At 32.4% G+C, this 45,907-nt stretch carries 20 protein-coding genes and 3 pseudogenes (1 of these 23 only partly in view); 9 read left to right on the forward strand and 14 right to left on the reverse strand.

From position 1 onward, the window contains the following. The 4 genes from CLU83_RS21855 to CLU83_RS21870 all read right to left on the reverse strand — a co-directional run. Window positions 1-289 carry the 5' portion of a hypothetical protein gene (locus tag CLU83_RS21855; protein ID WP_100433541.1) on the reverse strand. It extends 59 nt beyond the left edge of the window, so the window shows 289 of its 348 coding nt (coding positions 1-289); it begins with the start codon at window positions 287-289; the stop codon falls past the left edge of the window. Further along, on the reverse strand, window positions 264-1,475 hold the full coding sequence (locus CLU83_RS21860; protein ID WP_157802160.1) for a hypothetical protein: 1,212 nt from the start codon (window positions 1,473-1,475) through the stop codon (window positions 264-266). The genes CLU83_RS21855 and CLU83_RS21860 overlap by 26 nt, the downstream gene beginning before the upstream one ends. A gap of 5 nt (window positions 1,476-1,480) precedes the next feature. Further along, window positions 1,481-2,377 carry a hypothetical protein gene (locus CLU83_RS22205; RefSeq protein WP_157802161.1) on the reverse strand — a complete coding sequence of 299 codons (897 nt, stop codon included), beginning with the start codon at window positions 2,375-2,377 and terminating at the stop codon, window positions 1,481-1,483. A 255-nt stretch (window positions 2,378-2,632) separates the two neighbouring features. Further along, the gene (locus CLU83_RS21870; RefSeq protein WP_100433543.1) at window positions 2,633-5,353 is read right to left on the reverse strand and encodes a reprolysin-like metallopeptidase; all 2,721 of its coding nucleotides are present in this window, start codon (window positions 5,351-5,353) and stop codon (window positions 2,633-2,635) included. Window positions 5,354-5,771: 418 nt separating this feature from the next. On the opposite strand from CLU83_RS21870, the gene CLU83_RS21875 reads away from it, so the two are divergent. The 9 genes from CLU83_RS21875 (at window position 5,772) to CLU83_RS21915 (ending at window position 36,571) form a co-directional block, all read left to right on the forward strand. Continuing rightward, entirely contained in the window at window positions 5,772-6,221 is a 450-nt protein-coding gene (locus CLU83_RS21875; protein WP_100433544.1) for an OmpH family outer membrane protein, read from the forward strand. Then, on the forward strand, window positions 6,208-6,810 hold the full coding sequence (locus CLU83_RS21880) for a hypothetical protein (RefSeq protein ID WP_100433545.1): 603 nt from the start codon (window positions 6,208-6,210) through the stop codon (window positions 6,808-6,810). The genes CLU83_RS21875 and CLU83_RS21880 overlap by 14 nt, the downstream gene beginning before the upstream one ends. 8 nt (window positions 6,811-6,818) lie before the next feature. After that, window positions 6,819-12,425 carry a hypothetical protein gene (locus CLU83_RS21885; protein WP_157802162.1) on the forward strand — a complete coding sequence of 1,869 codons (5,607 nt, stop codon included), beginning with the start codon at window positions 6,819-6,821 and terminating at the stop codon, window positions 12,423-12,425. Window positions 12,426-12,438: 13 nt separating this feature from the next. Beyond that, on the forward strand, window positions 12,439-18,096 hold the full coding sequence (locus tag CLU83_RS21890; RefSeq protein WP_100433547.1) for a PKD domain-containing protein: 5,658 nt from the start codon (window positions 12,439-12,441) through the stop codon (window positions 18,094-18,096). Window positions 18,097-18,286: 190 nt separating this feature from the next. Then, entirely contained in the window at window positions 18,287-22,717 is a 4,431-nt protein-coding gene (locus CLU83_RS21895; RefSeq protein WP_157802163.1) for a hypothetical protein, read from the forward strand. Between the two features lie 4 nt (window positions 22,718-22,721). After that, on the forward strand, window positions 22,722-23,438 hold the full coding sequence (locus CLU83_RS21900) for a hypothetical protein (RefSeq protein WP_100433549.1): 717 nt from the start codon (window positions 22,722-22,724) through the stop codon (window positions 23,436-23,438). A gap of 16 nt (window positions 23,439-23,454) precedes the next feature. Beyond that, window positions 23,455-34,659, forward strand: coding sequence for an RHS repeat-associated core domain-containing protein (locus CLU83_RS21905; protein ID WP_157802164.1), 11,205 nt, complete (start codon window positions 23,455-23,457; stop codon window positions 34,657-34,659). Window positions 34,660-34,667: 8 nt separating this feature from the next. Beyond that, window positions 34,668-35,117 carry a hypothetical protein gene (locus CLU83_RS21910; protein WP_100433551.1) on the forward strand — a complete coding sequence of 150 codons (450 nt, stop codon included), beginning with the start codon at window positions 34,668-34,670 and terminating at the stop codon, window positions 35,115-35,117. A 407-nt stretch (window positions 35,118-35,524) separates the two neighbouring features. After that, entirely contained in the window at window positions 35,525-36,571 is a 1,047-nt protein-coding gene (locus CLU83_RS21915; protein ID WP_100433552.1) for a tyrosine-type recombinase/integrase, read from the forward strand. Between the two features lie 275 nt (window positions 36,572-36,846). Here the strand turns inward: CLU83_RS21915 and CLU83_RS21920 are convergent, their stop codons facing one another. The 10 genes and pseudogenes from CLU83_RS21920 to CLU83_RS22945 form a co-directional block, all read right to left on the reverse strand. Further along, the gene (locus tag CLU83_RS21920; RefSeq protein ID WP_100433553.1) at window positions 36,847-37,254 is read right to left on the reverse strand and encodes a hypothetical protein; all 408 of its coding nucleotides are present in this window, start codon (window positions 37,252-37,254) and stop codon (window positions 36,847-36,849) included. A 39-nt stretch (window positions 37,255-37,293) separates the two neighbouring features. Continuing rightward, entirely contained in the window at window positions 37,294-38,328 is a 1,035-nt protein-coding gene (locus tag CLU83_RS21925) for an RHS repeat domain-containing protein (protein WP_157802165.1), read from the reverse strand. 647 nt (window positions 38,329-38,975) lie between these two features. Beyond that, on the reverse strand, window positions 38,976-39,653 hold the full coding sequence (locus CLU83_RS21930; protein WP_100433555.1) for a hypothetical protein: 678 nt from the start codon (window positions 39,651-39,653) through the stop codon (window positions 38,976-38,978). Window positions 39,654-39,684: 31 nt separating this feature from the next. Beyond that, window positions 39,685-40,716, reverse strand: a complete 1,032-nt coding sequence (locus tag CLU83_RS21935) for a restriction endonuclease (protein WP_100433556.1) — start codon at window positions 40,714-40,716, stop codon at window positions 39,685-39,687. A gap of 48 nt (window positions 40,717-40,764) precedes the next feature. Then, window positions 40,765-41,532 carry an ATP-dependent endonuclease gene (locus CLU83_RS22935; protein WP_369828814.1) on the reverse strand — a complete coding sequence of 256 codons (768 nt, stop codon included), beginning with the start codon at window positions 41,530-41,532 and terminating at the stop codon, window positions 40,765-40,767. Then, a pseudogene (locus tag CLU83_RS22940) lies at window positions 41,515-42,572 on the reverse strand (ATP-binding protein); the annotation flags it as partial. The gene CLU83_RS22935 and the pseudogene CLU83_RS22940, both read right to left, overlap by 18 nt. Window positions 42,573-43,215: 643 nt before the next feature. Next, entirely contained in the window at window positions 43,216-44,136 is a 921-nt protein-coding gene (locus tag CLU83_RS22620) for a hypothetical protein (RefSeq protein WP_232727218.1), read from the reverse strand. A 177-nt stretch (window positions 44,137-44,313) separates the two neighbouring features. Next, a pseudogene (locus CLU83_RS22625) lies at window positions 44,314-44,739 on the reverse strand (DEAD/DEAH box helicase); the annotation flags it as partial. 323 nt (window positions 44,740-45,062) lie between these two features. Continuing rightward, window positions 45,063-45,233 carry a hypothetical protein gene (locus CLU83_RS22335; RefSeq protein WP_198512331.1) on the reverse strand — a complete coding sequence of 57 codons (171 nt, stop codon included), beginning with the start codon at window positions 45,231-45,233 and terminating at the stop codon, window positions 45,063-45,065. A gap of 101 nt (window positions 45,234-45,334) precedes the next feature. Next, window positions 45,335-45,512: pseudogene (locus CLU83_RS22945) on the reverse strand (Hachiman antiphage defense system protein HamA). Between the last annotated feature and the right edge of the window lie 395 nt (window positions 45,513-45,907).

The raw sequence follows: 45,907 nt of genomic DNA on the forward strand, positions 1-45,907 counted from the left end.
TAAAACGGATGGTTGTTTTTTTTAAATTTTCATTGACGTATTCTTCTTCAACTGATAAATTTTCCTCTTCGTTTTCATTTAGTAATGAGTCACTTTTTATTTGTGATAAAAAGAATAATTCATTTACTTTATTTTGGGTATTATAGAATTTTGCAGATGTTCTTGGTGTAAATACTGCGGCAAAAATCATAATAGTGAAATAAAAACAAATTGAAATGATAGTCAATGCAATGACCGATTCCAATATCGAATTTGCTTTTAGGCTATAGTACTTTTTTAATGATGCCATGAGATACATTTTTTGAATCAAATATTGGGATTGAAATAAAATAGTTTGGTCTTTTTTTAGCATTTATTTCTATATCCGAAATCGTGTTGTCATAGGATGCAGATTCTGTTTTGTAAAATAATCGGTTGGTATAAACGGAACCATAGACTTTGCTTTTTAAAAATAATTTGCCACTGCAATAAATGTCTCCAAATAACAAGCCTTCTTCATCTATCTCTATACTATTTTTGTCTATCATTTCGTTTGTGTTACCAAATAAAACGACAGCACCATTTATTTTGCACTCTTTTTTTATTTTTATTTTGGACTCATCACTAGTTTCATTATAAATACATACTACAGAAGGGTAGTTCAATATAACATTTTGTTCCAATTCTATTCTTTCTGAGGCAAATGCTTGAACAGTGCCTTTAAACCCAGATTCAAATGTTATTTTTGGTGCAATCAATATTACATCTTCTAAAACAGTATTTTTTTTGATATGCAAGGAATCTTTGGAGCGTAAAATAAAATTGCCTTTAAAAATCACATTTGAAACAATGGAGTTCAGATAGATTTCTTTAGTTGTATTAAAAAAAGAGTTAAAATATAACGAATCTTTTGGCTTTTCTACATCAGATAAACTTGTTTTCTCAGCATGTATTCCATAGAATATTTTCTTAAAATCAGGATTGATCTCTGGAAGCTGATTTTCTGAAATAGTGTTTTTTCCATCAACAAGAAGCTGATTGGATTTATTGTTGATATAAGCAGTTTCGATATAGGTTGATGGGAGAGAATTGTCTCCAATTAATTTTACTGTACCAGTATAAGTAAGTGATTTAGAAAAATTGGCTAAAAATAGTGCTGTTTTATCTTTGGTATATCGTCCAATAAAATGTGCTGACTGAACTGTGTCTTTATTTGTTTCGGATGTTACTAGCAAAAGATTTAACAGGCCATAGGGTTTTGTTGCATAGCTTCCTATAATGCCTGATTTTTCATCTTGAATAGGCTCTTGTAATGTTTCTTTATTCTCTAATGCAAGATTAACTATTGATTGATTATTGATGTATAATTCTTCCTGAAGATTATAGTATAAATTGAGCTGTCCGTATAAATTCGAAAAAAACAACAGAGCCCCGCAAATAATAGAGACAATTAAGCAAATGTAAATGGCATATAGTAAACTGTGAGCTTTAACCATATCTTTTATTTGCTTGCTTTTTTGCCTAATAACTTATGGAAAAATCTATTAAATAAATTTTCTTTTTTAGATTTTGTTGCAGCATTTATAGTAGTTTCTTTGTTTGCTTTTTCTAAAGATTTTTCTTTTTCTTCAGCTTCTTTTTGTGCTTTTTTATTGGCTTTGGCTGTTTTTCTTGCAATAGTTTTAGCTTCTTTGGTCTCTTTTTTACGAAGCTTTGCATTAGTTTTTTCATTTTCTAATGCTAATTCTTGTGCTTTTACAAAATCTCTTTCGGCTTTTTTTGCCACAGCTATTTTGTTTTTTTCAGATTCGATTCCTATTTTTTTATTTTGCTCGTCTTTTAACTCTTGAAGTTTTAATTTTAATTTGTCTAATTTCGATAATTTTTGTTTTTTTACAGTTGGGATTCCATGGCTATAACTAACAGTATCTTTTTTTTCAAAATCATACCATTTTCCTTGTTTTTTGTCATTTTTATAACAACCAGTTTCTACAACAAGCCCATTTTTATCATATTTGTAATACATGCCTGTTCGTAGTCCTTTGCTCCATTTTTGAGTGCTTTCTATTGAGCCATTAGGATGCCATGTTTTCCAAATTCCTATTTTTAGACCATTTTTGAAGTTTCCTTTTTCGGCGATTTGATTACTATGGTAGGTTTTTAAAAACACATCATTTAGTAAATCTCCTCCTGAACCGCCTTGAGCACTATGAATTGCCCCACCTTTAAACCAATAATATACTTTATTTGGTTTTGGAGCAACATTTTTGTCTGTAACATAAAATTCATATCTGAAATTTTCATCGGCAATACGTTTTATGTTGTATGGTTCTGAAAAAGAAGAGGATATTGATATTATGGAAAGATATAAGAAAAGAAGAGCAGCTTTTGTTTTCAAAGTGAAATATGTTTATAAACGGGCACAAGTTAATATAATATATATTGTTTTTCAAATATAATTGTAGTCTTTTATTTAGTTTATCTATAGGATTCGTTTCCTTTTTGTTTTATTCTATAATTTAATGCTTTAGTTAATCTTAATTGATTTTCTAAAATTAAAAAGATGCATATCTAAAAAATATTAACAAATTAAGCTTAGATTTTTATTTTAAATAGGTATTAGCTTTTGTAATATGAAACCACTTGAGCCAACTTACTCAATCACTATTTTTTTTATAGTTTCCCTATCTCCATCGACTATTTTCAATAAATAAATGCCAGTTTGAATATTATCCAATTGTATGTTTTTATCAAAATTTGATTCGTTTTTGTATATTTTATTAATAATTTGCCTTCCTAATAAATCGTAAACAAAAACTTTTAAATCATTTGTACTACTCCCAGTAAACCGTACATTAAAATTTCCTTTATTTGGATTTGGATACAGATTAAAATCATCTACTTCAAAATTTGTTACTGTTAAAGAATTTGACTTTGTGCAGATTGTTAATGACGCAGATTCTAACACCCCATTATCTCCGGGAAATGCATCTCTTACTCTTAATGTCCATTTACCTTCGGGATTAAAGTTATTAAAAGCGGCTAGTGGTTGAGCAGGAATTACTGTCTGTAAAGTTGTTTTAGTGCAAGAAAGGGCAGTTCCTGAATCGTCATAATTTAAAATTAACTTATTGTTTGAAGCTCCGCAAAAATTGTCAAACAATTTTACAACTATTCCCTGAGGGTTAATTAATTCTATTTGAATATCAGGAAGATAAGGGTGAGTGAGTTTTATTTCTACATTTATATCAGCTACATTTTCTTCGGATGATGGTACGTCAATCGTTAATGAACTATATGTCTCTGATTCTGGAATTGAAAAAGGTGTGGCAAAAGTATATTTATTACAAGAAGAAGCGGTTGAATTTGTAATTGAAAAAGATTGACTATTCACAGCATAATAAATATTTGCTGTTGGTTCTATCATTATTCTACAATTTGTTGCGCTAATATTAGGTACTGTGATTTGTGCTGAACCATTATTGGGAATATTGGAAACTAAGGTTGTTGAAAATGTCAAACCTCCATCGGTTGAAAGTTTGATATTAACATTGGCCGAGCCGGGTAAAGTATTAGTATTGTTTACGGTCCAGTTTATAGTTTCAGCAGTACCAGATGTCCAATTGGTATCTGGATTATTTTGTGAGGTTATTGTAAAAGGGCCAGCACTAGCTGTTACCGTTACTGTCATAGCATCAGTATTGGTTTGTGCTAAACCCAGGGGAGCATTATTTCTTCCTGTTAAAGTGAAGTTCAATGTTCTGTTTATAGAAGAAAGCGATTCCCAAGTTGTTGTCAATTGGCCTGCAAGAACTTTATCTAATGCCGGCATATATCGGTTTGGCGAACTGCTTGGTAAGATAGATCTAAAAAGAGGACCATTGGTTTTTGTGGGATATGCAATGCTGTTAGAACCTGTTTGATCGGTGGCAGAATCATATTGTTCCCAACAATAAGACAGGGTGTTTTTATTTGGATCTGAACCCGTTCCTTTCAAAACAAAAGGTGTGCTTTTAGGAATAATGTAATCCATACCGGCATTAATTGTTGGTGTTTGATTTGTTAAGATAGTATTTATTGGGCAAGATATTGCTGCTAGATTCTCCTGAATTTGCAAAATGCTAGCATACCCAAAATAACTATCGGAATGGCTTTGAACATTATAATCTGTAATTCCCGCATATCCCATAATAGTAGAACCGCTACCAGGTTCAACACTTACATTTGTTTTTTCAATATCGTACGAAAAAATATGATTGGCGCCTATTTGGTGTCCAATTTCGTGTGCAACATAATCAATATCAAAAGTACTTCCTTCTGGTTTTGAATTTGCTGGCGATGTATACCCACTCCCTTTACCTGTAATGAAAACGGGTGTTGAGTTTGTGTTTGTTAATGGACTGCAAACACACCCAATACAGCCCGCATCCCCTCCGCCTCCAGAAGCAGCAAATAGATGGCCTATATCGTAATTTCCCTCTCCAATTACATCTGTAATAGTTTTTTGCACTTCTTTATTCCAAGTTCCTGGGCAATCACCAGTGCAGCCAGAAATAGTTTTTAATCCTTGTGCTTCATCAGAATACGGATCAGTAGAGGCGTTGGTATAAATAATCAGATTATTATTGGAAATTATTTCTAATTTTAATGCTAAATCTTTATTGAAAACAGCATTTACCCGTGTCATTGTAGCATTCATTCCTGCTAAGGCACCTGCTGCAGTTCCACCAAAATAATTTGCGTACTCACCCGTGCAGGATAACGCTAAACGTATAGTTTTAAAAACACCGGTATTTGACTTCAATTGACCGGTTTTTTTTGTTAATTCTCTATTCAATACAATATCAGCAGTTCTGCAGGTTAAAGGCAAATCTCCTTTGTTTCTGTTTTTTGAAGTCGAAAGAATATAAATTGATTTGTCTTTATCTAAAAGATCGATAAATTCTGAACAGCTATCACCTCTTAAAACCATGCTTTGAATTCCGTTCGGAGAAACACTAAAACTAATTGAAGCATTCGGATCAGTAATTCCAATTCCAGAATAGGCTCGAATATCGGGAAATTCATCTTGTAATTCTGGTGAGAAATTTGAGGATTCTTTTATAACAAACAATTCCAATAATCCATTGCTGTTAGGAATTGAAATTTTTGTCACTGCATTTTTATTTGATTTCTCTTGAAGATTATTCAATGTTTGCTTAAAGCTGATTTCATTCAAAGAAAAAAGTAATTTATGATCTAAATCAGAATTATCGCCAAGTTTTTGGTTAGAAAAATCAGTTATTTTATTTACTGATTTCCAATGAGCGGAGTCTTGAGAATAAGTTTTAAAAAATACGATAAAAATTATTATAAAATGTAGGAATCGGTTCATTAGTTAAATAATTGAATGGCGAAAATAACTCATTTTATTTGGTATACAAATAAAGCTTCCACAATTTAAAAAAGGCTGTGAGGGTCTCTAAACTGTTTTGTGGATTCATATAGTTTTTTGAATTTGGAAAATAATATTATTCAAAGCGCTTAAAATGAGATATTTACTTACTTTTTGTATAAATTAAATTCTTGTTAATTTATCATGTTGAAGTATTGTTGTTTTTTTGCTAATTTTATTGAATATAATTTTGATAGTTTGTGTTAAAAATAATTTTTTCATTTTTATGCTCTTTTAATTGAAAGAAAAGTTGCTAGATTATAAAAACAGATTACTTTTGCACTTGAAAATTAACAAGTTATTTGTGCTTAAAAATAAATTTAATCCGCTATTTGTAGTTAACTGCTTATTAATAAGTATGTTGACTATTTTTTTTGTTTGCTATTTCTTTAAATCTAATAGAGAAATCGTTTATGTTGATACTGTAAAATTATTTGATGGTTTTATGATGACCAAAGAAATGAAGAGGGCAGGTGAAAAAGAATTTAATTCCAGAAAATCAATTTTAGATAATTTATATTCCAATTTACAATCTCCTACAATTACTGCTTCAGAAAAAAAAGAGTTGATGCAGCAATTTATTCAAGGAAAAGAAGAATTGGAACAGTTCAATCAAACTTTTGCTTCTGAGCAAACGACCAAAATTTGGTCAAGAATAAAAAGTTACACTACTGAATTTTCCAAAGATAAAAATTATCAGTTAGTAATTGGAGCTGATAATAGGCAAACGGTGCTATTTGCAGATGAAAAAATTGATGTTACAAATGATCTTCTTACCTATTTAAACAAAAAGTATGAAGGTTTGTAGTGCGTTATTTTTTGTTTTATTTATTTTTCTTCTGGTCTCTTGTAAAAAAGAACCAAAAAACGGTCAGCAAGATTCCGAAATTCGGGATCGCTATTTCAACCTTGAAAAAATAGGATGGAAATCGCGTTCCTATACGCAAGTGGTAGACGATATTGGTTTTACAGCAACCGAAGTTCCCATTCAATATTTTTTATTGAAAGACCAAGGAATTGAAAATCTGCAGCACATCGATTCCCTTTATGAAGAAAATAAAAGAGAGCGTGTTATTGAGTTTACCTTCCAGCAAGATGAGGAGAAAGATTTGTTGGGCAAAGATTTTACAGGAATGGATTATACCGCTGCTGTAAAGTATATGTCTTTTGGCCTTGATAAAGATTTCTACGTAGTGACTTCAAAAAAAGATACAATCCTCTGTTCCGGTGTGAATTTTGAGCGTAATTATAAAATTGCTCCTTTTCAAAAAGTACTATTATTCTTTTCAGGAATAGATCCAAACGATAAGATACAATTGATTTACAATGATTACCTTTTTAGAAAAGGAACATTAAAATTTAAATTCAAAGATCCTTTTACCCCTATAGCCTTATGATCCAACAAGTGAAAAAAAGTAAGTTTAAAAAAACAGTTGCTATTTATTTAGCGATTATGATTCTTTTAGAAACATTCCAGCCAATGCAAATTTATGCACTGACCGGAGGACCTTCGCAGCCAGAGTTTGAATCATTCACTCCTATTGGCACCTCAGATATGGTGGACTTGGCTAGTGGCGATTTTAATTACAATATTCCTATTATGGATGTTGGCGGATATCCTTTAAATCTAGCCTATAGTTCTGGTGTATCTATGGATCAAGAAGCTTCATGGGTAGGATTGGGATGGGATCTTAATGTAGGGCAAATTTCAAGACAGCTTAGAGGATTACCGGATGATTTTAATGGTGATGAAATGATTTATGAAAATAACATGAAGCCTAATGTGACCGTAGGATCTAATACGAGTTTTTATGTTGGTTTTACGGGTCTAAAAGAGTTAAAAGCTAATATTGGAATGGGGATTAAATATAATAACTATGATGGTTTTACGGCTGCAGTAAATGGTGGTTTAAGTGCTCAGATTGGAAATAGTTTAAGAGTAGGGATGGATCTTGAATCTTCTGCTGCAGAAGGGGTTACCGTTTCTCCTACTTTGTCTTTTAGTAATAAGAACAATAAAAATACTACCCGAAATAACGATTTGGGTATTAGTACAGGCGTAAGTTACAATAGTAGAAAAGGCGTTGAAAGTATGACTTTGTCTTATACTGTTAAAAAGAAGGACGCAGGCGGATCCGTCAAGTCAAAGTGGGAAGCAGATAAAAGTGGAGTTTCTGGCATGTCTGGATCTTTATCCTTTTTAGATGCCTCATTTACTCCAACAAAGCGGGTAGGTATGGTCTCAAATAATTATATGTTTAGCCTTTCATTTGGCGGACAAATTTGGGGAATTGAACCGAGTTTTAATTTTTCAGGATTTAGGACTAGCCAAGGAATTAAGGACTCTGAGAAATACAAAATAGAAAAAGGCTATGGTTTTGAAAATACCTATAATGCTGGGAAGTCGGATATATTAGATTTTAATAGAGAAAAAGACAGGTCATTCAATAAAAACACTACTTCTTTGCCAATTACAAATAACACGTATGATATATACAGCATACAAGGGCAAGGAGTTTCAGGGATGTTTCGTCCTTATAAATCACAAGTAGGATATGTGTATGACAATGAGGTAACTGATGGGAGTTCTGGCGGAACTCTTGGAATTGAGATTGGTATCGGAACCGGATCCCATAATGGTTTTGATGCAACGGCAACAATTGGTAAAAGTTATACTAAACTATGGGAAAACTCTAATCCTGCACTAGGACGATTTAAAGAAAAAAGAAAAGATAATAGACCTGATTATGAAAAAGTTTTTTTTAAGAACATTGGAGGTTTTCATACGGATAAGGAATTAAGTTTATTTAATAAAGAATTAGGGAATTATAATCCTATTAAGCTTGGTATAGTTGGCAGTGGATTTGATACCCAAACAAATTCAAATTATTCTACAAATCAAGCGGTTATTGCAAATGAACGCCAGATAGTTAGAAAGGAAAGATTGTCAAGAAATCAATCTATAGAAAAATTAACAAAAGCTGAAGCTAAAAAGTATGGTTTTAAAACACAGTTTAGTGATTTTGCCAAAGACAATCATACTGCCGAAATACGAATCACAAAAGAAGGCGGCGAGCGCTATATTTATGGCAGAGCCGCTTATAATTCGATAAAAAAAGAAGCAACTTTTGATGTGGGCAGTACCCCAAAAGTTGATTCTAAAAAAGGGTTGGTAAAATATCTTCCAGGGAAAGATAATTCGGCTGAAAACCGCCAAGAAGGAGATCAGTATTTTAACAGAGTAACTACTCCGGCATATGCTCATACTTATTTATTGACTTCAGTTTTATCATCAGATTATCAGGATTTAAAAGGTGATGGACCCTCAGATGATGATTTGGGAACCTATACCAAGTTTGAATATGATAATAAGACAAAGACCAATATTTATAAATGGAGAATCCCTTTCGCTAAAGATTCTGCTAATTATGATGAAGGATTGCGTTCCAGTAAAAAAGACAATAAAGGAAATTATTTATATGGTGAAAAAGAGATGTTATACATTAAAAAGATTGTCACCAAAACTCATATTGCTATTTTTTATCTTTCGGAAAGAAATGATGGTTATGGCGTAGAGGGAGAAAATGGAGGATATGGAGATGTTAATACTATTTCTAAATCTAAAATGTATAAGCTAGACAAGATCTCATTATATTCTAAACCAGAATACTTAGCCAAAGGAGAACAAGCCATTCCAATAAAAGAAGCCCATTTTGAGTATAATTACAGTTTATGTCAAGGGATTGATAATAATATAAATACAATTAAGAAAGTAAATGAAGGACAACAAGGGAAGTTAACATTAAGTAAAATTTATTTCACCTATAAAAATTCGAACATGGGGAAATTCACTCCTTATGTTTTTAATTACGGATTCAATCCTGATTATGACATGAAGGCTTATGATGTTTGGGGAAATTACAAACCAGTAAATCCTGAAACAGGTTCCGCTACTACGGCTGCATTAACGAATACAGAATATCCTTTTGTAGACCAAAAAGATAGAGTAAAAGCAGATCAATATTCTTCGGCTTGGCTTTTAAAATCCATTCATTTACCATCGGGTGGACAAATGGAATTAAATTATGAATCGGATGATTATGGAAAGGTGCAGAATAAAGACGCTATGCAAATGTTTAAAGTTGTAGGTAGTGGTGATAAAAATGGACTTGTCGCAGCTAACATTAGTGATGCAAATAATAGTGTTATAAAAAAATTAGGTAATTATGTTTATGTAGAATTAGATCATAAAATTGTAGATAAGTCATCTAATAGCAACCGTTCTATTGCAGACATTTTTTACGATCAGTATTTGAAAACGATAGGGGATGATGGTAATCTTCTTTATTTTAGGTTTTTACTCAATATGACAAATCCAAATCCTTTGCCAGGGATTGATGGAACCGATAAATACGATTATGTTACGGGGTATATGAAGATTAATAAAAAAATGGAGGATTATGTTTTTAGTGAAATAAATGGAAAACAATACGTGGCTATACCTCTTGAATATGTACCGAAAGAAGATGGTTTTAATGGTAAAGCAGAAGAAAATCCAATATCCAAAGCGGGGTGGAATTTTGGAAGGCATAATTTAAACAGACTTGTTTATAGTATGGACAACCAAGAAGATACTAATAATTTAAAAGGAATTGTTGTTCAAATGGTTGGTTGGTTACCTACTTTACTCGATATTTTTAAGAGTCCAAATGGTAAATTAAAACAAACAGGAATTGCCAGTAGATTTATAAGCGGTAAGTCATGGATTCGTTTAATGCAACCAGATTCCAAGAAACTGGGAGGTGGCAGTAGAGTAAAAGACATAAGTATTCATGACCAATGGGATGTGATGACAGGTCATGAAAATAATACTAATTACAAACAATTTTATGGACAAAAGTATTCGTATAATACAGTTGATAAAGACGGAAATCCTACAGAAAATTCTTCTGGAGTTGCAACCTATGAACCTCTAGGTTGTAAAGAAAATCCATTTGTAAAACCATTTTATGAAAAAAAGAAAAGAGATTTATTGTTAGGTCCAGAAAATGATAATTATGTGGAGGAACCGTTTGGGGAATCGTTTTTTCCTTCACCAAAAATCACTTATAGTAGGGTAACAGTTAGTAATTTACCAAGAAATAATGTTGAAAATGCTACAAATCCATTAATTATAAAAAAACACGCAACAGGTACAGTTGTGACCGAATTTTATACGGCGGATGATTTTCCAACGATTGTTGATAGAACAATTTTGTCTGGAGGTTTTAAACAATCTAGTGCTTTGTCTAATTTTTTAAAATTAATGGTAAAAAGTAATTTGACATATTCACAAGGATTTTCTATTCATACCAATGATATGGATGGTAAAATGAAAAACCAATGGGTGTATGGTGAAGGACAAAAAGATGCAATATCTGGAGTTGTCTATAATTATAATAAGATTTCTAACACAGAAAATAAAAACAATGGATTGTTAAACAATACTATACAAACTGTAAATTCTAAAGGCGTTATAGAGTCTAAATTGGTAGGTGTTGACTATGATGTGATTAATGATTTTAGAGATTGTAAGTCCAATAGTTCTACTCTCGGAATCCATTATAATACTGCAATTTTACCTTTTACTTTTATAATTGTGGTAATTCCTATACCCTTACCAAGTTATTCTAGTGACGAAAGTGAGATACGTACAGCAGTAACCACAAAGGTTATTCACACTTCAGGCATTCTTTCGGAGAAAATAGCTTATGATCTGGGATCAAAAGTATCTACCAAAAACCTGGCTTGGGATGCTGAAACGGGTGATGTATTGTTGACCGAAACGGTGAATGAATACAATGACAAATACTTTAATTTTAATTTCCCTGCTTATTGGAGCTATGATGGAATGAGTCAGGTAGCTAAGAACAGTGGTTTGGAATGGGGTGTCGCCAAAACGGGAAACAATCAGTATCAATTTACTGGAATCTACAAGGCTTCTGATTATTTGATCGATGGAGACGAAGTGTATATAAGCGGAATTGGGGCTGATGGCAGAACCAAAAATGCACTTAAAGCGTGGGTTGTAAAAGTAAAAGAATCAAATTTCCAGTTGTTGGATAAAGATGGATTACTGGTTAAGTGGAATAGTATTAATACAGGAACAATAAAAGTAATTCGTTCTGGACACCGCAACATGCAAATGGCTTCTATGGCGAGCGTAACTTCTATGCGAAATCCTTTATATGATTATGATGCCAATAATAAAATAACCAAGGTAAAAGAAAATATAGGAGGGAATCCTTTCTTATCTACTTCTGCAAGCGATAGAATCGTCAATGCTTCTGCGATAGAATATAATGATATGTGGCCTTCACAGTGTGAATGTAATTTGCCTAGAATGTTTTTTGGAAATGATGGTAAACTGCAATTTGAATACGAAAAAGACAACAGTCTGGACGAGCAAGAGGATATTATCAAGCGTTCCTACAACCCGTATCTCTATAACATACTAGGGAACTGGAGAGCCAATAAATCCTATGCATACTTAACGGGAAGAAACTACACCGTAGACCCGACACCTCGTAAAACAGGATATTTTGCCGATTTTGCACCATTTTACATACTTACAGGAGGCAAATGGGGGATTACGGTCGATAATTATAAACGATGGACTTTTGCCTCTCAGGTTACCCAATACAATCCTTATGGGCAAGAAGTAGAAAACAAAGATGCTTTAAACCGCTATTCGTCTGCTTTGTATGGGTACAACAATCGTTTCCCAGTTGCTGTTGCTTCCAATACTAAATACAGTGAGCTGGCTTCGGATGGTTTTGAGGATTATGACTCCATTGCATGTTTGAAGGATTCTCATTTTGACTTTAAAGCACAGCTAAAAGTCAATGAAGTAAGTGTCTCTACAAAGCAATCCCATACCGGAAGGAAAAGCTTAAAAATAGAACCGAGTAAAAAAGCAGTACTAAAAAAACAAGTTGTTAGCTGTAGCAAAGCAGGAGTAACCACTAAATAAGAATAAGACCAAGATGAAATTAAAATATACATTAGTTTTTAGTATTATAAGTTTTTTTATTACAACAGCTGGATTTTCTCAGGAACTTAGTGATAGAGAGATAGGGTTTGATGTGGCTAGAACTACCATTATGCTTAAGGAGCATGGTATAAAAGATCAGGATCTTGCTCGTGAGATTACTATGATGCGGATGATACAGTCTCAGCAATATGTTGAGATGAAGAAGATTGAAGATGGTATTTTGCAAAAAATTACAGCTGAGCAAATTGCTAAAATGAATAAAAAACATGTTTCAAATACTGAAAAAGTGGCATTTGTTGATATTCCACAAACTGAGCGAGATGCACTTATTGCTTTTTATAATAGTACAGGGGGAGCAAATTGGACTAACCATAATGGTTGGGATGTTACAAATCCTAGCTCTGATGTATCAACTTGGTATGGGGTTGTGATTAGTAATGGACATGTTGTTTCCCTAAATCTTGAGAGAAATAATTTAAAAGGAACATTGTCAGATTTGAATGCTTTAACTTATTTGTATTCTTTAAATTTAAATGATAATTATAATAATTTTGTTGGTAACGCTATGCCATCTTGGATTGGAACAATGGTTGGGTTAAAAATTTTGAGCATTAGAGGTTATGGTTTTACAGGACCAATGCAAGATTTATCTACTTTAATTAACCTAGAATTTTTGGATTTAATGAATAATAATTTTGGAGGGGGCACAACTACGATGCCTTCTTGGATTACCAGAATGGTTAGTTTGAAAAACTTGATTCTTATTCGTTGTGGCTTTATTGGATCAATACCCAATTTATCTACATTAACAAATTTAGAAAACTTGAGTTTGGCTGGTAATGCTTTTGGAGGCACTATGCCTTCTTGGTTTAATACGATGCTTAGTTTAAAATATTTATTACTTGCAAATTGTAATTTTACAGGTACAATAGTCGATTTGTCCCCATTAACTAATCTATTGTATTTACAATTAGGAAATGATCTCACTTTTGATATTCAACCTATGCCTTCTTGGTTTGGTACAATGGTTAAGTTGCAAACTTTGTTTCTGATATATTCTAATCTTACAGGACCAATTTCAGATTTATCAAGATTAACAGATTTGAAAAATTTAACTTTATCTGGTAATAATTTTAATGTTATAATTCCTTCTTGGTTATATAATTTAAATAAGTTGGAAACTATTTGGATGGATAAATGTATTTTAAAAGGACAAATTTCTGCCGATATAGGAAATTTAACAATGCTTAGACAATTATCATTAAGCAATAATAGTTTAGATGGTTCAGTCCCAACAGAATTTAACAAGTTAACAAAACTTAATAACCTTTTTTTAGAAAACAATAAATTAAGTGGAGTTATACCCAATTTAACAGTTTTACCATTACAGCAATTTTTAATTACTAGTAATAAATTCCGTTTTGTAGATTTTGTAAATGAATGTCAGGCTTATAAAACAAAAATGCCAGGTACTAATAATAATCCTTTTAACTACTCCCCACAAGCCAAAATAAATCAACCAGAAACCCTTACCAAGGGAACCGGACAATCTATTGATCTTAAAATGTATGCAGATGGGGATACTCGGTATTTGGCAGACGATACCTATCAATGGTTCAAAAATGGAACTGCAATTACTGGCGCAACCAGTCGTGTATATACGATACCGAGTCTATTGGCAACAGATGCATCTACTTATGTGTGTAAATCCTATCATGCTGCAAACCCAGACATGTCTCCATTGGTGTTAGAGAGAGAGCCAATTACACTAAAAGTAATTAATTGCACCCCAGTAACAGGAACTCTTAAAGCATCTACGGAGAGTCCAGCAGTCAATGCCAGTACTGCATTTTCTCTAGAGACTGCAACTACAGGTTTGACCTATAAATGGACATTCTACAACGACGCAAGCGGTACTACTGTAAAAGACGGAATTCAAACTACTGCAACAGCATCACAATCCTATAGCGTAGCTGGAAGCTATTTAGTAAGGCTTGAGGTTACAGAGACTAATGGATGTACAACGAAGTTTGATAAAGTGGTGAATGCAAGCAATGGCTGTATCTCAGGTACAATAGAAACCCCAACACCAGCGACCACCATAGATGGTATTACGGTATCCTTCAATACTACCTCTACAGGACTTACCTATGAATGGCGGTTTTATTATTTAGATGGCACTACAAGTGGAGAAGTATTTACCAAACCTATTGCCACAAGAAAGTTTGATCAACCAGGTACTTATAAAGTTACACTAGAAGTATCAGATGCTAGCGGTTGTAAAGCTAACTTTGAAAAAATGGTTACTGTAACCCATACTTGTGTTACAGCTACTGGAAAGATAAGAGTTTCAGATTCTAAAAATGATACGGAAGTTGTAGTAGGTTATCCCGCAACATTTGATTTAATTGATGGTCCATCGGTTACCAGTCAAGAATGGAAGTTTTATAACCCAGACGGCACCCTCAAGGATACACAAAATCCAATAGTTACAAATGGAGTCTCTCAAACTTTTACCTCTCCTGGAACCTATAAAGTAACACTCACCATAAAAGATTTTTATGATTGCTTAACGACTTTTGAGAAGGCAATAACAGTACTGTCTATCTGCGAAATACCTGCTTCTGAACGACGGGACTATGGCAATTATCCTTTAAGCATACAGACCATAAACCAAGAAAGAGTAACTACAAACTCAACAAACTTGATGAATACTCCAATAAAAATTGTCTTTTATGGATATGGAGATAAGACAGATTCAGATTTTATATATAGTTGGAAAATATTTAATCCTATTGGTTCTCTAATTGAAACAAGTACGGTAGCACAACCTGTGTTTACTCCAACTGTGATCGGTGATTATAAAATAGAGCTACATATTATTGACAAAGTAGGTTGTGTTACCGACTACACTACAACAACGAGTGTTACTGATATTTGTACTTTTAGCGAGAGTACACGTGCTGGATCTATTTATTTAATAGATGATTATAGTACAACTTCTTTTGTTAAAATAAACGAGTCGAAAGAATTGAATTTTCGAATTTACTATGAAGACCCGACAAAAAGTCTTTCTTACGAATGGAAAATATATGATCCAAATCTTGTGTTAGTTAGTGAGGGCAATCAAATTGTATTTCCTTTTACACTTACAAAAGGAGGCTTTCATAAAGTTGTTTTGGTAATTAAAGACAATGCTACTGGTTGTACAACAGAATATACAAAAATAATAGGCAGCTTAATTGGTAATAGTTGTACAGAGTTGAATCCAAAATCAGTAGTAGTTAAAGATTTGTATCTAAACTTATTAAAAAAACTTATTTCAAGATCGATTTCTGGTGAAACTGATGCTCAGATTAATGCTAGTCCAGCATCGGCAGAACTCATTGCACTAAAACCTTATATTACCAATGGGACAGGAGATAAGATTTATGATTTTACAACAATTAAAAATGATACTATTCAATTAATATCTGATGTTAAATTTTCATTTGCTCCAAATAGAGAATATGATGTTCATGTTTCTGTTCCAAGAGGTTTATATTATGACAGCGATTTGACAACTGAAGAATTAAATTCTTATATTGAGAAAAATATATATTTTAATTTGAGTCAATATATTTCCTCTGATAATTATTTAGTATCGTGTTATTCTCAGCAAATGAGTAAAAATGCGAATCCAGATAGAGTTGTATTGCAGCCAGGGGATTGTACATTAGAATCAGAAGTTAGGTATATCGATTTTTGTCCAACAGATTGTGCTCCTATAGAAGGGACACTCACTGCATCTACTGTGACACCAGTTATAAATACAAGTACTAAATTCTCATTTGGAACTGTTGCAGCAAATTTGACTTATAATTGGACTGTAACAAATTCCGGTAATGTTGTCGTAGATACTGCTTCAAATACCACAGGACTCTATAGTTTTATAGCAAATACTCTAGGAAATTACACCATTAGTTTGAAAGTAGTCAATGAAAAAAAGTGTGAAACAGAGTTTTTAAAAACGATTACGGTTATAGAACCATTGCCTATTGTTAATTGTGAGACCCATTTTAATTTTAATTTTAAGGTGCCAGCTTCTGTCAAAGGAGGAATATTAAATAATACAGAAAGAGAGCATATTGCAAATGGTATAATAAGTTTTGTTAATAAAAATATTTCTGAAAAATTATATTTAACAACATATGATGATCACAGTTCAGGAGTCAGAACTGTTGCGCTGCAGAATAAATATACTACAGTTTTTCCAGATGCTACAACCAATACATCAAATGAAACACAAGGTGGTTTTTTTAGAATTCAAGATGATTTTTATAACGATACTTTCCGGAATACAATATCTTATGTGCCATCAGGAATTATAAGCAATACAGGAATTACAAAGAAAATTGATGTTTCGTTTTTTGTAATAAGTGAAGATAATTTTGCTGATATAACAGCTTCAAAAGCAGCATATGCAGATTTGTTAAATTCAGCAAAATGTAATAAAATATTTTTTATATTTCTAGATGAAGGGAGATTTAGAAACAGAACATCAAATACTTATATATCACCAATTGAATTTGCCAGCCAATTAAAAGGTTCAGCAGCCATTAATTATTCAACTACCAGTAATATTCTAACTTCAGATTTTATATCCTTTTCAAAAGCTCAAATAGCTGATGAAAGTTTTAAAAATGTGTTAAGTGCGTTTTTGGACAAATCCTATACACAGGTGAAATCAAAAAAATGTACAACTGCCAGTTGTGTTACAACTAATCCAAATTCACAAGTTGTGAAAGGTTTGTTTGTGAATTTAGTTAATAAGCTACAGAGCCTTCCTGCAGGGACGGTAACGAATGGTTATACTTGTGCGGAACTAATTGCTCTAACCCCCTTTATTACGATTCCAAATCCGGCAATATTCAATTACAATCAGGGTTCATTCTCCTTTAGTAATTCAGTGAATAATAATGATGTGTTTATAGGAGCTAATGCACAAGTTACAGAAGTTAATCTGGAAAGTTATGTTGATTCCGAATCAGAGACAAATTTTATTGCAAAATTTGGATCTATAGAAAAAGGATGCAGTGTAAAACATATTAATTTTTGCCCGGAGAAATTATGTACTTCAATTGAAGGAAGCCTAAGATCTACCCCTCAAGTTTTAAATGCAAATGTAAATGCGAGTTTTTCGTTAGAAACGACAGCAACAAATTTAACTTATGATTGGACTTTTTATAATTTAGACAATACTACAGCATTAGCTAAAGCCACAACTGCTATACCAACACAATCCTTTACTGCTGCAGGAAGATATCGAATAGTATTGAATGTTAAAGATGATAAAGGTTGTGTAACTCCTTTTGAGACTTTCACAACAGTACTTCCAGCTTGTACTGTTATAACAGGAGTGATTAAAATAGGCTCAGGATCAACACCAACACCAAACCCTACGCCAATTCTAACAAAATCGTATTGGTACCAAGCGGTACATCCACTTGATTTTAGAGGTACTGATTATGTAATTTATATTGATGGTAATGGAGTTAAACAAACATACACTTTAACTAGAACAGAGTCTGGTTATAATGCTCCGTGTGTCGAAATTATAGCATCGAGTATATTTAATCATTCAGGTGCGACATCTTGTGTTTCTGAATAAAAAGAGGTTTTGTCTAAAAAGGTAATGTATTTTTTTGGCAGAATAAAATTAAGCATCATCACTGTTGAAGTCTGCTTTAATTATGTTTTTTGGAACCAAAATGGATTAACATAAAATTGCATAAACAGAAAGTAGTATCTGTTAAAAAATTATAATATAAAAATAACATACCTATAAAGAGAAATTAATTATGGTAAACGGTTTTAAAATAAAGAAATACTGGATCCTTACTTTTTGTATGGTACTTTGTTCATTGGCAACTTTTGCTCAGGATTTGAGTGATAAAGAAATAGGTTTTGATGCTGTTAAAATATCTGGTTTGCTGAAAGAACATGGTATTTCTAATATTAATATTTCGCGAGAGATAATTTTGATGCGTGATTTGTACAAAATGGAATATTTTAAAATAAAAAAAAATGAAGATATTTTTTTGCAGAACCTAAAGTCTAATAAAAGTATAACAAATCGTACAGATATTCCATCGCTCGAAAGAAGTACTCTCATAGCTTTATATAATAGCGCTGGTGGAGCTAATTGGATTAATAAAACTGGTTGGGATATTAATAATCCTGAGTCAGATGTTTCTACGTGGTATGGTATTACAGTTAGTAATGGTAAAGTAGTTTCAATAAGTTTACATGATAATGGATTAATTGGGAATATTCCTGACTTATCTGTTTTAACAAGTTTAGGTTATTTAAATCTGGGCAGTAATAATTTTGGCAATACGGCAATTCCTTCTTTTTTTAATAAAATGACTAGTTTGGAACATTTATTGCTTTATAATTCGCATTTTAATGGTGCTATTCCAGATTTGTCGAAATTAATGAATTTAAAACAATTAGATTTAAGCAATAATTCTTTCACTAGTTCCAGTGTACCCTCTTGGATAAGCAATTTAGTCAAGCTAGAGCATGTTAACCTAAATAACTGCAATGTTACCGGCGAAATTCCTGATTTGTCAATGTTAACTAACTTATTGGAGTTAGGTTTGTCAGCTAATAAAATTACAGGAAAATTACCCTTATGGCTGTTTAATTTGCCAAATTTAAGGTCTTTATCATTGTCTATTAATTACATAAATGGGTCTATTCCTGATGAAGTAGGGAATTCAACACTTATTAGTTTGTTAATAGCAGGTAATCAACTAGAAGGTAATATTCCAGCGTCAATAAGTAAAATGAAATATCTTCAGAGTTTATGGTTAACGGCTAATAAATTGGAGGGGGATATTCCTGATTTAACAAAAGCACCTATGTTAAGCCAATTACTCCTAGATTTGAATAAGTTCCGTTTTATGGATTTTGTTGATGAATTTCCTGCTTATAAAACGAAGTTTACCACCGATTTTCTGTACGATTATCAAGCCAAAATCAACGTTCCACAGACCATTACCATAGAAACAGGACAATCTATTGAACTAAAGATGTTTCCAGACGGAGATACACGCTATTTGGCAAACGATACCTATCAATGGTTCAAAAATGATGTAGCTATTACTGGCGCAACTAGTCGTGTATATACCATAGCTAGTCTATTGGCAAAAGATGTGGGTACGTACGTATGTAAATCCTATCATACAGTAAATCCTGATATGTCACCTTTAATTTTAGAGCGAGAGCCAATTACATTAAGCATAACTAATTGCATCCCAAAAGCAGGAACATTAAAGCTGTCTACAGAGCAAGTTGCTGTTGGTGAAACCGCAAAGTTTTCGTTTGAGCAGACAGCAGGGACTGTGATCGCTGGTGAAGTTGTAAACTATAAATGGACAATCACAGATACGGCAGGTCAAACGGTGAATAGTTCCACTACTACTGTTGGAACACATTCGTTTGTTTTTACAGCTGAGGGTAAATATACTGTAAACTTAGTTGTTACTGGTGCTGATGGTTGTCAGGCTACATTCAATCAAGAGGTGACCATAGTGCCAGAGAAAAAGTGTATCAATGAGAACATTTCCTTTTCATTTGAGACTACGTCTCCTAATTTAAGTTATGTTTGGACCAGCAAAAATGCTACGGGAGAAGTTGTAAATTCTTCAACGGCCAGTGCTTCTAGTTTATACAATGTGTCGTTTGCGATCTCTGGAGATTATACCATCACCATGGTCGCTACAGATATGGTAACGCAATGTTCTGAAACGTTTACTAAAAAAGTGACAATAGAATCTTGTGCTCCTACTAATTGTATGGTTCATTTCAATTTCAATTTTAAAATTCCGGATACTGGCTTCGGTGGGTTAGTTTTAAACTTAGATTCGAGAATGAATATTGCCAATGGCGTAGTAGATTTCTTGAAAGCCAATAGCAATAAGAAATTGTTTGCGACCACCTTTGACATGACCAATAAAGGCGTCAATGCTGTTATGGTCAATAAGGAAATTACAGTTAGTCCAGGTGATGTGTACAAAGTAGGAACGGCTAATGAGATTTCTAATAATAAACCAACAGTTATACGAATTCAAGATAACAGTTACAGTAATACTTTTTCCACTTTGATTAACAGTGGTATTTTAAAAAACACGTCACTAAAAAAAGACGATCTTGATGTTTCGTTCTTCATTATTTCCGAAGATAACTATACTTCTACACTCGATGGAGCTAAAAATGCTTATCAAGATTTATTGTCTTCCGGTAAAGCTAAAAAGGTATTTTTTGTTTTTGTGAACGAAGGGAAGTTTAGCTATGTAAAACGAGTTGGGTTAGTCAATAGAAAAGTAACCATTTCACCAATAGAATTTTTAACTGAAATTAAGGGTTCAGCACCTATTAATTATGCAGAGACAAATTCGATTTTAAATTCTGATTTTGTTCAATTTTCGAAAACTCAAATTGCTAATGCAGGGTTTAAAAAAGTGCTTAGTGATTTCTTACAAAAAGGGTATGATGATGTATCGTCAAATTGTGAAGACGTTGAATCTTGTACAAAGAAAAATATAAATACTCCAGTACTTAAAAAACTGTTTTTGACTTTGGTTAATAAATTAAAAGATATTCCTGCTGGAAACGATGCCAATACCTATGCACAAAAAGAGCTGGCAGCATTAGCACCTTATACCATAGATTTAAAACCAATAATTTATAATTTCATCAATACGAGCAGTACAATAAGTTTTTCATTTTCAGAGACTAGTTTAGAAAATGATGTGCAATTGCCAAAACCAGATTCAGGCTCTATTGTAGACATTGATTTAAGCCAGTATACGGATGCAGGTACAAAGACACCAATTAATACTCTTTTTAATGATGGAAAAGTTGACCTTTCCAACGGATTTGTAAGGAATATTGATTTCTGTGTTAAGGAATTATCTTGTGTATCTCACGTAGCAGTTGTTCTTGACGAATCTGGTTCTATAGATTTGAAAGAAATGAATAAAATAAAGAAACAATTAAAAGGATTTGTGTACCAACAAGCCATCACTAATGAGAAAATCGGGTCAAATATTTATATTTCATTAACAGGAATGTCAGATAGTGATGCTAATACGAGAACTGATTTTATTGAGCCAATTAAAGCTTCTACCGATCCATCAGTGTTGAACAGATTATATACATGGATTGATGATTTGGGCATGCGAAATGGTCAAACAGGAGTTAGCGCAGGATCAGATTATTGGAATAGCGGATTGGATAAAGCATTAAGTTATACTTTGAAACCCAATGTAGTGATTATGATTACAGATGGTTGTCAATCTGCAAATGCAGGAACTCTTCAAGCAACCATGAAAAAATTTAACAATGCTAAAGGCAGCAGCTCTGATTTACCTCATTTGTATGTTGTTGGTATTGAAAATGGGTTTTATGTAGACAAGCCATCAACGGCTAAGATTTTGGATCGTAATGAAGATCCCAATTATAATACTGCATTGCAAAAAAGAAGTTTGACTGCAAAAGTAGCCGCCAGATTAACCAAGTCTTTACAATATCTATTAGGATTTACTGAGACTGAATTTCCAGTATCGAGTATAAGTGACTTTAAAACGGCTACTTATTTTGGTCATGATAATTTTAATTTATTGGCTTCGGATGAAACCTATATTTCAGACAAACTAGCTGATAGTGATATTGTCTGCGGTGATTCGGCTATCAAGGATTTTTGTGATGATTGTTTTTCTTTTAAGCCAGAGCCTGATCATGAATACTTGTTGAGTGCATGGGTTAAAGAGGAATCCTTTGTTCAAGTTAAGTCTTATATGAATTCTGCAATTAATATTGTGTTTTATAGACAAAAAGAAGCATTAGATGTGCCTGCGCAAATTATTGCTACAGAAATTGCTGTTCCGTCAGGTGAGATTATCGATGGATGGCAAAGAATTGTGAAAAAAATTAAAGTTCCAACCAATGCGATAACAATTGGTTTTACCTTAGAAAACAAAAGTGCTAGTATACCAGTGTATTTTGATGATATTAGAATTCATCCCCTAAAGGGAAGTGTTAAGTCATTTGTTTACGACCCTGAAACGTTTAAACTAATGTCGGAACTGGACGAAAATAATTACAGTACTTTTTATGAGTATGATAATGAAGGCGGGTTAGTTCGTGTGAAAAAAGAGACTGCCAAAGGTATTAAGACAATTCAGGAAACACGTTCAGGAAACTTTATTAACACAAAAGAATAAGGGTATGTTTTGCAAAAAAGGGATCTTCGTTTGGCTGATACTTCATTGTTGTTTTGGCCATTCACAAACAGTGAGTGCTGTTTTTAAAAAATTAGGACAGCAATACAGTGTGGCTAAACCGCTTCAATATCAATCAAAATATGTTTTGTATAAAGATTTTGATTCTAAAAAAATTGAGGAAAGCTATAAAGGAAGTTTTTATAAAAATAGCCAAAATGAAATCTACATGAAAATTGGAGACACAGAAATACTGAATTCAAAATCGGTAAATCTTAAGATAAGCCATCCAGAAAAAGCTATAGAAATTTCTAACCCGGTTTCCACTTATTATGGTGATTTTGACATGAAGCCTTTACTGGAATTGTGCAAAATCGAAAAATTCATTGATTACAAGTCATACTGGGAAATAACAATGACAACAAAGCCTTTTTCGAGTCTTCCCTATTCGAAAATCATTGTCAGGGTATCTAAAACTTATTTTTTGCAAAAACAAGTTTTTTATTACAATACAGCTACTAATTTTTCACAGGATTTTAGAAAGCCAGATGTGCACTATCCTCGATTAGAGATAGTTTATGAAAATTATAATAGAAATGCCATAAATGCTTCGGTTTTTAAAAGCAGTGCCTATTTTACTAATTCAGGGAAAAATGAAATTGTTTTGTCCCAAAGATTAAAGAAATATGAGATTGTCGACCAAAGAAATAATTCCAATAATTAAAATAAAAGATAGATATATGTATATCAACAAACGTTTAGTAGTATTTGTATTTACATTTTTTTCATTGTTTGCTTTTGGACAACAAGAAGAATTTTTGGGAGATAAAAAAGAGGGGACGCAACTTAGTGGTTTACCAATTTTGCATATAACTGATCCTAAATTTTCTGATTTAAGTAATCAAAAAATATTCACTTCTGTTAATCCGGCAGTGACGATTCATTTTGGATTTAACGATATAGATATTAAATCGCCAGGTTATAGCGATATTTATTCTTGTAAAATAGAATTAAGTGTCACGTCTTATGATAATAGTGGAAATGGCTTAGGTTCAAAATCAGTTACACTAACCATTGAACATAACAATAGTACAAAAAGTTTAGAGTTCAATGATTATGTTGTTTATAAACTTCCTGGAATTCATAAAGCCGATGTTAAAGTAGTATCCATAAAATATTCAAAGACAGTATCATTTCCAACAGCATATTTAGCATTAAAATTCAATACAGAGCGTTATTACAATTTGCAGATGAGTGGTTCAAATTCATCTGTATTGCCTATAAGTTATAAACTGGTAAAGTATAGTGGCACTAATGAAGTTGTTGTGTCTAAAGTTAGTGATGGAGCCGAAGAATTAGTGATTAATTGGACAAAAGATACTAAAGCTCCTGCAGTTGAGTATGAATTGGAATGGACTTGGGTAGATAATTATAAAAAAGAAGGGGGTAAATTATTGCCTAATGATATAGCCCTAACGGATCAGGATTTTAAACAAAACAGTACAAGAATACAAACTAAAGGCACTACCTATAGAATTCCTTTAGTTTATTCTAATGGTTATTTGGTTTATAGAATTAGGCCCGTTGGACGATTTCTAGATGATACATCAAAGAATTATTATGGAGTTTGGTCATCTGGAATTTCAGATAAATACACTTTAGTTAGTAATTGGCCATATAGTGTAGAAATTGACAAAGCCCACGAAGGAGGCAATAAGAATTGGCAATATCAAGCTTCTTTTGCTGAAGACGGAAAGAAAAAAGAAGTGGTAAGTTATTTTGACGGGTCTTTACGCAATCGTCAAACGGTTACCAAAGTAAATTCAAACAATAAAGCAATTGTAGGAGAGGTAATCTATGATAATCAAGGTAGAGCCGCAATAGAAGTACTGCCAACGCCGATTGAATCTTCGGCAATACGTTTTTATAATGATTTAAATACCAATGAAGCGGGTTTATTATACTCTCATAAAGATTTTGATTGGGATAATGCTAGTGTAAAAGATTGTAACCCAATTCCTGTTCCTAAAATGTCCAATAAAGCAGGAGCCGGCAAATATTATTCTCCAAATAATGATCCACTCGATAATTATCAGGATTTTGTTCCAGATGCTATCGGGTATCCCTTTTCTCAAGTTGTATACACACCTGATAATACAGGAAGAATTAAAAGTAAGGGAGGGGTAGGGCCAGATCATCAAATTGGGTCAGGACATGAAATGCAATATTTTTATGCTCATCCTAAACAGGAGGAATTAAACCGTCTTTTTGGTTATAAAGTTGGTAATTATTCTCATTACAAAAAAAATACGGTAATTGACCCTAATGGACAAGTGAGCGTAAGTTATTTAGATCCACAAGGAAGAACTGTTGCAACAGCTCTTGCTGGAGACAATAAAGGGAATTTGGTTTCGCTTGATGATGAAAAGAATCAAACCTTGCATGTCATGACAACAACTGACTTATTATCAAATAATGATAGGTATGTCTCAGGAGAGAATGGTGTCGTTGAAGATGGGATAAAGTTAAGTACTCCTATTACTGTGGTTAAAGAAGGAGACATTAAATTTGAATATTCTTTTGTAAAAGCTAAGGGTGGTTATACAGATACTTGTCTAAACAGTAAGTTTTACCCTTTCGTATATGACTGGTCTATCAGTTTAAAAAATGATTGTGCTTTGGAGTTGCTTACGGGTAATAATCCTTTGATTTCAAAAATTGGAACTTATAGTTTAAGTGGCACTAGTGTCGCTGAATTAAGTTTTAAAAACAAAGTATTTAATGCCAAAGACGGAGAGAATTTTTTAAAGGTTGGTTCCTATCCTTTAAGTAAAGATCTTCGTGTAGATCAGGATGCTTTAGAGAAGTATGCGGAGGATTATATTACGGAATTAAAAAACAACACGAAGTGTTTACCGGATTTATCTTCATTAGAGACAGATATAACTATAACGGATTGTAACATAACCTGCAAGAGTTGTGAGCAATCGCTGGTATGCGATAATCTAACTCCAGAAGACTGCACTGCTTTTCAATTATTGCTTTCTGCCGAAGTAAATAAACTTGGAAATATTGATGCAAGAGAATCTTATATTGTAAAAGCAGAAGCTAGATATGTTGAAAAAAATATGCTGACGGTTCTTGAACTAGAAAATTCGGAACGCCCTAATTATGAAAAACATTTCAAAGCTGAATTCAGAAGCTTATTAACAAATTGTAGAGATTTATGCGAGCAACCCATAAATGTCTGTAATCTCAATTTGGATATTTTATTGGGAGATGTTAGCCCTCATGGTCAGTATGGTTCTGTGGAAGGGGTTGAAACTGAAGATGGAGATCAAGTTGCTGATACCGATCTTACTACAGAAAAAATTATAGATCCTTTAAGTATTTTTAACGAAAACAATCAATTGCTATATGGAGGTTATACAACAAATACCTATTTAGATGAGGATACAAAACAAAATGTAACAGAAACTATTTCTAATTATAATTGGAAAAAACCTTTTGATACATCGTATAAAGAAGAAGATGGTTCTGTCTCAAAAATTAGAGTTAAACTTGTCAGTGAAAATGTTGATCATCCTGAATTGAATGTTTATGAGCCAGCTTTGGATGGTATTATTTTGACGGCATTGGATCGTGATCCAGATAGTGATAACGTTAATGATTATCTAGTACAACCAAAATATTTGAGAGATGTAGCTCAATTTATTGCTATATGGAAGCCAAATTGGGCTAAATCACTAGTGCAGTATCATCCAGAGTATCAATATTATGTTTACAATTCAAATTTGTGTAATAAAACAAATGGGGATGGGGTAAATTCCGATGGTTTTGATGAACAATTGCGCAATAAAGAGTTTTATGATGATTATACAAAAGCTATTGATAATACTATATTTAATAAAAATGGAGGTACAATAGCTCAACTGCTAAATATTGATAGCAACGCCAACAACAGCGATCCATTTTATAATTCTAAAAATGACAAAGATACATTAGCAGATTATGCTGTTCGCAAAGCTTTAATGAAAGAAGCATTAGAAGTTAATTTTGACGGCATGGCTCTTCCCTCTGGGAAAAAACTAAATATGCTGCAGGCTGCTTATTATTTTGCTGTTTTTTCTAATGGAATAGCTCCACAATCAGCGTATGTTGCTTTTTCTAATGCAACAAATCCTCAATTGTTAGATATAATTAACCAACTTGGGCAGAATGGAAATAGTGCCGATTTAAATATAAAACAAAGAATATGGTCTAATTTCAGATCCTATTATACAGCTTTAAAAGAAAAAACCCGCACTGTTTTTGCTCATATTTATGCCAGTAAAAACAATAATTATAATGATTGTATTGGGAACGCAGAGAGTAAAGATACTTATGTTACCTTATTCAAAAAATACACTGCGGTAGGTTCTCCAAATAATTATGAACAACTATTAACACTTATTGATTCAATTCCCGAGAATCCGGTTTTACCAGCTACCACTCCTCCGAGTATTGGTGTCGAATTAGCATGTTCTAATGTAACATCAGGTTTGTATATTGATAAAGTAAAACGTTTTGTGCCAGCAGATTTTGGATATGATTCATCTATTGGTGACATGGAATTCTTGGCTGAAACTAAAGCAAGCATGGAGTCCAAAATGTATATTGAAACAGGAAGATGTCCTATATCATTCGATTTGGAAAATTTACTGAAAGGATTGGTAGATACTTCTATTCAGGATAAAGGGTTGTTGATTACTGGTTTTAATACATCGAGTATGCCCTTTTTAACTCAAAGTATATTTAATGCTCAATTAAACCCAGGTTTTAATTTAGAATCATCGGTAAATATCCCACAAATTGTAACACGTGAAGTTGGCGGTAAACTGAATATCGTTTTTACTCAGAATGGAAATGATATTTCTAGCCCGATTGAATTAAGTTTTGCCAAAAATTTGTCTAACTATCAAAACCCCTGCGGAGTAAATGTTACTGCTCCCAAATGGGCTGATGTCATAGGATTTAAAAATTTCTATGCAGTACCAGGCTCTTATAACAGTACTCTAAAAACATATAGATTTCGAATTGTTGCTATTATAAATAGAAAAGGAAGCGTGTCAAGTTGTACTACTCCCGAAGAAATACTTATTGATGGAATTACAAAAGCAAATATATCAGACTGTTCTTCACTAGTAGTTGCTCCATGTGATAAAAAGCAAAAATTCAGTGATGCATTCAATAAATTAGTGCTTCACTTACAAGCCAATGCTACTTTGAAAAGTCCAGATTTGAATATTTCAAGTGATGATACTTTTGTAAATGGATACTTGTATGAATATTTTGGAATCAAACAAGGCGATATTGTAAAATGGCATAACACTGCTGAAGGAGTTGACATTAGCGTAAATGATGTAAAACGTGTTTCTGTCAATCTTGGATCATACAGTTTAGGAAGAGATATAATAAAAAGTGTATTTATTAATGGTTTAGAATCAGGGAATAAAAGTACTTTACTAAGTGTAAGAATTAAAACCAAATTTTTTAGAAATAGCCAAATTACGGGTATAATCAGATCGGGTAGTGAGAATATGCCTTTGTATTTCACCTGTTGTTCACCTTGTGGTGAAACAGATTATAATGGAGATGGATACGGAGATTTATGTGGTCCAGGTAATCCAAGTGATCCAGGAAATTGTGGTACTGTAGATACTGACGGTGACGGTATTTTTGATTTGTGCGATACCTGCCCGACAATTCCAAATCCTAATAATGAACCTTGTGAAACAAATCCTCCTTACACACGTGTCACTTCTTGTGATGTAGTAGCTAATGAAGAACTTGCTTATGAGGATCGAGTTAAGGATATTTTAAATGATATGCTGGGGAATTTTAATTACACGATAAATGATGATGGGGATTTTTATAAAACAGGAAATATCTCAGATTATTTACCAGTTAAAAATTTTGTAGACCAATCTAGATTAGCGTCTCATTTTCAAGCTGAAAGAACTCGTTATAGAGTAAATAATTTGAAGAGCGTTGTTATGGACCGCTATTCTGTTGTTTTAGAAAATGGTTTATTGAGCATTACTTTTGATGAAAATTCTGGAAGTGTGAACAATAAAAATTTTATCAATTTTTACGACGTAAATTTAAAGAACGCTAAAAAGATTAATTATATTGATGTAATAAGTGATTTGAGTTTTGTTGTTAATTTTACCGATAACCAAGGCAAAATTGTGAATCAGACAGGTAGCGCAATATCACACTATACTTTTGTAGAAATAAATAAATATGAAGCAAGAGCTATAGCAGTGCCTTACTGTCAATTTGCCTCGGAAGTTTATCCTCCAAAATTAACAGCTAAGAATGCTTTGGCTGGATCTGGGGATATTTATGTTGCTATTTCTCAAGATGGAAAAATAGATTATCAGGATAATATTTCTCCTTCTTCTTTTATGAGCAAAAAATCTGCTTCTGGGAAGTTACTTACTTTGCGTAATGTGACACCAACTTCAAAGGCTACGTCTAGTTGTTCAGATATTTGTATTCCGCCAACAGTCGCTCCTATTGTATGCGGTGATAAATGGGCAGCTTTCAAGTTAAATATGAAAGCACAGGTTTCTGATTATGAAATTCCGACTAATTTAGAAAAAGACGGAATCTTTTTCTGTGAAGCTAATTATGGATACATCAGCGATGATTATAATTATTATTTGAACAAGTTGGGGATTTCAAGTATTAAAAACCCATTATTTTTAACCATTAGTGAATTTGGTTCTACTAAGCTGCATTATGGAAACAGCAAAACTCAATTAGTAGTCAATTATTATTTTAATTATCTGGAGACTCAGACTAAAACACCAACTGAAGAAGCTTTGACTTGGTCACAATTTGCAGATAAATATGTTTTAGAGAATAAAGAATGTGTGCCATCTATGATGATTCCAAGTTTTAGTTTAGAGGTTGAAAATCCTAGTACATTAACTCCTTGTGAATTATATGCCGCTTCAGTAAAAGCATCCAATAAACAACAATTGGAAGATTCATTTTATGCGAACAAAAAAGAAGAATTTATTCAAAATTATTTGAAAGAAGCACTAGAAGGAATAACTGAAACGTTGACAGAAACGGCTTTAGACAAAGAGTATCAATATACTTTGTATTATTATGACCAAGCGGGTAATTTAATACAAACAGTTCCCCCAGAAGGAGTTCATAGATTGGCACCCAACTCTGATGCCGCTATAAATATGGTTCGAGCAAATAATGCTGAGAAAGACGATTTGACTCTGGTTGATGGGGTCGCTGTTGTTCCAGCAAATACTTTACAAACACAATACCGTTACAATTCGTTGAATCAGTTGGTATGGCAAAAAACGCCAGATGGCGGAGAGACACAATTTGCGTATGATGCTTTGGGAAGAATTGTTGCTTCTCAAAATGACAAACAAAAACCTACTGCTAAATCTCAATTCAGTTATACCCGTTATGATGAGTTAGGTCGAATTACCGAAGCTGGACAAGTAAAAGCGACTACAGTATTAAGCATTAACGATAATGGAAGGTTAGTATATGGTAATGCTGTGCCAGTTCCTGTTGATGCTATTGCAGATAAATTCCCATACAATATTGGAACTAATGCTGAACAAGTAACCAAAACGCTTTATGATACGCCTTTAGCCAATACAACTAGTTGGTTCACCTCTTATGGATCTGATAACAATCAGAAAAGAGTTACGGCAGTGATGTATTTTTCTACAATGACCAGCAAGACGCTTTTGTCTGCTTATGATAATGCCATTTTATACGATTATGATGTGCATGGGAACGTAAAAGAATTGTTGCACCATACCAATAATAGCAAGGAATTAAACACAATAAACCAGCAACTGAAAAAAGTAGTTTATGATTATGATTTAATAAGCGGAAACGTAAATAAAGTAACCTATCAGCCAGCAAAAACGGATCAGTTTATACACCGATATGAGTATGATGCCGATAATAGAATTAATCAGGTTTATACCAGTAAAGACAATGTAATTTGGGAAAAAGAAGCCAATTATTTGTATTATGACCATGGACCATTGGCGCGTGTAGAAATTGGCGACAAGAAAGTTCAAGGACTCGATTATATTTACACCTTGCAAGGCTGGCTCAAAGGAGTCAATTCAGAACAATTGAATACCAATTATGATGCTGGTAAAGATGGATTGAACGTGGCCAAAGACGCCTTTGGTTTTGCCTTAAATTATTATACGGGAGATTATAAATCCAGAGTTACAGCTACGAATACTGTAAATGTATTCAGTCTTAGTAAAGAAGGAAAAAAAGAAGGAAATCTAGATTTGTATAATGGTAATATAAAAGAAATGGTAACTTCATTGTTAGATGTTACCCAATTGCCAGTTCCTACGCAGTTTAATTATTACAAATACGATCAGTTGAACCGTATTAAAGGAATGTCAAGCTTAAGTTTTAATTCTGCAAGCGGAATTCCTGCTGGAAAGGATTCTTATGGTTCGAGTTATTCTTATGACAGAAACGGAAATTTGGTAAATCTGACTCGATCTGGTTTAAATAACAAGTTTGCTATTTCGTCAATGGATGATTTGAAATATACTTATTCTAAAGATACAAAAGGACAAATAACGGATAATAAACTAGTTAGTGTAAATGATGTATTGACGAATTCAGGAGATTTTGCAAATGACCTTGAAGGAATTAGTAATTACACTTATGATGAAATAGGACAATTAATCAAAGATTCAAAAGAAGATCTAAACATTAATTGGCGTGTTGATGGAAAAGTAAGTTCGGTAATTAAATATAAAGGAAAAGCCAATGAAACAACTATTAGTTTTGAATATGACGGTTTAGGAAACAGAACCTCTAAAAAAGTAGCAACTACTACCAATACTAATACCAAAATCACGTATTATGAGCGTGATGCTCAGGGTAATGTTTTGAGTACTTACGAAATGGAAACGCCAACAAGCCAGTCTTCTACTTATTATCTTGTTGAACAAGAGATATACGGGAGCAGTCGTTTGGGCATCGAACAAGGCCGTAAAGTAATCACGAAAGACACTTTTGCAGCATTTGCTAAAAATGCAGAGGAATTAAATGCCTCAACGGCACGCAGTATTTCAAGCAAAGAAGCTACTGCATCAACTGAAATTTCAGGGTTGAAGTTTAATGGTGCAAATAGTACAAATTGGAATACAAATGATTCAAAGTTGAATTTATTCGCAGATGTACCTCAAAGAACACAAATAATAGAGATTGCAACACATCTTAAAATTGATGATGTAATTTTTAAAGAAAAAGAAGAAAGAAAAATTATTCAGATACAAAATCAATATGAAAAAATCCCTGGAGCAAAACATGCTTGGGGTTCTTATTCTCAAAGTACTGCTATTGTTAAGGTAGTGAAAGTTGATAATAGCAATTTTAAGCCCATCTTGGAGTTAAAAACGCATAGAGTTTCCTATAGGAATAAGAAAAAAAATCATTATGTAAAAGATATTTCTATTATTACTACGCAATATGTTTTGAAGAATGTCAATTCTTCTATTCCGGAAAAAGAATGGGACATAAAGTATACGGTTTCCTTAAATTCATTGACTAAAAAATATGTGCCTGCTTTGATTATAAATGGGAATGTTTATAATGATTTGAAAGAAGTAGCACTTCCTGCGTATACAAAACATGAAGACTATCAAAAAGGGAATGATTTGCCTAAATCAGTAAATGAATTAGGAGCATCATCTTTAGGGGTTCCTGCAGAAATGTGTGATTTTTCTTATATGATTGACAATGGAGAAGAACCAGAAGATATTAAAGTGAATAATTTCTTGTTTGATGAAGGATCAGATACAAGAACTGCCAAATCCACTACGGGTATCGAAATGGCATTAGGCACAGTGGAACATGCAAAAACCTATTGCGATTCTGCTGAAGGGGATAAAGATGGAGATGGTGTAAAAGATGTTGATGACAGTTGTCCAGAAATATTTAATCCAAAACAAGAAGATACTAAGGAAGTTGCTTTAGGTTTCCCTGCTGATGGAATTGAGGATGCATGTGATAACTGTGATTATCCAAATAAAGATCAAACTGATACAGATGGCGATGGCAAAGGGGATGATGTTATAATAAGTGGAGTAGTTAGGCCGTGCGATAATTGTAAATTAATAGCTAACTTTGATCAAAGTGATGTAGATAAAGATGGAGTAGGAGATGTATGTGACAACTGTTTAACGATAAATAATCCAGATCAAACCGATGCGAATCATAATGGAGTTGGTGATGTTTGCGAAGGACTGGATCAGGGAGCAGGAACAGCAGCCACTGTGGGACTATTTAAGGAGTATTATCGTTATGTAGGAGACAAGCGTTATGAATTGTCCAATCATTTAGGAAATGTATTAAGTGTGATTAGTGACAGAAAACTAGTTGGCGAAGGTAATTCACCAAGTTTAACGACACTTAATCAATACAATTTTACAGGTTGGAAAAACATTAAGGAGGATAGGAATTGGAATCCAAACTCAGGAGCAAAAGTCACAACTAACACAGACAAATTAGTTATGGCTGTTGACGACATAGAAGAGGGAATGTCCTATGCTATGCTTACCGAATCCGGCAAGAAGTATACAGTAAGCTATGATCTGGAATTGCTAACTTCTCCAGAAATTAATGTAAGAGTATCTAATTTTGGCACTATACTCAATGAAAAAACGGATAAAATTTCAGGCAGAAACAGCATGACTTTTACAGCAGCAGGTGTTGTGAGTGTTATACAATGGGTACGAAATAGAAAGAAAGATGGTTTAGAAGAAGTATTTACTTTAGATAATGTTACAACGGCGACTGAGTCTGCAAATAATACGGTTGCTTTTACTACTTTTGTGCCGGACGTTTTAAGCTACTCAGATTACTATCCTTTTGGAATGTTGGTACCGAATAGGCATGGAACTAGTATTCCTAACGGTCACCGCTACGGATTCCAAGGACAGGAAATGGATAACGAGCTAAAAGGTGAAGGAAATTCTTTGAACTATACTTTTAGGATGCATGACCCGAGGATTGGTAGATTTTTTGCTCCTGACCCATTATTTAAGGAGTACCCTCATAATTCAGTTTACGCTTTTAGTGGAAATAAAGTTATTGCAAGTATTGAATTAGAAGGCCTAGAAGATGTTTGGGTTGCTGATGGTGGAAGTACTGTTAAAAAAGTCGGACCGTATGTTGGGGCTTACACCAGTGAACAAGCGGCAAATAATCGTTATTTAGAGGCTACCGCAAGAAAACCTAAAGTAGCTAGACCTCAAGCTGAAATAAGGTCTGATGATTTGGAGGCCCAAGTAAATAAGTACAGAGGTGAAAATCCTGGCTTAGCTATTTCAAGAGGTGTAATTGATGGATTTCAACAAGCTCCAGGAGTTATACTTCCAGAAATAGCCCTTGCAAAACTTGGAAAATTTTATGAAGGCTATAAAGTATTTAAGCAATCGAAAATGGCTATTCAGGCGGCTAAACTTGCAGCTAAAACTGACAATGCGGCATATCATGGATTAGAATTTTTAGATGATGGAATTAGAATGGTGGAAGCTCCTATTCAAATGCAAGTGCCTAAAATATCCAGTATAGATGATATAGTTAAAAGTGCTCAAAGAATTATCTCTAAAAACACAACGAGAGGAGTTCAAGCGTTGGCTAAAAAAATAGGTCGAGGAGATGAAGCATATAGAGGCTTGAAAGCTAATCAAGCCACAGCAGATGTTATTATTAATGATGTCATGAGTTCTGAAAGTAAAATAACAGTTCCGACAAGAAACCAGCAAGGGGTCGAGGTAATAGATTATTATAACACGACTTCTAATCAAGGAGTCAGGGTAATTAAAGAATCAGGTGAATTTGATACTTTTATAAATTATAAACCAAATTAAAGTTAAAAATGAAAAACAATGAAACTTATATAAATAGACTTATTGGCTTGAAAATAGTAAAAGGTTACAGGTTTTTTTATGAAAGTTTTTTAGATGAAATGCCTGAAGATTTAAGAGACCAAGAAACTGACGGTTCTTTATGTTTATTATTTTCTGATAATACCGTTTTAGAAATTAAACCAATTTCAGAAAATTTCTCTATTGACATAGAAAAAAGAGACATTAATTATATAAAGAATAATCAAGATTTAAAAAATGTTTCAAATAATAGCTTTTGGAGCCAACTTGTAAATATAAAAATTAGTTCAGTAAAGTTATTGGAAAATGGAATTCAAATTGGCTTTGAGAATTTAAAAAAAATTGAAATAAAATATCTCTCGGAGACAGAATATACATTTGACAGTTTAATCATAAGATTTAGCAAACCTGATGATTCGGATATGTCTACACAACGATAGCGCGGTTTTGTAAACCTGTGCCGTAAAATAAAGCCACACAACTAATCTTTAAAACCAAAAAACTGCAACTGGAATTCATTTTCTAGTTGCAGTTTTTTTTTAGGTTTAAATGCTGAAATAGTTTTGCCTGTAGGTTAGGCACTCTTTATAAAGCTTTCGGACACATAACAGGCATCTGGATTCTGCTTATCGTAGATTTTCAGCACCTTATCCACCCATTGTATCATTTTTACCAAATTCAATTATAGAACTGTTAAAAACACAGGTGGAGAGGATATGTCGTCGCAACGATAAGCAACATAGTGTATGTTTAAAACAAAAACTACAAATTTAAAAAGTTGTAGTTTATCTATTATAAAAACTACCATTTCTCAACTAAAATTGTATTTTTGAAACAAAACCATTTCATGAAAAAAACGAGTCTTATAATTCCTTTGTTCAAACAATTTATAAAAGAAACCGAAACTGGGAAACGGCTCAAAAAAAACGGTGAAAAGATAAAATCAGGCTCCATACAGAATTATTATTATGTGATGAACAATCTTATTCAGTTTTCTAGTGATACTAAGTTTGAATTGCGCATTTGTGATGCTTCCAAACTAGACAGACGCGAACTGCAGTCAGAAAAAAGTTATTGGAAAAAATTCTACCAAAAATTTACGGAATTCCTATATAAAAAAGGATGTCATGACAATTATGTAGGCGCAAATATAAAAGTGATTCGAGTGTTTTTTAATTACTTAAAAAATGACAAGGACATCTTTACAGGAGATTTTCAACGATTATTTTATGTTCGCAAAGAAGAAATTGAGATTTTCGTACTTTCCCCTGAACAACTCAAGTTCTTAATTCACGATAAAGAGTTTGAATCTTCACTAATACCAAGTCATAGACGAATAAAGGATATTTTTGTTTTTGGTTGTACTACGGGATTGCGTTATTCCGATATTTTTTTGTTGACCAATAAAAATTTTGAGCAAATGGAAGGCGAATGGTACTTGAAACTTAAATCGAAAAAAACAAAGACATTCAGTTTTATTAAGCTCTCTGCTTATGCAGTTGTCATTTTTCAGCGGTATCAATCTCAGAGTAATAAGGTGACTCTCTTTGGAAATACCAGTTTGTTTAATTTTAATAAAAGTCTAAAGCAAATAGGTGAACAGGCAGGTTACACGACTCCTATTGAAGTCTCTCGTGAAAAACAGGGAAAAACGCAGCGTCTTACCAAAAAGACGGATACATCTAAAAACCGATTTTGTGACAAAATGAGTTCTCACATGATGCGTAGAACAGCTATAACGACCTTATTAATTTTGGGAATGCCAGAACATCTTGTTCGAAAAATAAGCGGACATAGTAGTGCCAGCACTTCATTTAATCGATACGTACATTACGCACAAGCTTACATGGATAAAGAAATCGAGAAAGTGCATAGTAAATTAGAAAGTTATTAAATAAAATTAAACAACAACCAGAAAATGAATTCCAGTTGTTGTTTTTTGTTATTACTGCTTTATTATTTTATGAACACGAGCAACTTATATAAAAACCATCACGGAAAAAGTCGGGAGACTTTTATCGTATTTACCGTTTTCAAGAACTTTTATAAAAACGCAAAGTCAGAGACATTTGCGTAGCGTACTCGACAACTTATTTACTCTTCGAAGAGCTGGGGGGCACGGTTTACAAAACCGCGCTATCGTTGTGTTGACATATCCGAGCCATCGGGTTAATCCCAAATTGTTAAATACCAAGTATCTCCATAGTGACTTACTAAATACAATTTTTTATTATTAATTAAATTAAACGAAATTTTTTTTTTGTTCCTTTTTAAAAAAATAGTAACTCTATTATTTTTCTTTTTATTCGTTTTTACGAACTTAAAAATTTCTTCATGTTTTAAGTTTTTATAAGATAAAGAGTCTTTTCTATAAAATGTTATTTTCTTTTTTTCGTTCAGATATGTTATTATAGTGTCATTAAATTTATCTAAAAAACCAATACATATTAATTTTTTATCATTTGAATTAAATGTAAAACTAGGATTTTTTGTAGAACTATCTTTTCCGTAAGAAATTATTACTTTTTCTTCTCTAAAAGTATTTAATAATTTATTACTAGATCCACATTTAATCAAAAAAAGAAAACAATTAACGCAACTATAAATTTAAAAATTTTAATCATAATTTAGATTTTTTCTCGTTTTTAATTCATCTGGATCGTAGTTTGATTTATCTTGAACATTTTTTATCAGAGTTTTTATTTGACCTGGATCAACTTTATTTAATCCACTTGGTGCTAATGAAGATTCAATTGGTTTAATTTCATCACTGTTCAAGAAATTATCAATAATATTTTGCGTATTTCTGTTAGTTAAGTCTTGTTGATTTAAATTAGGACTGTTTAATATCTCTAATGGTTTTAACTCCCATGGATGGTTCAAACCTCCAGAATGTCCAAAAATTTCATGCGAACCAGTTTCTGAAATATCTACATCTGGAACAACTATACCATCAATTGTTATAGCCATATTTACCTTAAATTTATTAATTGCTCCTCTAGTGTCACCAAGAGTGATATTTGAAGTTGTTGTTGTAGTGGTGGTAGTTGTATTACCTACAACATTGGTTGTTATATTCGTAGCCTTTTTGGTTACTCTATCATCAAATACTAAATATGCAATATTTCCATCATCAGCACTTACTGGGCTGTAATCTAAAATTACAACTGTACTAACATTTTCAGTATATTTTTTTCCATCTTTTTTGTAGGTTAAGGTGGTATTCCCGTCTTTCTCTATTCTTGACTTAATCGCTTCGGATTTTGCTTTTACAATATTTGGATCGGTCATTTTGGTTGATTGATTCTCAACCTTAACTCTAATGACTAGTTCAGTTGTTACTAAAATAGAACCGTCAGGGTTTGTTATTGAGTTAGTACATATTGCCCACTCTTTACCATCTAAATCATTCCCATCTATAGGTCTATTCGATGCAAATTGATAAGGCGTTAAAAATGAATATCTAGCTGTTAATGGATCAACACTAAAAAATCTTCCAATTCTCGGATTGTACATTCGCATTCCGTAATCTTGGAAATTTCCTTCACCCATTATTTCATTATCATTTTCTTTTCCATTGAACCCATAACGGTAACTCTCGCTTTGTCCGTGTCTATTTGGCACCAGCATACCAAAAGGATAGTAATCCAATCGTTAGTTTGATCAATGAATACATGGAACTATTTGTGTAAGAACGTATGTTAAAAATGCAAAATAAGGCAATTTTTGACTTTCAAAAGGACAAAAAAGGCATCCTTAATATGTGAATTAACTTCCTGTACAGTAAAACTAAAAAAAATCTCAGAATAAAAAAATTTAGAATGGAAATATACAGCAGTATATACTGGAAGTTTTTGGATAAAATAATTTAATCAATGATATTGTCTTAAAAAATTCAAGTTGGACTTGTGTAACTTGAATTATAGTGTAATTGCTAAAAATATAGAACTGTTAAATTTGTATAGTAATGAAAATCTCTTAAAAAGACCATTATATTGATGGTACAGTAAATTAAGGATCCTCTTTTTGAAGGCGGTATTTCCGAAACAAAACTTCAATAAAAAACCCTCAAACAATTGATGTTTAAGGGTCTGTTTTTGTAGCCCTAACGGGACAATTCTCGAACCACTTTCATGATGATTTAAAAAAAATAAATATTTAGTTTAATGATAAGTAGGTTTAATGTTAGGGAAGTCAGGATAAAAATGAGGTTTTGAATGATAAAGATTTTATCTAAAAAAAAAGTTCCAGTTAGAAATATTTTAACGATTTTGCTTAAGGGGTGCAAGTAGATGTTTCTATTTGTTTTCCGGAAAAAGCTCATCATAATATAGACGAACACGTTCGCCCAAGTCTGTTAATCTATAAAATAATTTTATTTCTCCACCTCTAAATTCAAGATCATATTCTTCATATTGATGATTTCTTTCTATTGGTGTTTGTTCTGGACGTTCTTGGTAGATTAAACCTAAACTAATTAGAGGGTAATATTCTTCTTCATAAATTTCTTTTCTTTCGTAAGCTCCAAAACTCTTTACCAAAATTAAATCGTCGAGATAAGCACTTTGTATTACGTTGGTCAGGCGCAGAAATTCTTCTGCATAAAATTCTCCCTGCGCTTTAAGTTTACATAAGCGTCCAAAAACTTTACATTTTTTAATTGTCTCTAACTTGTCTACCGCCATTAATATTTTTTCTACCGCAGTTTCGTTATCATCATGTAGATCATTAAGCAATGTGTCTCTTTCGTCATCATTTAGTTCACCAAATTCAAGAAGTACATTCATAGCTTTCTTAATAAAAATTCTATCTGTGTAAGAGCTGTATACGTTTTTAATAGCCACAATTGTTTTTAGTATCGGTATTTCCTTAACTAAATCGTCAGTTAATTGATTATCTAAAACCTTTTCAACAAGATCAATTGAAATTTCTTTCAGATCTTTCGACTCAATTATTTCCTTAATTTGCTCTTTCATAATTAGAAATTTGTCTTGGCTATCATTGTTTTTATCTTGACAGTTTCATTAGTATAAAATCTATTTTTTCAGTTAAATACGTATTTGGATCGTCTCCATCATCTTTCATTCTTAACATCTCACAGATGTCTTTTTGATCTAAACTTATAATTAATTTACCTGATTCTCTTAACGATCCTTCCATAGCTGTAATAGCATTTTTTTCTGCTCCATCTCTGGTTAAAATAATAGCAATATTTCTAAGTGCCGTTTTGTATAAGTATTTTTCGGTGCTATAGACTTGACCTTGTTTTATTTTTTTTTTGTAATTTTTGAATTCAAAAACAACAAATCTTGAATGAAAATCACGAGCTAATAATTTCCAAAAATCATTTGTTGAAGAGATTTTCGCAATTAAATCAAAAATGTGTAACGTGTCAACGGTTGTTGTTTGATTTTGCCAGTTTGAAAAGTCATTTTCAAATATATATTTTAAAATTCTTTCACATTGGATTTCATATTCTTTAGCCGTTTTTTTGCCTGCTGATAAAGCAGTTAATTCTTCGCAAAGTTCTTTTCCTTTATTTACTTTTGGAATGTTTGTTTTTTTAAAATTTATGAATTCCATTGTATATTTGTGAGAATGAGTAAATACTCCATCGTAAATATCTTCTTCTCCTGATTGTGACAATTCTAATAATATAACTTCGAGTTCATTACGCAGATTTTTATTACCGCTTGTCAAAGAAATTAAAATCCCTCTGTCAAATATTTCAATCTCAAATTCCTTTTTTAGCTCTTCTCTTATTTGTGGTTCAATGTTAGCCGTTGAAACTAAAAAGCCTCCTTTATATTTATTATTTTGGAGATTATATTGTAATTGAACAAGTGAATTTTTAATTGTTGAAATAGGGATTCTACGACTCCTATAAATTTTTACCTCAACTCCGTACGTATCTGAATTTTTTGCTATTTCAATGTCTACACCTTTATCAAGTGGTTGTGAAATAAGATTGCTATCTAACTTAAATGAGTTAAATAAATCAAATATAAAATGTTCAAATCTTAGCCCAATGTTTCTCATAAAATTCGCTTAGTTTTTTTAAAATGACATATGTTGTAAAAAGTATATTTAGCAAATACTTAAATACTCTGCGAACATTTCTGTAAATTCATATCTTTCAATTCCATTATCGTCATAAGTTTCTACTTCTCTAATTAAGGCAGCAGTCATATTTGGCCAATATGTGTCAAGTACATGGTCTTTTTTCTTTGATTTTTGAATGCTAATTAAATGCTTAGCATCGTCTGTTTCAGTAAATGTGAATGTACTACCAGCCGGTAGCCCTAAAATTGATAAATGCAAATAATTTTCCGGTTCTCGTTTTCGAGTAACATAAGCTTTTATACCTTGAGCTTGTAACTCATTTATAGCGGTTGTGTTTATTGCTTCTTCAACTGTTCCCTTGTCAGAATCTAAAAGAATGCACCAAGGAATATTAAATTGCTCTGCTAATTTTAAAGTTCTCCAATGCTTTAAATTTCCACAGCCACCAATCGGAACAATTGCGATTTCTTTTTCTAAAAAAGTATGTGTCAAATATCCTTCGTCTTTTAATACTTGCGAAGTATGATTAACAAAGCTAACATCGGATTTGCCTTCTACTAATAAAAGTGCTTTTGCTGATTTAGAAATGGGATCAGGTAAAAGTCCTAATGTATCAGCAATTTTTTGAAATACTTCATCAGTTCCTGATTCCACCGTTCTTACCATACCTTCTTTATTTATAAATCTTAAACTTTGTAAAGGTAGAAGACCTGCTAAACTAGGAGTATGAGTAGTAAGTATGATTTGGGTATTAGGTGCATGTGATAATTCTATAAAAGCTTTTATCAGCATTTCTTGGTGATTGGGATGTTGTGATGTTTCAGGCTCTTCGAATGCATATATTATTCTATCTCCAACGTTTCCGAGTCTTCTTTTTTCAGCTTCAGCTCTAAAAAAGTTTAACAATATCAATCTTCTTACACCGCTTCCACGTTTATTAATTGGAATATCATCTTCTGCTTTAATTGTAAGTTTAAATTGGGTGTCAAATTTAGGATCTGTTTTGAATTCTGGAATTAATTCGTCTGCTAGATCTGGAGCCATTTCTTTTAATTTTACTAAAGTCCGGTTAGCAGTTTCAATTGCTCTATTTCGAACTTGATTCTTTATATATGTCAATTCTGCTTCTAATTCTTGAAGTGCTTGCTGTACAGCAATTTTCATTGGATCAGTTACCTCTTTATCCTCATCATTACTTTGTCGATCAGATTGAAAAAGGGCATATATCGGTAAGTAATTTTCTAGTGCAGTGTATACTTTTTTAGAATCTTCTTTATCAATTAATAATTGTGTTGGTGCTAAATTTAAAGCCCCGATATGTTGCCAAATTGCTTCCCTTATTGATGAGTTAACATTTCCATTATAATTAGCAGCAGCTATTCCTAAATCATTTGCTCGAGTTTTTAATTCTGTTTTTTTAATTCCAATAGATCATTAGCATTTCCTGAAGAAGGATGATTACAGACTATGTATATTTTTTCTTTAGGTTTAGCTGAAGTTGCAGGGAAAACTTTTTTTATTTCTAATTTTCCTGCAATGTTTAATAAGTATTCTGCTGCCAATGTTGTTGGCGTTGCAGCATCGATAATTATTTCAGCTGGAAAATCATTGAATATACAAGTAATTTCAATATTGTTGCCAACTGAATTTTTGCTCAAATCTTCTCTTTCACAGACAACAATTTTATTATTAAAAAAGATTTCAAGTGCTTCAAGAATAGTAGATTTTCCAGCGTCATTTTTACCAATGAAAGCGGTCAAGTTTGAAATAGGTATCGTAATTTCTTCAGTATAACCTCTGAAATTTTTAAGTTTGACTGATTCTAAATTCATTATTTAAATTTATTAGAGGTTATTGTACAAATTTCGTAGGTTTATCTACAACTTATATATGATAAGCATATTTTTACTTTATAAAACTGCCTGTTAGCAGTAGTGGAAGAAAGCGAATGTTTTCAAGTAAAAGTTTTATAAAATAGAGTTTTAAGTCTGGTAATTTTTATTGTTGATCTATATTTTGTTTTTAATTGTCTCGATTCCTTGATAGAAATATTTCAATACAAATACATCAAATTGGTCTAAATCCCTAACTCTTGCTCTAACGGTTTTAATACCAAATTGATTAAATATATCTATAACTTGATGTATAGTTAAATCAGTTATAGTAAAGTTTATCAAACCACTAAGGTGGATCTTTCGAGAAATCATTCTTGGCAAGCCCGTATTCTTCAAGTTGATAAACAACTGTAGGTAAAAAAGCATGAGAAAGCCTCGATATAAAAGGAGATACATCTGAGTTGTTATGCCCAATCATTTCCTTATGCAAAATATTTACATCGTGAATTAAACTTGCTAATTTAAAAGTTGCATTACGTTCCAATTTAAAAAAATCTTCAATTGTAACATTTGATCGGTTAATTTTCTTAAAATTGAAGGAATTGAACTTGTCCAATTTGCCTCTAAAGCTTTAACAAACTCAACAAAATTGTGTGAGAAGTATCCCATCGAGGATGCAAACGCAATATTTTGTGTAAAAATAATGCCACTTATCGGGGTCATTATTGTTAAGAAATCCAAAGCCATTCCAACTTTGGCTATTATCTCTCATATCTTTGGCTATTTCCAATAATAGTGGTCCATTTGTAATATGAAATTTATTTTCTTTTTGAAGTCGATTAAAAGCTTCTGCACCCAAAATCTCTGACATTTCGCGCTTAAACTGGAGAATTTGTGATATCTGATCACTTGTTAATTCCTCTTTATATTCTTCAGGATCGACATCATTAACCAACTCGTCAGGAAACTCCAAGTTTAATTGCATGTTTTCTTCTGCCGGTGGTTCATCTAAAATATAAATTTTACCAATAAAATGCTTAAACATTCTGCCACCACGACCAATAATATTTTTATAAGTAAAATCATTTATTGTTGCCCATCTGCTTTTTCCACTTAGATTTCTCCATAAAATAACATTTTCAGCAGAAGTATTAACACCTTCAATTATTGATGATGTTGAGATCATATTATTGATTCCCCAATTAGATTCAAATAACCGAACTTGAATTTGACTTAGTGACCTATGAAGTCTTCCGTTATGAACACCAGTACCTCTTCTAATTAAACTGGCTAATGTCCAATTTGCCGAGTAATGTTTTTCTAACCAATGAGAAAAAGCTTGTAAAAGTGGACTTTCATCAATAGGAAATTGATCAATAAATAAGTTTGTTACCTTTCCAATCTCTGCATAAGTCCCTGCATATATGAGTGTTTTAGTTTTTTTCATTCTTATTATTTCAAGTAACTTCTCGCTTTTTAATGATTCATCACCATTAATTTCCAACTGAAAATTATATTTCTCTAAATAAACTGTATTAAAATCTAATTTATAAAAACTCACATCTTTAGTAAAGAGACTATCGTTTAACTGACCAATGTTAGGAGCAAGGAAGTACTTCTGTTTTGCAATTTTACCAAGTTTAAGTATTGCCTTTAAAAGCGACGGTGATCTATCTTTTTCGAATTGTGCACTAGCCTTATAAAATTCATCAATAACTAATAAATCAATTGATTCAATTGTATTAATATAATTAATTGCCCTTTCTTGTGGAAAAATTAAAATGTTTTTTTCTGCAAGTTCGACATCAGAGGTTGTTATTATTTTATATTGATCAGCAAACTTATTATATAGTCTTCTTCTCGTTTCATCTGTAAGGGCAATAGTAGGTACTATAATTACAATATTATTAGGCTTTTTAATGGATATAAAAGCATCAATAACAAAACTTTTACCAAAACTTGTTGGAGCACTAACAGCTAGACTTTCTCCTCTAAGTAATTTTTTTAATAGAGAAGATTGCTCTCTGTGCAGTGTAACTGTTTTTTCTATTCCTATATCTGCCTTAAATGCTTCATGTATATATCTGTCTTGCCAATTTGAAGTTTCAACATCTATATACGGATAAAGTCCGGTCTGGCGAATTAAGTGATTAACTAGCGGAATATATTTATACTATTTTTTTTATGAAAATCTAATAGTTGAATTAATTTATCTCTTGCTGTAGAATCTTCACCTTTGCTAATGTCATCATTGATAGTACGACAAATTTCAAAAATGTAGTTCTCATTTGAATTAGCACTTATTTGTAATGATGTTCCCCATTTTTATTGGTTCTTAAAAAATTCAACATTTGCTAAAAATTTTTCTACAATTGCCTCTTTTGAAGGAACTGGGAATAAAATAATATGAAAATTTATCTCTGAATACATCCACAAACTTCTCCAAATTTTTTTAATTGTTTTTTGAAATAAGCTTGAGCTCTATTTTTATGAAATATCAAAATTTTCATCTTTATATTCTTGAGTCATAGTTTTGGTAGTACTTGTTACTTTGCATTCATGCAGAAGTAATATCGGAATGTGTAACTTTAGGTTTAATGGTGTCCATTGAAACCCCTGCTGAAATTGCGTCCAATATTTGTTGACGTAATGTTTCATCCTCAATTAATTCGTTCAAATCTGCTACGTTGTTATAATACTGTTTTCAAGGTCTAATTTATCTTTGGTCAAAGCATTTTCAACAGACTGAACAATAGATCCTAATCGTGCGTTTGAATATCATTATAAAACTTTGCTTCGCCATACCATAAGGTAAAATCGCCATCTTTTACAACTACATGAACACTATCACTCCTTGGCATTATCCTGATTGTTTTGTTTGTAAAAAATTTTGGGGACTACTGGTAACGCATCATAGTGATGTTCAATAGATGCCATACAATACTATTCGGCTAAGTCACTCTCTTTACCATATATCATCATCACCATCGGTTAATTCTTAACTTTTTGCAGCTCTATTACGCAATGTTCCTTGCTCTTTGATCTATTAAAACTTGCTTGCGTTCTTCCTCTCGCAGAAAGCTGCTGTTTCTTTAATATTGTCCCAAATAAAGCTTTGAAATTTTGAATACCGCCAAGAACCTTCTTCAAAATCATTTATTATACTTAAAACTTTCTTTTTGTCAATTGGCTAAAGAAGCATCTGAATTAAAGTTGCTAAACGACTCATCCAATAAGATTCAAATTTAACTTTGTTTATTAGATCACTCATAAATATAATATTTTACACAAATTAACATATAAATTAAAATCTTAATTTTTGAATGAAAAAA

The organism is Flavobacterium sp. 1, assembly GCF_002797935.1.
Classification (GTDB): domain Bacteria; phylum Bacteroidota; class Bacteroidia; order Flavobacteriales; family Flavobacteriaceae; genus Flavobacterium.

Coding starts and splice junctions, on each gene's coding strand:
- CLU83_RS21860 (WP_157802160.1), bottom strand. CDS start 1,475: ATGGTTAAAGCTCACAGTTTACTATATGCCATTTACATTTGCTTAATT.
- CLU83_RS21870 (WP_100433543.1), bottom strand. CDS start 5,353: ATGAACCGATTCCTACATTTTATAATAATTTTTATCGTATTTTTTAAA.
- CLU83_RS21875 (WP_100433544.1), top strand. CDS start 5,772: ATGTTGACTATTTTTTTTGTTTGCTATTTCTTTAAATCTAATAGAGAA.
- CLU83_RS21880 (WP_100433545.1), top strand. CDS start 6,208: ATGAAGGTTTGTAGTGCGTTATTTTTTGTTTTATTTATTTTTCTTCTG.
- CLU83_RS21890 (WP_100433547.1), top strand. CDS start 12,439: ATGAAATTAAAATATACATTAGTTTTTAGTATTATAAGTTTTTTTATT.
- CLU83_RS21895 (WP_157802163.1), top strand. CDS start 18,287: ATGGTAAACGGTTTTAAAATAAAGAAATACTGGATCCTTACTTTTTGT.
- CLU83_RS21900 (WP_100433549.1), top strand. CDS start 22,722: ATGTTTTGCAAAAAAGGGATCTTCGTTTGGCTGATACTTCATTGTTGT.
- CLU83_RS21905 (WP_157802164.1), top strand. CDS start 23,455: ATGTATATCAACAAACGTTTAGTAGTATTTGTATTTACATTTTTTTCA.
- CLU83_RS21910 (WP_100433551.1), top strand. CDS start 34,668: ATGAAAAACAATGAAACTTATATAAATAGACTTATTGGCTTGAAAATA.
- CLU83_RS21915 (WP_100433552.1), top strand. CDS start 35,525: ATGAAAAAAACGAGTCTTATAATTCCTTTGTTCAAACAATTTATAAAA.
- CLU83_RS21930 (WP_100433555.1), bottom strand. CDS start 39,653: ATGAAAGAGCAAATTAAGGAAATAATTGAGTCGAAAGATCTGAAAGAA.
- CLU83_RS21935 (WP_100433556.1), bottom strand. CDS start 40,716: ATGAGAAACATTGGGCTAAGATTTGAACATTTTATATTTGATTTATTT.
- CLU83_RS22935 (WP_369828814.1), bottom strand. CDS start 41,532: ATGCTGATAAAAGCTTTTATAGAATTATCACATGCACCTAATACCCAA.
- CLU83_RS22335 (WP_198512331.1), bottom strand. CDS start 45,233: ATGAAACATTACGTCAACAAATATTGGACGCAATTTCAGCAGGGGTTT.